A 55,934-nucleotide genomic window follows, 5' to 3' on the forward strand; every position below is an offset into this window, starting at 1 on the left:
CACGCTGTCGGAAAGCTTCTTGCTGGTGCTGAGGCTTGGCAGCCCGTTCATCGCCTATGCCATCCTGGTCAACCTCACCATCGGCTTCGTCAACAAGCTGACACCGCAGATTCCGGTCTATTTCGTCTCCCTGCCCTTCGTCATCGCAGGCGGGCTCATCATCTTCTATTTCTCCATCGGCACGCTGCTCAGCCTGTTCGCCGACGGTTTCCTCGCCACCACCATCGGGAGATGATGCTTTGAGCGCGCGCAAGGAACGGCTTCGGAAGCTGGTGAAGGTGCAGGAGCAGTTGAAGGCGCTGCATGAAACCCGTCATGCCGGCTTCGTGTCGGAAGCGGTGGCCGCGCAGAACGAGGCCGCCGAGCTGGTCGAGCGCTTCGATTCCGAAGGTTCGATGTCGTCGATGTTCCCCGAAATCTACCACCAGCGCATTGGCAAGGCGCTGGCCCGTCAGGAGGAGAACGTGCAACTGGCCAGGAACGAAGCCGACAAGGTCGCAACCGCCACCGCCCGCACCAACATGGTCGAGCGCGCCTACCGCGACGTGCGCCGCCAGGTCGACCGCCACACCGCCGACCGCGAACGGCTGGACCTCATCGAGCGCAACGCCACCTCCGACGACAAGTAAGGTTGCCACAAGCTTGCGCGTCCATGATCGGCATCTCAAAAGTCGGATAAGGGACAGTTTTTCTTGGCGATTTCCCCACCCAGCGACATCGTTCTGGACGTTGCCCGCGCGGTCGAGCCTTCCAATCTGGAAACGGCCCGCGCCGAACTGGCCAAACGTGGAAATGCCGTGGGTGGCAGTGCCGTCGCGTCGTTCTCGCTCGGCGAGACCGGTATTTCCGACAGCTTCAAGACCGGCACCGAACAGGCCAAGACGCCCGATTCCTTCAAGCGCTTCGAGGCGATGGTGCTGCAGACCTTCATCCAGAACATGCTGCCGAAGGATGCCGAAAACGTCTACGGCAAAGGCATGGCCGGCGACATGTGGAAGTCGATGATGGCCGGCAAGATCGCCGATGTCATGGCCGAACGCGGCGGCATCGGCATCGCCGACCGCGTGCTTGGCGATCATTATGTCGACGGCAAGAACAAGGTCGCCGTCGGACCCGTCTCGGGCGGGCCTGAAAAGGCCGAGACCGACAAGCAGACCATGCTCTCCACCGCCCTCGTCCAGGAACTTCAGCGCAAAATGGCAAAAAGCCTGTCGGAAGATCAGGCAGCCATTTCGGCAAAGACAAAAATCTAATCTCTAGGGATATTCGAACATGACCGAACAGAAGCCGACCGTCCAGAATCTGCCGGCCCGCAGCACGCGGGCCGAACCGGCCGCGCGGACGGGCAATCTGTCGGCGATCATCGGGCGCATCGTGGAAGCCGTCGAGGAGGAAACCGCCGCTATCCGTGCCGGCGGCAGCTTCGACATCAAGTCCTCCAACGTCCGCAAGAGCCGCTACCTCTACGAACTCACCCGCGCTACCAGGGGCGTCGGCGAGCCCGAGCTTCTCGCCGAGCATCGCGACGGCATCACGCTGCTGCGCGACAAGCTGGCGACCAACGCCGCCGTGATCCAGGCGCATATGGGCGCGGTGAGCGAGATCGCAATGCTCATGCAGAATGTGATCCAGCGCGCCGAGACCGACGGCACCTGTTCCGAAGGCGAATTCGGGTGGGCCGCCCGTTGATCAAGTTCATTGTCGCCGCCGTCTGGATCTGCCTCGCCACTATTGGCGCGGTCTTCTATTCGTTCCAGACGTCGAGCGCCAAGTCCGACGGAGCAGCCACGCCCGCCCTTCTCGGCGGCCTGGACTATCTAAGGACGGAAGTCATCTCGGTCCCGGTGTTCAGCAAGGCGACGATCGACGGCTACTTCCTGACCCGCCTCGTCTACACCGTCGATCCGGCACAGATGAAAAAGCTGTCGGTGCCGGCGCAATCGCTGATCATCGACGAAGTCTACACCTACCTCTACGCCAATCCGCAGATCGATTTCTCCAAGCGCGAGAACTTCAATCTCGACACCTTCCGGGGCGGCATCCGCGACAGCGTCAACAAGCGCGTCGGCGAGAAGCTCATCAGTGAGGTCATCGTCGAGCAGATCGACTTCCTCTCCCGGGAAGAAACCCGCGACAAGTCGCTGCGCCGCCGCGAGGTTACGCGGCCCGAGGCCACCCCGGCAGCCGCGCATTAGCACCTCGCGCTATTTAGCGACGGGCAACCAATTCCCTCCATTGACGTTTACGTCAACGAGACGCTATACGGTTTCCGACACTTTACGGTGCTGCGGCAGATGCCGAGGCACATCCGAAACGGCGTCGCCGCGCGCCACATCACGAGACAAGGGAGCATTGCCATGAGCGTAGAAGCTGTTGTTGAAAAAATCCGGTCCAAGGTGGAAAGCTCCGGCTTCGACCGCTCGGTAAAGTTCGATACCGGCGGCGACGGCGTCATCGTCATCGACGGTGCAAGCATCTCGACCACCGACGCGCCTGCCGACTGCACCATCAAGCTCAGCCTCGACGACCTCGAGTCGCTGGTTGCCGGCGAACTGAACCCGACGATGGCGTTCATGAGCGGCAAGATCAAGGTCGAGGGCGACATGACGGTTGCCATGGCGCTCAGCCAGGTCATCTGACCGAACGGCCAATCAAACAAAAAGGCCCGGCGCTGCAAAGCTGCCGGGCTTTTTCGTTTATGGCCGTGTTTTAGGGTGTGTGGAGATTCAGCTCAGGACGAGTTTGCAGGCCCGTCATGGCGTGAATATCAACATATCCTAGGCTGCGAGCGACAATCGCTCGATCTTCCTCTGCTTGCGACCGGCAGCTTTCAGCACGCCAGCCACGCCATCCAACGCGCCCTCGGCAAGCTCCAGCGCCAGGAAGCGATGCTGCTCATAGGGGCCAGGCATGGCGAGCGAACCGGTCTTCTCAGCCGAGAAGCCGAACCGCGCATAGTAAGGCGCATCACCTACCAGCAGGATAGCGCGGTGGCCGAGGCGTCCTGCCTCGGCAATCGCATGACGCATCAGTGCCGAGCCGACGCCACCGCTCTTCAGCGACGGATCGACCGCCAGCGGGCCAAGCAGCAGCGCGCGCGTGTGAGCATCACCCATGGCCACGTCCCACAGCCGCACGGTGCCGATGACCATGCCCTCTGCGTCACGCGCGACGAACGCCAGACCTTCGGATGGCCGCCGGCCACGCCGCAGCTTTTCCGAAGACTTCTTCTTGCGCCTCGGTCCCATGGCGCGGTCGAGCAGCGCTTCGCGCGCCGCCACGTCGGCCACGGTTTCGGCGATGATTATAAATGCCGGCGCTTTGCCGGTGATTTCAGAGACTTCCATATCCGCGATCCTTCACAAGCGGAGATTGTTCCACGAGCAAACCCCTCGCCGGCTAAAAATCCGCCGGCGAACGGGGTGACCTGAGGGGCTCATCCTTCCTGCCTGTCGTTGTCCCAAAACCGCGAGGCACTTTTGGGCGACAGGCAAGCGAGCCCGTCAGATCACGTAGGATCGGAGAGGCTCGAAGCCGTTGAAGGCGACCGCCGAGTAGGTCGTCGTATAGGCGCCGGTGCCTTCGATCAGCACTTCGTCGCCGATGGTCAGCGACAGCGGCAGCGGATACGGCGCCTTCTCGTACATCACGTCGGCCGAATCGCAGGTCGGGCCGGCGAGCACGCAAGGTGCAACTGCATCGCCATCGCGCGGCGTGACGATCGGGTAGCGGATCGCCTCGTCCATCGTCTCGGCGAGACCGCCGAACTTGCCGATGTCGAGGAACACCCAGCGCACATTGTCGTTGTCGGCCTTCTTCGAAATCAGCACGACTTCCGACTTGATGACGCCGGCATTGCCCACCATGCCGCGGCCCGGCTCGATGATGGTCTCCGGGATGCGGTTGCCGAAATGCTTGCGCAGCGCCGAGAAGATCGCCTCGCCATAAGCGCGTGCGGTCGGCACGTCCTTCAGGTAACGGGTCGGGAAACCGCCGCCCATATTGACCATCTTCAGCGTGATGCCTTCGCGCGCCAGCGCCTCGAACACGGCCTTGGCATCGGCGAGCGCGCGGTCCCAGGCGGCAAGGTCGGTCTGCTGGGAGCCAACGTGGAACGACACGCCATAGGCGTCGAGGCCGAGCGCCTTGGCATGGCGCAGCACGTCGACGGCCATCGCCGGCACGCAGCCGAATTTGCGCGACAGCGGCCACTCGGCACCCTCGCCATCGGTCAGCACGCGGCAGAACACGCGGGCGCCGGGTGCGACGCGGGCGATCTTCTCGACCTCTTCGACGCAATCGACGGCGAACAGGCGAATGCCGAGCTCATAGGCGCGCGCAACGTCGCGCTCCTTCTTGATGGTGTTGCCGAAGGAGATGCGCTCGGCCGGAGCACCCGCATCCATCGCCATCTCGACCTCGGCGACTGAAGCGGTGTCGAAGGACGAGCCCAGCGAGGCAAGCAGGCGCAGAATTTCAGGCGCGGGGTTTGCCTTCACGGCGTAATAGATCTTGGAATCCGGCAGCGCCTTTTCGAAGGCATGGAAATTTTCGCGCACGACATCGAGGTCCAGAACGAGGCACGGGCCTTCGGGACGTCGGGTGGCGAGGAAGTCGAGGATGCGCTGCGTGGCCATGGGTCTCTCCAATGCGAATGCGCGGCTTTCAGGCGCGCGAAATCAAGCTGCGGCGCGGCCGACATCGGCCACGGAATCCGCGGTGGACAAAGGCGCGATCACATTTTCATGGAACCAGCCGGTGGAGACCCCGGAACCATGAGCGTGCGTCACGCGGCGGTGAACCTAGCCTTGCCCGGCTTCGGTTCGCTTTGTCTGCCTTGGCTTGGATTGGGAGACCCGTTCCGCACTGCCGGCAATGAGGGTGTGCCTCTTCAGTAACCCCGGTTTTTGGACAACCGGCAGAACACCAGAAAGGCCCGCACCGTCGTTGCTTCAAGGTGTCCTCGATTTTGCGGTTGGCCGCTAAACCGACTGGAGGGGTTAGCTCCAGTTACCTTACCGATTTCCCTCACCATTCGAGGATCGGCGGACACCCACAGGCACGTGCGACTTTGGGCAAGCGCGATATAGGAGTCGCGTCTGTCACAATCAACAAAAATCGTATCGCAGCTTGTAAATTTTCAGTTGTCGAACAAGGCTGGCCAAATCGTTGTGAATCATTGAACAATGCAGGCCATGCGCGATCCTCTCAACGCCTTCCTTGATGTCCCGCAAGTGCCTGTTTCCAATGGCGAAACCGGACCTTTGGCTGGCCTCGGCCTTGCCGTGAAGGATATATTCGACGTTGCGGGCTATCGCACCGGCTGCGGCAACCCACAGAAATTCACGGAGACCGCACCGGCCACGAAAACAGCGCCGGCCGTGCAATTGATTCTCGATGCCGGCGCGCATTTCCTCGGCAAGACGCAGACCGACGAATTCGCCTTTTCGCTGATGGGCCAGAATTCGCATTTTCCCGAACCGGTGAACTCCGCCGCCCCCGACCGCGTCACCGGCGGCTCGTCTTCCGGCTCTGTCGCGGCCGTCGCAGGCAGGCTCGCCGACATCGCCACGGGTTCCGATACCGGCGGCTCGATCCGCGCACCGGCGAGCTTCTGCGGACTGGTCGGCCTGCGCACCTCCCATGGTCGCATCTCGCTCGAAGGCACGATGCCACTCGCCCCATCGCTCGACACCTTCGGCTGGTTCGCGAAAGATATAGAGACATACGAAAAGGTGGCGGAGCTGGTGCTCAGCGCGCCACCCTCCCCCTTGCGGGGAGGGTCGGACGGCGAAGCCGGACGGGGTGGGGGTGGCGAAACCGCCGCCGCGTCTCACCATAAGGCACAGGCAAAACTTCTGCGCCTTGCTGCCCTCGACCAACTCGTCCTCGGCAACACCGAAGCAACCGAATACCGTCGAATGCTCGCTATCGTCACCGCCGCTCTCGGCGAGGCGAAACCGGCCAAGCCCCTCACCCAAACTCCGGACGACCTCTACTGGTCCTTCCGCAAAATCCAGGCGCGCGAGGCATGGGCCAATCACGGCGACTGGATTTCGGCCCATCCCGGCAGTCTTGGCAAGGGCGTCGAAGACCGCTTCCGCTTCGCCACGACGATAGATGATCAGGCGCTGGTCGATGCAAACGCCACCCGCACCGCCTTTCGCGCCGAACTGCACGACCTGCTCTGCGATGACGGCATACTCGTCCTGCCGACCGTTCCGGGTGCTGCCCCGCTGAAAGCCGATACGCCCGAAAACCTCCTCGCCTATCGCGAGCGCGCCTTGCGCCTGCTCTGCCTCTCCGGCCTGTCCGGCTTCCCGCAGATCACGCTGCCGCTCGGCACGGTCCATGGCGCCCCCTTCGGAGTGTCGCTGCTCGGCCCGTCCAACAGCGACCTGCACTTGATTTCGCTGGGCAAGCGCATCCTCGAATCGAACAACAAAGGCTAAGCCATGGACACGCTAACCCGCATGCGCGCCTTCATCGACGTGGTCGAGGCCGAAGGTTTTTCGGCCGCCGCCCGCAAGATCGGCCGCTCCAAGGCGTTGCTTTCGAAATATGTCCGCGAGCTGGAAGACGAGCTCGGCGCGCTGCTGCTCAACCGCACGACGCGGCAGTTCTCGCTGACCGAGGCCGGCCACACCTATTATCGCCGCGCCTCCGAAATCGTCCGCGAGGTCGACAGCCTGGCCGACGCAGTGCGCGAATCCTCCGGCGACGTGCGCGGGCGTATAAAACTGTCCGCGCCGCGCACTTTCGCCGACGCGCCGATCGGTCAGTCGCTCATCGACTTCGCCAAGGCGCATCCCGAGATCGTGCTGGAAATCCATCTCGACGACCGCTTCGTCGATCTGGTCGAGGAAGGCTTCGACCTCGCCATCCGCATCTCGCGGCTGGAAAACTCGTCGCTCATCGCGCGGCGCCTGTCGCCGTTTTCGGTGCGGCTTTGCGGCTCGCCCGAACTCATCGAACTGCACGGCAAACCGGCCCGGCCACAGGATCTCGCCCGCCTGCCCTGCATCATCGACACCAATGGCCGCTGGCTCTCAAACTGGCCGTTCCTGGGCGACAATGGCGAAACCATCACCGTGTCCGTGACCGGCCCGATGGAGGTCAACAGCCCGCTCGCCGCCCGCGCTGCCGCCCTTTCCGGCCTCGGCTTTTCGATCCTCCCTGATTTCATCGCCGCGCCTGATATAGAGGCTGGCCGGCTGGTGCCTATCCTCGACGATCGCATCCTCACGGGCGGCGGCATTTTCGCGGTCTACCCGCACCGCCGCTACCTGCCGGCGAAGGTCCGCGTCTTCGTCGATTTCCTCGTACAGTGGTTCAAACCGCGCGATCACGCTTGATTGCCTGTCGCAAAACGGTCCCAATTTCGCCGGGTTTCTGGTAACTCTCCCTATCCTTACTCCCAGACTGGAATGCGACTGCTTATGAAGCTGAAAATGCGAACGGCGATTCTGGCTTCGGCTGCAGCGGCCCTTGTGGTCTCGACCGTTCCGGCCAGCGTCCATCCGCATGTCTTTGCCGAAGCGCGGCTCGATGTCGTGCTCAACCCCGACCACACGGTGAAGTCGCTGCGGCATCTGTGGCGCTTCGACGACCTGTTTTCGTCTACCGTGCTGATGGAGTTCGACAAGAACTCCGACCTGAAGCTCGACGATAGCGAGCTCAAGGAAGTCGCCAACACCATCTTCACCTCGCTTGGCGAGTACGGCTACTTCCAGATCGTGACCGCCAACGGCAAGGATGTGAAGATGAAGCCGCCGGCTCATCTCATGGCCAATTACGAGAACGACCAGCTCATCGTGCTGTTCGAGTCCGAGCCGGACAAACCGCTGAAGCTGTCGGGCAAGATCGACTTCGGCGTCTATGACCCGACCTTCTACACGGCGATCGATTTCACCGAGGATGACAACATGTCCGTGGCGAACCTGCCGCCCATGTGCACGAAGCAGGTCATCCGCCCCGATCCCGACACGGCGATCGCCCAGAACCAGTCGACGCTCACCGATGCCTTCTTCAACGACCCGACCGGCACCGACATGAGCAAGATTTTTGCGACCCGCCTTGAACTGAACTGCACAGCCAAAGGATAGACCCCGTGAAGAAGACGACCATCCGCGTGGTGTTTGCTACCCTGGCGATTGCCTATGTGCTCACCCATTTCGCCGGCCTCGCCCACGCGCAAAGCTCGCTCGGCATCGGCACCAACGAAGCCATGATCCCCTCGACCGGACTGTTCGCCGGCTGGATGAACTGGATCAACGCGCAGCAGCAGGCATTCTACCGCTCCCTGACCGGCGCGATGAAGGCGATGCGCGACAATGGCGGCCAGATGTGGGTTCTGGTCGGGCTGTCCTTCACCTACGGCATTTTCCACGCCGCCGGCCCCGGCCACGGCAAGGCGGTCATTTCATCTTACATGCTCGCCAACGAAGTCGCGCTCCGGCGCGGCATCATGCTGTCCTTCATCTCCGCCTTCCTCCAGGCACTGACCGCAATCGTCATGATGGCGCTGCTGTTCCTCGTGCTGCGTGGCACTTCCATATCGATGACCAAGGCGACCTGGTTCCTCGAAGTCTCGAGCTATGTGCTGATCACCCTGTTCGGCGCATGGCTGCTCTGGCGCAAGGCCGGCCCGCTGGTGCGCGGCTGGTTCGGCGCCAACCCGGCGCACAGCCTTTCGGCGGCACATGCCCACGCGCATGCACACGCCGGCCACGATCACAACCATCATGACCACGCCTGCGATCATCCCTCACATGCGCATGACCACCACGATCATGCTCACGGTCACTCGCACGCACACAGCCACGCCCATGTCCATAGTCACGCGACGTTGCACGGTCATTCCCATGCGCACAGTCATGCAGCCGGTCAGGTCTGCGAGAGCTGCGGCCATTCCCATGCGCCGGACCCGGCGATGATTTCGGGCGACCATTTCGACTGGAAGACGGCATGGTCGGCGGTGACTGCAGTCGGCCTGCGGCCGTGCTCGGGCGCGCTGATCGTGCTGACCTTCGCCTTCCTCAACGGCATCTGGGCCGGCGGCATCCTGTCGGTCTTCGCCATGGCGCTCGGCACGGCGATCACCGTTTCAGCACTCGCCACGCTGGCGGTCACCGCCAAAAACTGGGCAGTGGCGGCAGCCGGCGACGGCCGCCTCGGCAACCGCATCCACACCACCATCGAAATCGGCGGCGCCGGGCTGGTGTTCGTGCTCGGCCTGCTGTTGTTGACGGCGAGTTTGACGGTTTAGCCGGTTTTACGGTTCGGCTTCTTCACCGTTCTCCCCCTCTCCGTCTCGGCTTCGCCGAGCCACCTCTCCCCCATTTCATGGGGGCGAGGAACCTGGGTTCTGCAAGGCCGCGCCCCCTCAGGACTTGGGTTCCTCGCCCCCGCAAAGCGGGGGAGAGGTGGCTCGGCGAAGCCGAGACGGAGAGGGGGACGCCGCTGATTCTTCACACCCCCCACCCTCAAACACAAAAAAATTCCGCCCTGGACGCAATACACGCCAGGGCGGAATCGTTCGGATCTTGGGGGGAAAGATCCGACAGGGATTACTGGACGGCTGGGGTTTCCGTCTTCGGAGCCGCCTTCTTGGCGTGCTTCTTATGCTTCTTGTGCGAAACCTTCTTGTGATGAACCGGCTTCTTCAGCGTGGCTTTCTTCACCAGCGGCGTGGTGGCGGTCGTCGAAGGCTGGGCCATCGTGGCGCCGGCAGCGTTGGCGCTCGTAGCGGTCAGAACCGGAGCCGAGAAGGTGAGAGCAACGGCCATGCCGACGGCGGAAAGGAGGGTCTTGTTGATGGTCATGATACGTTTCCTTTTTTCACAAGGGCCTGGGTGGAGTTTCGTCGGTCAGGGATCGACCGGTGAAACTCCCAGCATCTTCAGTGCAGTGGCGTAGGCGCGAATGCCCTGGGCCTGCTCTTTGCCGGCACAGAATTTCGTCGCTTTTTTCTGAAGAGCTTTCGCTTCGGTGGCCCGTTTTGCCTCAGCGTGGTTGGTTATTGCGTTAGCGAACTGCTGCTGCAGGCTGTTGCAGCGATCGGTCCGGGTTACCGGGCTTTTCGCCATTGGTTGTTCGGTGGCAGCGCCAAGCGAAAACGCGCTGAGCAGAACGATCATCGAACTGGCCACGAGCTTTCGCATTTTGATCCCTAACCGACACCTCAGACGCCCTGAGCAGCACGGTTGTTATGACGGATCGTTTTTGCGGGTATTTTTCCCGATTGCAGAGTTTTGTTTCTGGATTGTAACAGCCGAATTCCGCACGCTTTTCTGCCTGCCGACCGCTCCCAAACCCGTCCTTATTCTGCCATGGTCGGAGCAGATGCATTCTCGCTTGAGCCTGGGAAAACAACGCCTTTGAAAACCGACGCCCATATCCTCATCGTCGACGACGACAAGGAAATCCGCGACCTGCTTCAGGAATTCTTCCAGAAGCACGGCATGCGCGTGTCGGCTGCCCGCGACGATGACGAGATGCAGGCCGAACTGCGCCGCGCACCCGTCGACCTGATCATCCTCGACGTCATGCTGCCGGGAAAGAGCGGGCTCGACATTTGCCGCGACCTGCGCACGCATTCGAAAATCCCGATCATCATGCTGACCGCCGTCACCGAGACCATCGACCGCGTCGTCGGGCTGGAGATGGGCGCCGACGACTATGTGCCCAAACCCTTCGACCCAAGGGAACTGCTCGCCCGCACGCGCGCCGTGCTGCGCCGCCCCGGCACCAATGGGGGCGGGCACAGGCCCGTTCCACAGATCTATAAATTCGCCGGTTGGACGCTGGATTCCGCCCGCCGCCGGCTGCTGCGGCCCGATGAGGTTCGCGTCGAACTTACCACCGCCGAGTTCAACCTGTTGCAGACGCTCGTGCGCAGCGGCCAGCGCGTGCTGAGCCGCGACCAGCTCGTCGAACTGTCGAACCAGAACGGCGACTACAGCTACGACCGCAGCGTCGACATTCTCGTCAGCCGCCTGCGCCGCAAGATGGAAGACGATCCGCGCTCGCCCAAGCTGATCCTCACCGTGCGCGGCGGCGGCTACCAGTTCGTGCCCGAGGTCGCAGCCGAATGAAGTGGCTCCTGCCCCGATCCCTGCCCGCCTGGGTTCTGCTGATCGTCATCGCCGGTCTGCTGGCGATCCAGGTTTCTACGCTGTCCATAGTCTCGCGCGAGCGCGTCGCCTCCAACAACATTCTCGACCTGTTCCGGCTCAACGACCGCGCACTGTCGCTGGTCAAGCTGATGTATGCAGCCTCGCCGGAGGAGCGAAAACGCGTCGCGGCGGGATTGTCCGTCACGCCTTATGTCCTCTCGGTCTCGGACACCCCGGCGATCATCTCTTCGATACCAGCCGACGACGAGATGGCCGAGCTGGAGGACGTCATTGTCGGCCGGCTGACGAAATTCGGCGTCGAGGAAGCGCGCGTACGCCGCGAAAGCGCGCAGGCGCAGGAACATCCCAAGCACAAGGTCACCGAACCCGACGACAATCTCGGCGGCATCGAACGGGAACTGCTCGATCTTTCCGCCGATTTCAACAAGACCGATACGCTGGTCGCCTCGATCGAGTTCAAGGACGGCCAGTGGCTCAATTTCGTCATGCCGTCGACGCCGCTCAGCCCGATCCTGACCACGGACAGCCTGCCGCTTTACGGCTCCGTCGCCGCACTTGTGGTGTTGCTTTCGATATGGTCGCTGCGCCGCCTCACCGCGCCCTATCGCGCGCTTGAAAGTGCCGTTCGGCGCATCGGCGACGACCTGAAAAGCCCGCCGCTGGCCGAGCGCGGCAGCAGCGAATACAAATCCGCCGCCCGCGCGGTCAACACCATGCAGGCAAGGCTGCGCGAATATGTCGAGGACCGCGAACTGCTTGCTGCAGCACTCGCCCACGATCTCAGGACGCCACTGACCCGCATCCGCCTGCGGCTTGAGCTTCTGCGCAATTCGCCGCTGCGCACCGCGCTGATGCAGAACCTTGCCGATATCGAGGCGATCTCGTCATCGGTGCTCGATTTCGCGACCTACGAGGCCAAGGGCGAGGAACCGGAGCGCATCGATTTCTGGTCGCTGGTCGATTCGGTCGCCGACGGAAATCCGCAGGTCGTCTTCGACGGCTCGCGCAGGCACGCCCGCGGCCTGGTCTGCTATGGCCGAACCGTGGCGCTACGCCGCTGCGTGACGAACCTCGTCGACAACGCCGTCAAATATGGCGGCAAGGCACGCCTTGCCCTGTCGCAAAACGAGACGGAAATCCTGCTCACCATCGACGACGATGGGCCGGGCATTCCGGAAGGCCAGATGGAGAAGATTTTCCGGCCCTTCGCCCGCGTCGAGGCCTCACGCAACCGCGAGACCGGCGGCTTCGGCCTCGGCCTGACGATCGCCCGCAACATCGCACGGCGCTTCGGTGGCGACGTCCGGCTGCACAACAGGACCGGCGGCGGCCTGCGCGCCGAGCTGACGATACCGCTGGCAAAAGGCGCGCAACTGCACGCCGCACAGTGATGCGTGAATTATCAGTCCCGCTTCCTGGCTTGGCTGCGGCCACGCAACCAGAAGACCAGGAAGAACGCGGCAACGAACAGTACCGCCACCACGCCTGCCGCTGCCGGCGACTTGTTGCCCACCGCCAGCATGATCGTAGGCAGGAAATAGCCGACAATGCCGAAGCCCAGCAGGATCACGGCTGCCGCGATCGCCGCATTACGGTTCTTCCCGTCCATCATCACCATCCAATGCGCCCTCTGCTTATGCGGCCTCGGCGCGGAAATCTTCCAGCCGCCGCTTCTGCTTGCCCTCGGCGTCGTAATTAGCCGGATCGAGCCACGCCTCATAGGCGCGTTTCAGCGCAGGCCATTCCGTGTCGATCACCGAATACCACGCCGTGTCGCGGTTTTCGCCCTTTACCACCAGATGCTGGCGGAAAATCCCCTCGAACTGGAACCCGAAGCGATCGGCCGCCCGCTTCGACGGAAGGTTGGCATTGTTGCATTTCCACTCGTAGCGACGGTAGCCGAGCGTATCGAAGGCGTATTTCATGAACAGACACTGCGCCTCGGTCGCCGCCGGCTTGCGCGAGATGATCGGCCCCCAATAGATATTGCCGATCTCGATGACGCCATTGGCGGCATCGATGCGCATCAAGGTCTGGCGCCCGGCGATCTTGCCACTGGCCTTGTCGATGACGGTAAAGAAAAGCGGGTCTTCACTGGCCTGCACCCTGTCCAGCCAGGGCTGGAAGTCCGTGCGGGTTTGCGGCGGAAACTCCGGCAGCCAGCGAAACCGCTCGCCGGCGTCAGGCACCGACGACGCTTCGAACAGCCCATCGCCATGCCTTGCCGCGTCCAGCGGCTCCAGCCGGACGTAACGGCCCTCGATAACCTCTCGGCTCGGACGCGGTCTTGGCTGCCAGTTCTTCAGATCGACGGACATATTCGCTCCTGCGATTGACTTTGCTGGCCTCGACACTCACAAAAACGCCTGCCCGACGACAGAACCACACGGACAGGAAAAATGCTCCAAACGATTGCGGCCTTCGATCGCCTCGGCGAAGAAAATGCCTTCGCGGTTCTGGCCCGCGCGACAGCGCTTGCCCATGAAGGGCGCGACATCATCAATCTCGGCATCGGCCAGCCCGATTTCAGCACGCCGCAGCACATCGTTGAAGCCGCGATCAAGGCGCTGCGCGACGGCCACCATGGCTACACGCCGGCAAACGGCCTGCTCGCCACCCGTGAAGCCGTCGCCAGGCGCACGCTGGCGCTCACCGGCATCGAGGTCTCGCCGGAAAACATCATGATCATGCCCGGCGGCAAGCCCACCATGTTCGCCGCGATCCTGATGTTCGGCGAGCCGGGCGCGGAAATCCTCTATCCCGATCCCGGCTTCCCGATCTACCGCTCGATGATCGAATTTACCGGCGCAAAACCCGTTCCGGTGCCGATGCGCGAGGCCAACGGCTTTGCCTTTTCGGCCGAGGAGACGCTGTCGCTGATCACACCGAAGACACGCCTTCTGATCCTCAACTCTCCCGCCAACCCGACCGGCGGCGTCACCCCGCGCGCCGAGATCGAAAAGCTGGTCAAGGGGCTGGAAGCGCACCCGCATGTCGCCATCATGTCCGACGAAATTTACGACGTCATGACCTATGACGGCGAGACGCATTGCTCGCTGCTGCAATTCCCCGAAATCCGCGACCGGCTGATCATCCTCAATGGCTGGTCCAAGACCTGGGCGATGACCGGCTGGCGCATGGGCTGGTCGATCTGGCCGAACTCACCGGCAAGCAACCATCTCTACGACAAGGTGCGTAAGCTGGCGGTCAATTGCTGGTCCTGCGTCAACGCCCCGAGCCAGTATGCCGGCATCGCGGCCATCGACGGCCCGCAGGACGAGGTGGACAAGATGATGCGCGCCTTCGACCGCCGCCGCAAAACCGTGGTCGAGGGGCTGAACGGCCTGCCGAATGTTTCCTGCATCACCCCCAAGGGCGCCTTCTACGCCTTCCCCAACATCGAAAAGACCGGCTGGAAGGCCAAGAAACTGGCCTCCGCCCTGCTCGAGGAAGCCGGCGTCGCGCTCATCGGCGGACCGGATTTCGGCGTCCTCGGCGAAGGCTACATCCGCCTTTCCTACGCCAATTCGGAAGAAAACATCCTGCGCGCGCTGGAACGGATCGGGGATTTTCTGGAGCGGACGAAGGCGGGCTGACTGAGTCTTTGACCTGAGATTTGCCTTCGGGAGGGATTCTGCACCGCTGAAGCTCTTCTCCGTTCAGGCATGGATTCCCGACACTCTCTGCTTTGTTGACGCTCGCTCACGAGGTCGAGAATGACGAATGCACTTATGCCCTCCGCTCATCTTCAACGGCAGCCATTTGCAGAGGGCGTCCCAGGAAGTTCGTCATTCTCGACCTCGTGAGCGAGGAACGAGCGGAGAGTGTCGGGAATCCATGCCAGAACGCAAACGAAGTAGCCAACGGTCCAGAGACAGGCGACCGACACCAGAACCCCTCAAGACGACCATCACACCTGCTTAGCCGGCAGCACCGCCGTCGCCTCGATCTCCACCTTCGCCTCGTCCTCAATCAACGCCACCACCTGCACCATGGCCATCGCCGGATAGTGCTTGCCCATGACGTCGCGATAGGCGACGCCGATCTCGCGCAGATTGGCGAGATATTCGGCCTTGTCGGTGATGTACCAGGTCATCTTGACGATATGCTCGGGCCGGCCGCCGCCCTCTTTCAGAATGTCCAAGATGTTGCGCAGGGTTTGCCGCGTCTGGCCGGCAAGGTCCTTGGCTTCGAACACCTGATCGCCCGTCCAGCCGATCTGTCCGCCGAGATAGACCACGCGCCCTTCCGCAACGATGCCGTTGGCATAGCCCTTGGCAGCCTTCCAGTTGGTCGGGTGAAGCACCTGATGGTTGGTAGCTTCGGTCATGGTCGTCTCCAGTCCTGTTCTTGCTATCGGCTTCTTGTTGTCGGCGGCTCAGACGCCGAGATAACGGTCCTGCAAATCTGCGGTCAGTTCATTCGGCCGCCCGGAAAACACCGTCCGGCCTTTTTCCAGAACGAAGCAGCGGTCGGCCACCGGCAGCAGTTCGGAAAGCGTCTTGTCGACTACCAGGATCGACTGGCCTTCCGCCTTCAGCCGGCGGATCGCGGCCCAGATATCCTGCCGGATCACCGGCGCCAGCCCTTCGGTAGCTTCGTCGAGGATCAGCAGCTTCGGGTTGGTCATCAGCGCGCGGCTCACCGCCAGCATCTGCTGCTCGCCGCCCGAAAGCGTGTTGGCATACTGGTCGCGCCGCTCTTCCAGGCGCGGGAAAAGCTCGTTGATGCGGGCCAGCGTCCAGACGCCGGGCCTTGCTGCGGCAACGAGATTTTCGTGCACGGTGAGGTTCGGAAAACAGCGCCGCCCTTCCGGCACCAGCCCGACGCCGAGACGGGCGATGCGATGCGGCTGCATGCCGGCGACATCTTTCCCCGACAGCCGGATCGCCCCGTTGCGCGGCCGCACGAGCCCGAGCACGGAGCCGATCGTCGTCGTCTTACCCATGCCGTTACGGCCCATCAGCGCCACGACCTCACCCTCGGCAACCCTGAGATTGACCCCGAACAGCGCCTGCGAAGCGCCGTAAAAACTTTCCAGCCCGGATATTTCGAGAAGGCTCATGACGCTTCCCCGAGATAGGCGCGGCGCACTTCCGGGTCGTTGCGGATTTCATCGACCGTGCCGCTGGCGATGATGCGGCCGTAGACGAGCACCGAAATGCGGTCGGCCAGCGCAAACACCGCATCCATGTCGTGCTCGACCAGAAGGATCGGCGCTTCATGGCGCAATTTGTCGAGGAATGCCGTCAGCGCCTTCGAGCCTTCCGGCCCCATGCCGGCCATCGGCTCATCGAACAGGAACGCCTTCGATCCAAGCGCCAGCGCGATCGCGATCTCCAGTTGCCGCCGCTCGCCATGCGAAAGGGCCGCCGCCGGCACCTGCGCGCGGGCGGCAAGCCCGGTGCGCTCCAGCATCGCCATCGCCGGCTCGGTCAGCGACTTGTCGCCCATCACCGGGCGCAGGAAGCGGAAGCTCGAGCCCTGCCGCGATTGCACTGCCAGCATGACATTGCGCAGCGCCGAGAATTCGGGGGCCAGCGACGATATCTGGAAGCTTCGGCCAAGCCCGCGCCGGGCGCGCGCCGCAACGCCGAGCCGGCTGACATCCTCACCGAGGAAATGCACCGAACCGCTGTCCGGCTTGATCGAGCCGGAAATCTGGTGGATCAGCGTCGTCTTGCCGGCGCCGTTCGGCCCGATCAGCGCGTGGATTTCGCCGGGGCGCAAATCGATGCTCACCCCGTCGGTCGCCTTCAGCGCGCCAAAGGTCTTTTTCAGGTCGCGAATGGACAGGACGGTGTCAGCCATGACGCGCCTTTCCGGCGACGAGGCCGATCAGCCCGCCGCGGGCGAACAGCACGACGCCAAGCAGGATCAGCCCGAGGAAGAACTGCCAGTGTTCGGTGATGCCGCCGAGCGCGAACTCGAACAGCACGAACAGAATCGCACCTGCCACCGGGCCGAACAGCCGCGCCGTACCGCCAAGGATAATCAGCACGATCAACTCGCCCGACATGTGCCAGGACAGCATGGACGGGCTGACGAAGCGGTTGAGATCGGCAAACAGCGCGCCGGCCAGCCCGGTGATCGCCGCCGAGATCGCGAACGCCACCAGCCGCACACTGAACGGCACGATGCCGACAGCGGCAAGGCGCTGCTCGTTCTGCCGTCCGGCCTGAAGGGCTGCACCGAAACGCGAATTCCGGATCAGCCAGAACATGAGCAGGGCAGCCGCCAGCACGCCGTAGCAGATCAGGAAGAAGCTCAGCGGATTGGCGGTGTTGACGCCGGGAAAGCCGTTGCGCGTGATGATGGAAAGCCCGTCCTCGCCGCCATAGGCCGGCCAGGAGATGGCGAAGTAGTAGATCATCTGCGCGAAAGCGAGCGTGATCATGATGAAATAGACGCCGGATGTTCTGAGGCTGATCGCGCCGATCGGAATGGCCACGAAAACACTGACCAGCATCGCCGCCAGCCAGATCACCGGCATCTGGTCGCTGCCGGAAAATTCGAATGGCACCGAAAACATCGGCTCCATGTTGAAGGCATGGCTGGCGAAGATGCCGGCAACATAGCCGCCGTAGCCGAAGAACGCGGCATGGCCGAAGGAGATCAGTCCGCCGAGCCCGAGCGCTATGTTCAGCCCCACTGCCGCGAGAGCGAGGATCGCCATGCGGGTCGCGAGCGTGATGTAGAACGGCTCCTCCATCGCGATTGCGATGAAAGGCAGCGCCAGAAGTGCTGCGGCGAGAAAAATGTTGATCAGGGTTTCGCGGCTCATGGCTTGCCCGTCACGCATTGGCCGCGAACAGGCCCTTGGGCCGGAACGCCAGAATAAGCGCCATGACGATATAGATCAGCATCGAGGCAATCGCGGCCCCCGCCGTCGCGCCCTGCGCCGGCCCCATGAAAGCCGCGAACAGTTTTGGCAGCAGAAACCGCCCGAGCGTATCGACCAGTCCGACAAGGATCGCGCCCACCAGCGCGCCCTTGATCGAACCAATGCCGCCGATGACGATGACGACGAAGGCGAGGATCAGCACGGGCTCGCCCATGCCGACCTGCACCGATTGCAGCGCACCGACCAACGCGCCGGCAAGTCCGGCAAGGGCCGCACCCAACGCGAAGACGACCGTGTAGAGCGTGCGGATATCGACGCCCAACGCTGCGATCATCTCGCGGTCGGACTCGCCGGCGCGGATGCGCATGCCGAGCCGCGTCTTGGAGATCAGCAGGTAAAGCCCGACGGCAACAGCGATGCCGACGCCGATGATGGTCAGCCGGTAGAGCGGATAGCGCCCTCCACCCGGCAGTTGCACCGCGCCCGAAAGTGCGGAGGGAATGTCGAGATAGAGCGGAAAGGAGCCGAACAGCCAGCGCGTGCCTTCCGAAAAGATCAGGATCAGCGCGAAGGTGGCAAGCACCTGGTCGAGATGGTCGCGGTCGTAAAGCCGTCGGATCACGACAAGCTCGACCAGCGCCCCGGCTGCCGCTGCCGCAGCCAGGCTTGCAACCAGTCCGAGCCAGAACGACCCGGTTGCAGCCGCCACCGCAGCACAGGCAAAGGCGCCGATCATGTAGAGCGAGCCGTGGGCAAGGTTGATCAGGCCCATCACGCCAAAGATCAGCGTCAGCCCCGCCGCCATGAGGAAAAGCATGACGCCGAACTGCAGCCCGTTCAGTATTTGCTCGATCAGGAGCGCGGTGGACAAGGATCAGGTTCCGTTAGTTGAGTGTTCGATTGGAAGGCGCAAACGCCGACGTCCCCCCTCTCCCCGTTTACGGGGAGAGGGTAAGGGTGAGGGGCAGCACAGGTGTCGAGCAATATCCGTCAGCGCTTCCGCCGCCCCTCATCCGCCTTCGGGCACCTTCTCCCCGTAAAACGGGGAGAAGGAAGCTCACATCTTGCAGTCTTTGGCGTAGGCGTCCTCATGGTCGGTGAAGCTGGTGGCGACGATCTTGTTGGTCAGCACATCGCCTTCCTTCACCACTTCGCGGACATAGATGTCCTGGATCGGATGGTTGTTGGTGTTGAACTTGAACTTGCCGCGCACGGAATCGAACTTCGCTTCCTTCAGCGCTGCGCGGAACGCATCCGCATCCTTGACGCTGGCCTTGGCCGAAGCCGAGATGATCAGGTTCGCCGTGTCATAGGCCTGTGCCGCATAGATCGAAGGCAGCCGCTTGTATTCGGCCTCAAAACCTTCGACGAACTTCTTGTTGGCGGCGTTGTCGAGGTCCTTCGACCACGAGGCCGAGTTCTTCACGCCGACCGCCGCATCGCCGATCGCGCCGAGCACGTCCTGGTCGAAGGAGAAGCCCGGTCCCATAACCGGCGTTTCGACGCCCGACTGCGCATATTGCTTCATGAAGGCGATGCCCATACCGCCCGGCAGGAAGAAGAACACCGAGTCGGCACCGGAATCGCGGATCTGCGCGATCTCGGCGGCATAGTCGGTCTGGCCGAGCTTGGTGTAGACCTCGCCGGCCAGTTCGCCCTTGTAGAACCGCTTGAAGCCGTTCAGCGAGTCCGTGCCGGCGGGATAGTTCGGTGCCAGGATGAACACCTTCTTGTAGCCGGCGGTGTTGGCATAGTTGCCCATCGCCTCATGGAAATTGTCGTTCTGGTAGGCGACGTTGAAATAGTTCTTGTCGCACTTGGCGCCCGCCAGCGCCGACGGGCCGGCATTGACCGAAAGATAGAACTTGCCCTGCGCCACCGCATTCGGCACCACCGCCATGGCAAGGTTCGACCAGATGATGCCGGTGAGCAGATCGACCTTGTCGCTCTGGATCATCTTGTCGGCAATCTGCACGGCAAGCTCCGGCTTCTGGGCGTCATCCTCGGTGACGACCTCGATGTCCTTCACGCCAGACTGCTTGAGCGCCAGCATGAAGCCGTCGCGCGCATCGACGCCCAGACCGGCACCGCCGCCCGAAAGCGTGGTGATCATGCCGATCTTGAGCGGGTCGGCATAGGCCATGCCCGATGTCGCCAGCGACAGCGCCAGAATGCTTGCGGCAAGTATCTTCTTCATTCCCAATCTCCCATTGTTTTCCTGAGTGGCATTTTCTTGTTGTAATCAGAGTTCGGTGCGAACTTTCCAGAGTTCCGGAAACAGTTCAACCTCCAGCATCTTGCGCAGGTAGGATACACCCGAGGTTCCGCCGGTTCCGCGCTTCAGCCCGATGATGCGCTCCACCGTGGTGACGTGATTGAAGCGCCAGCGCCGGAAATAGTCCTCGAAATCAACCAGCTTTTCCGCCAGCTCGTAGAGCATCCAGTGCTGTTCGGGCGCACGGTAGATGTCAGCCCAGACATTCAGCACCGCAGCGCTTTCCTGCCGTGTTTCCCGCCAGTCGGTGCGTGTTGCATCCGCTCCGACATCAAAACCCTGTCGCGCCAGCAGGAGCAGCGCTTCGTCGTAAAGACTGGGTGCCGCGAGAATGTCCTCAAGCTTGCCCAGGACTTCCGGCCGGTGCGCATGCGGCTTAAGCAGCGCGTTGTTGCGGTTGCCCGCGAGAAATTCGATCGCCCGATATTGGTAGGACTGGAACCCGGAGGACTGGCCGAGCGAATCGCGGAACTGCGTGTATTCGCTGGGCGTCATCGTGCGCAGCACGTCCCACGCGCTGTTCAGCTGCTCGAAGATGCGCGCCACCCGCGTCAGCATCTTGAAGGCCGGCTGCAAGCGATCCTCGCGGATCGCCACGATCGCCGAGCGGATTTCGTGGATGGCAAGCTTCATCCACAGTTCGGATGTCTGGTGCTGGATGATGAACAGAAGCTCGTCATGCGCCGTGGACAGCGGCTCCTGCGCGTCGAGCACCTTTTCCAGATGAAGATAGTCGCCATAGGACATGCGCCCGCGAAATTCCATCTGGGCGCCTTGGGCGGGATTGTCAGCCTGCGTCATGTGACCTGCCCTAATCTGGCGAGGCTGCTATCGCCTCCTGCTTGCCCAACAGGATTGCACTCCGGAAGCTACATTTCAAGCATGAAATTTTATGATTAAAATATCTCCGCCAAGCGCAAGAGGATTGAGCTAATGAGCGCTGGTTTTGGAGAACAGGTTCAGGACCAGAACACCGGCAATGATCAAGCCCATTCCCGCAAAGCCGGCAAGGTCGGGCCGCTGCCCGTAGACGACCCATGCGACCAGCCCGACCAACGCTATTCCGCCACCGGCCCAGATCGCGTAGGCGATGCCGAGAGGTATCCGGTCAAGCACTTGAGACAGGAAGAAGAATGCCGCGGCATAGCCGAGAATCACCAGGGCCGACGGGCCAGGTCTGGTAAATCCTTCTGCGGCTTTCATCGCACTCGTGGCGACGACCTCGCAGATGATCGCGAGGGCAAGGATAGCGTAAGCGGGCATGGGAGCCTCCGTTGAAGGAGGCTTCTAATGATCAGAACTTCCTGACCTCGTCACGTTCACTTTCCTGTGACTGAACTGTCCGCCAACGGCCAGTCAAAGATACGATCGCCCAACAAAAAGGGCGGTCATTGGCGACCGCCCTCAGATGTGAATCGCGCTTGGGAGGAGGATAAGCCGATCCGACTGTTAAAAATGATGCGCCTGAACGGTTAACGAAACCTTAACCCGCAATTTCTGGTTGCTTTTACAATCAACGCTAAAAGACTGTTTGATAACTCGCCCTGCCGAGGCATATGGCGTGGTTTTCGAGAACCGGAGCGGAGCGTACATTTAGGTACGTGAGCACCGGAAGCGCAGAAAACTGCGTCAGATGGCCGGCAGGGTAGAGTTAGCAGGCGGTCTTTACGCTCCGACGGTCGCTTCCGTCTTGGCCGCCGAAACCGTCGCCCCGATATGGTCGACCAGCGCGTCCGGCAGCTTCAGCCGGCCGGCGAGCATGTCGAGGAAGCCGCGCTCGGCGCGGGTGTCCGGGTCGATCGCAAGCCGCGCGGCTGTGTAAAGCTCGATCTTCTGCGCATCCGTATGCGCCGATGCAGCAAGCTGGTCGAGGTCGAGCGGCGTGTCGAGTTCGGCAAGGAGAAAACTTTCGGCCTCGCTGCCGATGCCCGAAAGCGCCAGCCTGTCGGCGATCTTCTTGCGCTCTTCCTCATCGACATGGCCGTCGGCCTTGGCGGCGGCAATCATCACGCGCACCAGCGTCAGCGCGAATTCCGCCTCGCCCTGCGGCGCCTGCGATGGGTGGAAGCTCGTATCGGCCGGCGGCGGCAGCAGCTCTTGCTGGGCAGTGCCCGCCTGTTCCGGCTGCTTGCCGTTCTGGTAGTTCTGGTAGGCCTTGTAGGCGAGCCCCGCGACGGCTGCGAGCCCGCCGAGCTTCAGCGCCGAACCGGTGACGGCACGGCCAGTGCCGGTGCCGAGCAGCACCGCGGCCAGCGCACCGGCTGCCAGCGGATTATCCTTGGCAAGCTGCGTCGCCTGAGCGGCCTTGTCCCTGACGGTCGATCCCGTGCCGGGAACTTTCGAACCGAGCAGGTCATCGAGCAGCTTCTTGGGGTCGAACATCAGTGCCTCCGGAGTTTATGCCCGTCTCTTCGGGCGGGTTTCAAGTGTCGGTGAGGTAGGCAGTCTATGGCGACATTACAATGACGCGCGGTGTTTTTGGTGAGGTTTGTGCTCGGCGGAACCTTGACGGTTTGCGGTGACAACCACGAAGCTCGTCATCCCGGAAACCGGAGCGAAGCGCAGGTTATCCGGGATCTATTGGCCGGAACATCGTCAGGCACGGCCCGGTCCTGACGATGATACCTCTGCACCGCCGAAGCTCTCCGCCGTTCCGGCATGGATCCCGGGTCTCCGCATTCGCTCCGCTCATGCTCCGCCCGGGATGACGAAGGAAGCGGTGGTGCCGCAAATCGCAAACGTTATTGCTGGCCGTAAACGTGAACATCGCAAAATGCTGGCGCATCGAGTGGAAAGGCGGCGAACACTAACCCTTGCACCCGCATACATGACTGCCGCGCACCAGCGTTGACGATCAGCACGAGCCAAACATGCAGTTCGTCATCCCGGGCGGAGCATGAGCGAAGCACATGCGGAGACCCGGGATCCATGCCGGAACATCTGTGAAGATCACTGCGGTGCAGAACCATCGAAGGTGAAGCTTGCGAAGTGGAGGAAAGATTTCAGTCCGATTTTCTGCCAACCCATTGTTTTCGCTCACCCCACACATTTTTTCACGCCCGATTTATCCCCACCCTTTCCGCCTTCATCCATAATCCCTTCATCGCTCCTGCGGGACCGGGTCTGGAACCGGGATCAAGGGGGAGTGGCGGTGACCTCCCGCCCTGGTGTGGTAGCCAGGGCTCCGAGGGCCCGACACAGGCCGGCGTCCTGCGGCCGCATGCCCTGGCTGGAAACTTCAGGCGAAAGCCTGCGGCGGAAGGATCAAGGGTAGATCGCGCAGGATGCGGAGAACCCGCGGCGTCTTGTCCATGGAATGTACATGGAGCGGGCGTTGTGACCGGCCGACTTCGGGACAGATACCGAGACGGGCGGTCGAGAGATCGCAGAAAAATACAAAAGATGAGCGAGATTTCAGCCGCCCGTCTTTCCCGGCTCTTTGACAATGGCCAGACTGCGATGCAGGGCGTGGCGATGATGAAGCGCGTCTCTCCTTCTCCCCTTGTGGGAGAAGGTGGCCGACCCGAAGGGGAGGTCGGATGAGGGGTGTTGGACGGAGTGTGGACGCTGGAGTTTCTTCCAACACCCCTCATCCGTCTTGGCGCTGCGCGCCAATCCACCTTCTCCCACAAGGGGAGAAGGAAGCGACGCCTCGCTAGCCCCCGATATGCTTCTCCCCGCGCTTCTCCGCCAGTTCCACCTGGCGCTGGCGCTCGGCGTAGCGGGTGCGATCCTCGTCGGTGCGCACCTCGTAGCAATGCGGGCAGGACACGCCGTCACTGAACTGCGGCGAAAGCCGCTCCTCAGGCGTGATCGGATGACGGCAGGCGCGGCAAAGGCCGATATCGCCCTGTTCGAGCCCATGCGAAACGGAAACGCGCTCGTCGAAGACGAAGCACTCGCCCTGCCAGAGGCTGTCTTCGGCCGGCACATCCTCGAGATACTTCAGGATACCGCCTTTCAGGTGAAAGACATCCTCGATGCCGAGCGATTTCACATAGGCGGTCGCCTTCTCGCAGCGAATGCCGCCGGTGCAGAACATCGCCACCTTGCGGCCCTCGAGCTCGTCGCGATGCGCCGCCACCCAATCGGGAAATTCGCGAAAACTCTTGGTCTTCGGGTCGACCGCGCCCTGGAAAGTGCCGATCGAAACCTCGTAGTCGTTGCGCGTGTCGATGACCAAGGTCCCGGGATCGGAAATCAACGCGTTCCAGTCCTGCGGCGCGACATACGCCCCTGCCCCTTCCAGCGGGTCGATGCCCTCGACGCCCATCGTCACAATCTCGCGCTTCAGCCGCACCTTCATGCGGTGGAACGGCATTTCGGCGGCGTGGCTGTATTTCAGCTCAAGCCCGGCAAGCTCAGGAATGGCTTCGAGCCAGGCGACGAGTTCGCCGATCGCCGCCTCGGTTCCGGCCACCGTGCCATTGATGCCCTCGCGCGCAAGCAGCAGCGTACCCTTGATGCCACGAGCGCAGCAAAAGGCCGCCAGCGGCTCACGCAGCTCGGCAAACGCTTCGAACCGGCAGAACCGGTAGAGCGCGGCAACGCGGAAGGCTTGGCGGGATGTGGATGAATTCATGGTCAACGCCAGTAGCTTTTGAGCGTTTTTGTTTCAAGCCCGGCGAAAAATACCCATGTTTTCATGATCTTGTATCAGCGGCACGCCGGCGGGCTTGTCACAAAACGCGCAAGTTTATCCCCGCCTGCGAAAACGCGGCGAGAATTGGCGGGCAAAACAAGGAGTGCCGCCGCAATGTTCAGCAAGGAAACCATCCGCGAAATTTCCGCCGTCGCAAAAACCCTCGGGATCGAACCCGCCGCATTGCTGGCCATTGCCGAGGTCGAAAGTGCCGGCAAGGCCTACGCTCTGGTGAAAGGTCGCAAGGAGCCGATGATCCGCTTCGAGGGGCACTATTTCGACCGGCGCCTGTCGCCCGACAATCGCGCCAAAGCGCGGACGCAGCGGCTTTCATCACCGAATGCGGGTGGTGTCCCGAACCCCAAGACACAGGAGGCTCGCTGGCACCTGCTGGAACGCGCGACCGCCATTGACCGCAAGGCGGCGTATGAGTCCATATCGTGGGGTCTCGGCCAGGTCATGGGCACCCATTGGGCATGGCTTGGCTTCGCCAATGTCGATGCACTGGTCCGGCAAGCGCGCTCTGGCGTCGCCGGCCAGACTAGGCTGATGGAGCGCTATATCGAAAAGAGTGGCCTAGTTCCGGCGATCCGCCGGCACGACTGGGACGCATTCGCGCGCGGCTACAATGGGCCGGATTACAAGCGCCACGCCTACCAAACGAAAATCGCGGCCGCCTACAAGCGCTACAAGGCGAGCGAAGCGGGCACCGAAACTGCGATGACCTCGTTGTCTGGCGACGCACCGGCCCGGAACTCGCCAACGGTCGCCCTTCCCGGGGCGCCCCCTGCCAAACCGGCACAGGCTGGCGGCTGGCGCGCAATGTGGAGGAAACTGGCGAACTTCCTCTGGAGAGGATAACAACAGGCAGTGCTTACGTGGACTTGCCGGTCGACGTCTGCTAAATCGATTGAAATTTCAGCCCGCCAAGAGAAGGCATGATGTCCAGCAAGACCGAAAAGCTCCTTTCCCTCCTCGACGGCCAGCCGGTCATCCCCGTTCTGAAGATCGACAATGTGGCGGATGCCGTGCCGCTGGCACGCGCTCTGGCGCGTGGCGGCCTGCGCGCCATCGAGATCACACTGAGGACACCCGATGCGCTGGAGGCGATCCGCCGGGCAGCAGGTGAGGTCGAGGAGGCAATCATCGGCTCCGGCACCATTCTCGATGCCCGGCAGTTCGAGCAGGCCGAAAAGGCGGGCTCGAAATTCATCGTCAGCCCCGGTGTGACACGCGAGCTTCTGGCAGCAGCCGGCAACAGCGAGGTTCCGCTGCTGCCGGGCGCGATCACGCCGGGAGAAATCATGGCCGCGCGCGAGGCCGGGCTGGATTTCCTAAAATTCTTCCCGGCCGAGCAGGCGGGCGGCGCATCCTTCCTCAAGGCACTCGCCTCCCCCTTCGCCGGCATCAACTTCTGCCCGACCGGCGGCGTGACGACAAAGAACGCTGTCGACTACCTGTCCCTGCCCAATGTGAATTGCGTCGGCGGTTCCTGGGTCGCGCCCGACGATCTCATCAAGGCCGGCAACTGGACCGCCATCGAGGCGCTCGCCCGTGAAGCCTCCGGCCTGCGCAAGGGCTGAGTTCAAGCCACGGCGCTTCTCCGCCGCGCCCGATACCTGACAGCGCGCAGATGGACGCCGCCGATACCGAACCCACAAACAAAAAGCGCCGGGCAAGACCCGGCGCTTTGTTTTTGGAGTTCGGCGTTGCCGTCAGTGGGTCTGGAAGCGCGCCACCGTCAGGAACTTGACCGCCTTGCCGGAGAAACGGTTGGCATCGGCCAGCTGGTTCTCGGCCTGGAAACCGGCGGTGTAGACTTCACGTGGCGCGGTACGCACGATGTTGTAGGCGAAGGAAGGTGCGCGTGTTCCGGCCGAAGCCGTCGTCACATAGTCGTTGTGCAACACCCAGCGCGCGGCCTGCGGCTGGGCCGCGACCACGACCGGCTTGCGGTCAGGCTTCGAATCCTGGGCGCTGGCGCGTGCCGCCTTGCGTGTCGTCTTGGCACCTGTATCGACGGCTGCGGCTGCAGAAGCGGCCGCCGGGCGTTCGGTGACGGTTTCGCGCAAGGCCGCTGCATTGTTGAGTGCTGCGACGCGCGCATGGCTTGCCTTGAGCTCCGCGTCCACCGCGGCGGCGTTGGCGGCTGCATCGGCATTGGCAGGCTCGGGCAGCGTCGGCCGCGCCTCGGGAAGTGCTGCCACGATCATATCGCGGTCGGCCGTTTCCGGACGATTTCCCGGCAGCGGCACGGGCGAAGCGTCGGCCATCGTCCGGTTCTTGCCTTCGGGCTCGGCCAGTGCCAGCAGGATCGCTTCCTGCTGGGCAGGCGTCGCAAGTTCGGACGGCGGCGTGTAGTCGGGACGACGCGTCGGCAATGGAATGTTGAGCGCGACCTCCTGCGCCGGAGCAGCCGGCGTCTCAGCCAATGGCGCGCTCGCCATGCCGAACGGAACCTGTTCCGGCGACTGAGCAGCGGCAACTGCCGCAGCGACCTCGGTCTGCGGGCGCGGCGCCAATGCAGGCAGCGGCACGTTGCGCGTCGGCAGGGCGGCTATGATGGTTTCAGGAGTCTGCTCCTGCGGCCTCGGCGTGTCCGCGGCCGGAATATCGGCGCGCTGAGCCTCGTCCGGAGACAATATCTGGATGCCGGGCAACGAAGACTTGGCCGCCGGGGCCTGCGCTGCCGGAGCCTGCCTGACAGCGGCCTTCGGCGCAGGAGCGGGTGCGGCCGAAGCCACGACCGGGCTGCTGTCTTCATCGTCGTCGGCTCCACCGCCGCCACCGAAGAAGGCCGCGAGAAGCCCACCGGAACGCTTGCTGCCGCCGCTGCTGTTGCTGGCCAGGGCGATAGCCAGATCGCCCCTGCCCTTGCGGGCTTCATAGGCGGCAACCGCCTGCTCGAAGCCCGGCAATGGCTTGCCGTCGCTCGGCACGTGAAGCGTCTTGCCGTTCGGGAAGACCGCGACCAGTTCCTTGCGGCTCATGCGCGGCCAATGGCGCACATTGCCGACGTCGAAGTGAACGAAAGGCGAGCCCGAGGTCGGATAGTAGCCGACACCGCCGGCCTGCATTTTCAGACCGATCTCGCGAAGTTTCTTCAGGCGAACATCCGGGAGATAAAAGTCCATCGCCTTGCCGAGCATGTGCTGGCTCTTGTTGGCGACGCCCTTGCTGCGGCCGCGCAGCATGGAATTGGTGGCCGGCGAACGGTAGGCCGAAACGACGTGGATGTAGTCACGCGAACCCGAGGCCTTGTACGCCTCCCAGACCAGATCGAGAAGCCGCGGGTCCATCTTGGTCGGTTCGTTGCGGCGCCAGTCGCGCAGGAAGCGATTTATCTGCTGCAGGCCGGACTGATCGTAGCGACCGTTCCTCTTGAAAGTGATCTCTGCCTTCTCCTTGGTATGGATGAAGTAGAGCTTCAACGTCCGTGTCTCGGCACTTGCCGCGGATGCTGCCAGAGTGAGGAAACCGAAGGCGACCATCAATACCGCCAGCAAACCATGCCAGCCGGTCGTTTTGAAGAATCGCCGGGTTGTGAATCGCTTGATGCTAATCAAATCAAAAGGCCTTACAGACTGCCGTTTGTCCCCGGATTTGAATTTCCGGACGTGGAAAGTTACGTCCGAATATCGATCCTAATGGTTAATCACTGCTTATTGAAGTCGAAATGCGGTGACACCGTGGCATTATCCCGGCAAAATTTAAGCGCGGGAGTTCTTGGTAAACCGGGGGTTTATCGTCTGGGCCTTGCGTGGCGCTGGTTAAGAATTGGGTCAGGACACCAGGCGCTCGGCCCGACCGGTTTCCGGGTCGATACCATATTCCTTGAGCTTCCTGTACAAGGTCGAGCGTCCGATGCCAAGCCGTCGGGCGACCTCGCTCATCTGGCCATTATAATGGTCGATGGCCAGCTTGATCATCTCCAGTTCGACCTCTGCAAGCGACCGGACATTGCCGCGATCGTCGAGGGCTTTCAGGATGCCGAAATGCGTCTCAGGCGCGATAGCCGGCGGCGCGATGTGCATACGTTCAACGTCGGATCGCACCAAAGCCTGATCGGAATCATCTATGAGTGCCTCGTCGGAGACAGCATCCTCAAGCCTGACGACCCCTTCGACCTGCGCCCTGATCTGCGGAAATTCTTCCTCGGTCAGAACGTCGCCTTCGCACAGCACGGAGGCCCGAAACACGGCATTTTCCAATTGGCGGATGTTGCCTGGCCAGTCATAGGCCTGAAGCATCGAAAGCGCCCGCGACGAGATGTCCACGACACGGCCGCGCCCATCCGACGGGGGCACCTTCGCCATGAAATGCCGAACGAGGTGCGGAATATCGTCGCGGCGCTCGCGCAGCGGCGGCACGTAGATCGGGTAGACATTCAACCGGTAGAAAAGGTCTTCGCGGAACTTGCCGTCCTTGACCTGCTGCAGAAGATTGCGGTGCGTCGCCGAAATCAGCCTGATATCGACCTTCACGGTGGCCCTCCCGCCGACCGGATCGACTTCGCCGTCCTGCACTGCGCGCAGCAGCTTGACCTGCACGTCGAGCGGCAGGTCGCCGATCTCGTCGAGAAACAGCGTGCCGGTGTGCGCTTCTACGAACTTTCCGGTGTGCTTCTCCGTCGCGCCGGTGAACGAGCCCTTCTCATGGCCGAAGAGAATGCTTTCGACCAGATTATCGGGGATGGCGCCGCAATTGACGGTGACGAACGGTTTCGACCGGCGCGCGCTCGAGCCTTGAATAGCGCGGGCGACGAGTTCCTTGCCGACGCCCGATTCGCCCTCGATCAGGATAGGGATGCTGGAAGCGGCAGCCTTCTGGCCGAGCCGGATAACCCGCTCCATCGCCTGGCTTCTGGTGATCATGTCCTTGAAAGTCAGAGTGCCGCCGCTGCGGCTCGAGCGCTTCGCCTCGCTGCTCAGCGTCTCGATCTTCAAGGCATTGGTGATCGCCGTCTTCAGCCGTTCCGGAGACGCCGGCTTGACCACGAAATCGAACGCCCCATGGCGCATCGCCGTGACAACGGTCTCGATCCCGCCCTGTGCGGTCTGGACGATGACCGGAAGGTTGATGCTGCGCTCGCGCATTGCCTTGAGCACGCCGATGCCATCGATGCCCGGCATTGCCAGATCGAGGATGACGACCGAGATGTCACCGGCTTCAAGAAACTTGAGCGCCGCCTCGCCCCCGTCGGCCAGCATGGTTTCATAGCCGAACTTCGTGACGGCAGATTCCAGCAATCGCCGCTGCACGGGATCGTCGTCGACTATGAGAACGCAAGCTGCCATGAATTATTCGGAGAATCGCACTAGAGATTGATTGCTGTCTGGATCAGACTGGCACAGGGTTCTAAATAAGGTTTCAAAAAAGCCGGTGAACGAAAGCTTTAAGAAAAGTCCGGCCTTCTCCTCGTCTGAAATCGGAAGGTAATTCTATGCGCATGGTTTCGGGGCGGAACGCCGCTCCACTGACCTCCGGCCACGCAGCCGGTGATCTTGGCGATCTTCCCGAATGGGATCTGACCGACCTCTATGCGGCCATGGATGCGCCGGAACTGAAACGTGACCTCGAAAAGGCGGCGGAAGACGCAATCGCCTTCGAGACCCGTTGGAAGGGAACGCTGGCGATCGAAGCCCAGAAAGGTGCGAACGGCCGGCTCGGCGAAGCGCTCCGCACCTACGAAGCCATCGAGGAACTGATCGGCCGCATCGCCTCCTACGCAGGGCTGATCTATGCTGGAAACACCGCCGATCCGCAGCGCGCCAAGCTCTACGGCGACATCCAGGAGAAGATGACGGATGCCAGCGCGCATCTGCTGTTTTTCGCGCTGGAACTGAACCTCGTCGAGGACGAGCATGTTCTTGCAGCACTCGATGCCGACCCGGCATTCGGCCATTACCGGCCCTGGGTGTTGGACCTGAGAAAAGACAAGCCCTTCCAGCTGGAAGATCGGATCGAGCAGCTTTTCCATGAAAAGTCGATCACCGGGCGCGGCGCGTGGAACCGCCTGTTCGACGAGACGATGACCGACCTGCGCTTCGACATCGATGGCGAAGAGCTGACGCTGGAGCCGACCCTGAACCGGCTTCAGGATGTCGATGGCGACATCCGGCGCAAGGCGTCTGAAGCCTTGGCTGCCACGTTCAAGGAAAACCTGCGCACCTTCACGCTGATCACCAACACGCTCGCCAAGGACAAGGAAATCTCCGACCGCTGGCGTGGCTTCGAGGACATCGCCGACTCGCGCCATCTCGCCAACCGCGTCGAGCGCAGCGTCGTCGATGCGCTGGCTTCCGCCGTTCGCGACGCCTATCCGCGCCTGTCACACCGCTATTATGCGATGAAGGCACGCTGGCTCGGCATGGACGTGATGAACCACTGGGATCGGAACGCGCCTCTGCCCGAGACACCGCAGGCGACGATCGGATGGGACGAAGCGAAAGACACGGTACTGTCGGCCTACCAGCGGTTCTCGCCGGATATGGCGCAGATCGCGCGCACCTTCTTCGACCGCCGCTGGATCGACGCACCGGTGCGGCCCGGAAAGGCGCCCGGCGCCTTCGCGCACCCGACGGTGCCGTCGGCTCACCCCTATGTACTGCTCAACTACATGGGCAAGCCGCGCGACGTGATGACGCTGGCGCACGAGCTCGGCCACGGCGTGCATCAGGTTCTGGCCGGTGGTCAGGGCGCGCTGATGGCCTCGACGCCGCTGACGCTTGCCGAGACGGCCTCGGTTTTCGGCGAGATGCTGACCTTCCGCTCACTGCTCGACAAGACCACCGAGCGGCGCGAGCGCAAGGCCATGCTCGCCCAGAAGGTCGAGGACATGATCAACACGGTTGTGCGCCAGATCGCCTTCTACGAGTTCGAACGCAAGGTGCACACCGAGCGCCGCAACGGCGAACTGACTTCCGACAAGCTCGGCCAGTTCTGGCTGGAGGTGCAGGCCGAAAGCCTTGGCCCCGCGATCAGGCTGCGCGAGGGCTACGAAACCTTCTGGACCTATATTCCGCACTTCATCCATTCGCCCTTCTACGTCTATGCATATGCCTTCGGCGACTGCCTGGTGAACTCGCTCTATGCCGTCTATCAGAATGCCGAACGGGGATTTCAGGAGAAGTATTTCGACATGCTGCGCGCCGGCGGCACCAAGCACCACTCCGAGCTGCTGAGACCGTTCGGCCTCGACGCCTCCGACCCGGCCTTCTGGCAGATCGGCCTTGCCGTCATCGGCGACCTGATCGACGAGCTGGAAACGCTCGATTGAGCCGGGCAGATTTGGAATTCACCGGTTAAGAACGATGCCAGCATCCCCGTTCGTCCTGTTCCGAGACGATCCAGCCGGTCACGAACTCCTGTTCGACCGGCCGCACAAGATTATTGTCGCCGACACGCCGGAGAGCTTCTTCCCGGCACTTGAAGAAGTGCAGGCGGCGCATGATGCCGGCAAATGGCTTGCCGGCTATTTTTCCTACGAGGCCGGCTATCTTCTCGAGCCCAAGCTGCGGCCGATCCTGCCGGACGGGCGGCGCGCGCCGCTGATCTGCCTCGGTGTCTTCGACGGCCCGTCGGAAAACGACCTGCCCGGCTTTCGCCAGCCGGTCACCAACGGCCCGATCTTCGATGCGCGCGCGACATGGTCTTTCGGGGACTATGAAAAGCGTTTTTCGCGCCTGCACCAGCATCTGCGGCAGGGCGACTGCTATCAGGGCAACCTGACTTTTCCGATCCACGCCTCATGGTCGGGCGACCCGCTCGCTGCATTCGACGCGCTGACCGAACGCCAGCCGGTGAAATATGGTGCGCTGGTGTCGCTGGGTGATCCGATCATCCTGTCGCGTTCGCCGGAGCTTTTCTTCCAGATCGATGGCGACGGCTGGATCGATACGCACCCCATGAAAGGCACCGCCCCGCGCGGCGCGACCCCGGAAGAGGACGAGGCGCAGCGGCATTTCCTGCGCAACGATCCGAAGAACCAGGCGGAAAACCGTATGATCGTCGATCTGTTGCGCAACGACATCTCGCTGATCAGCGAAGTCGGCACGCTTGACGTGCCGGAGCTTTTCAAGATCGAAACCTACCCTACGCTGCACACCATGGTCAGCCGCGTGCGCGCCAAGCTACTGCCCGATCTATCGATCGCGCGAATATTCGCCGCCCTCTTCCCCTGCGGCTCCATCACCGGCGCGCCAAAGATCCGTGCCATGGAAATCCTGAATGATCTGGAAGGCACGCCGCGCGATGCCTATTGCGGCGCCATCGGCTGGATCGCACCCGGCGGCACTATGCGCTTTTCCGTCGCGATCCGCACCATCTCGCTCTATCCCGAGGGCGAGGCCGTCTACAATGTCGGTGGTGGCATCGTCTTCGATTCGACGGCTGAAGAGGAATATGAGGAATGCCTTCTGAAGGCCCGTTTCGCGACGGGAACCCGCCCAAATTCGAACTGATCGAGACGCTGCGCTGGGAACCGGCGCAAGGTTTCGTTCGGCTCGAGCGGCATCTGACGCGGCTTGAAGCTTCGGCGCGCGATCTCGGCTTCAGGTTCGAACGAGCTGAAGTGGCGCGCGAACTTTCGCACAGCGCAAGCGGAAGCGCACCGCTCCGCATTCGCCTGACGCTCGACCGACACGGCATTGCGAAAGTCACCACACAGCCTTTCGTTCCGCTCCCGGCCGACACCGTCTGGAAGCTTGCCATCGCCAATGTGAGGCTGGACTCGACCGACATGCTGTTGCGCCACAAGACGACCAAACGCACAGCCTACGAGGCAGCGCGGGTGGAATTTCCGCCGGAAGCAGCCAATGAAGTAATCCTGTGCAACGAGCGCGGCGAAATCTGTGAGGGAACCATCACCACGCTCTTTGCCGATGTGGGCCACGGCTTGCTGCGCACTCCCGCTCTTCATTGCGGCTTGCTGGCAGGCGTTCTGCGTGTCGAATTGCTGGAAACCGGAAAGGCCATCGAAGCCGTTCTGACAATTGACGATCTACACAAGGCCAAAGCGCTCTTCGTCGGCAATTCGCTGCGGGGCTTGATCCGCGCCCAACTCGCATGATCTTGTTTGCCCACAAATCCGGAGACCAGAATGTTCGTCGTTTCCCTGACCTACACCGCCCCGCTGACCGATATCGACCAGCATCGCGATGCGCACATGGCCTGGGTCAAAGCCTGCTTTGACGAAGGTATCTTCCTCGCATCCGGCGCCAAGAAACCGCGTACCGGCGGCGTTATCCTGGCGCGATGCACCCGCGAAGTTCTCGATAAACGCTTGCGGGAAGACCCTTTCGCCATTGCCAATGTCGCCGACTATGACGTGACCGAATTTGTCGCAACCACTGTCAGCGCAGGGCTCGAAGCACTTAGGGAAGCATGACCTCGTCCAGCTCTTCGCTCACTCACACGCCCTATGACGGCTCATCACAGCCCTTCACGATCGGCCTGAAGCCGCTCGACCCGCATGAATGGATCGAGATCGACGGCGATCTCGAAATCTATCTCGCCGAGAAAGATCGGCTCTACGAGACGCTGCCGGAAAAAGTCTTCGTCGAGGAAGCCGATACCCGCGAGGCCCAGAGCGAGGTGCTCGACCTTCTGTCTGACTATCTGCCGCATCGTTTTCCAGAAACCTATCGACGTATCGGCGAGACCATCGAGATTCCGACGCTCGGACGACGCATCGCGTTGAACGCGGCAGAAACGCCTCCCCTTCGCACCGCCTCGCTGCTCGTCCCCGAAGACCTCATCCTGATGCGCAAGGGCGAAGACGGCTGGCGGCTGGTCGCCGGGTCGCTGTGCTTCCCGTCATCATGGTCGCTGACGGAAAAATTCGGCAAGCCGCTGCACCAGATCCACGAGCCGGTGCCCGGCTTCGGGTCGGGCACACGGCCCGCCGAACTGATCGAGCGCATGTTCGACAGGCTGCAGGGGCAGGCCGTCGAGCGCCTCAACTGGTCGCTGCAGGCCGGCGACGCGCTCTATCATCCTATCTCGCAACGGCAGCGCATCGACCGTACCACGATGCAGCCTTCGAAGTTTTCCGAGGACGAGATCGCCGCACAGGCTTTCATCCGCGTCGAGCGCCAGACCCTGCGCAAACTGCCGAAATCGCAGGATATCCTCTTCACCATCCGCATCTACCTGAACCCGCTTTCGGCGCTGGTGAAACACCCTGAAAAGGCAACACTGGCCGCCTCCTTCGCCGGCCAGCTTGCCGGTCTCGACCAGGCCCAGCTCGACTACAAGGGGCTCAGCGCCGACCGCGATCGGCTGGTCGCGATGTTGGGCCAGATGGCGGTTGCGTCCTAACTCTATTGGCGGAATCTTCTTTATTGTGACGCCGATCTGTGATCTGGCACTCTGGCGACCGTCCGAAATACCTTCCGGAGGCGTGAAACAAGGAGCGTTTTGAAGAATGGCGAAAGAAAAATGGCCCGTTTACGGTGAGATCACAGGCCCAGTGGTGATGATCGGATTTGGCTCGATCGGCCGCGGAACGCTCCCTCTCATCGAGCGCCATTTCAAATTCGACAAGTCGCGCATGACGGTCATCGACCCGCGCGACACCGACCGCAAGCTGCTCGATGAGCGCGGCATCACCTTCCTGCACGAAGCTGTGACCAAGGAGAACTACAAGGACCTCCTGACCCCGCTCTTGACCGAGGGCGAAGGCCGCGGCTTCTGCATCAATCTCTCCGTCGATACCTCGTCTGTCGAGCTCATGCGCCTGTGCCGCAAACTCGGCGTTCTCTATATCGACACGGTCATCGAGCCGTGGCTCGGCTTCTATTTCGACGACAAGGCCGACAACGCCTCGCGCACCAACTACGCCCTGCGGGAATCGCTGCTGGCCGAAAAGCGCAAGCATCCGGGCGGCCCCACCGCCGTTTCCACCTGTGGCGCCAATCCGGGCATGGTCTCCTGGTTCGTCAAGCAGGCGCTGGTCAACCTCGCCACCGATCTTGGCCTCGAATTCGCCACGCCGGCGCAGGACGACCGCGACGGCTGGGCGAAGCTGATGAAGAAGGCCGGCGTCAAGGGCGTCCACATCGCCGAGCGCGATACCCAGCGGGCAAAGACTCCCAAGCCGTTCAATACGTTCTGGAATACCTGGTCCGTGGAAGGCTTCATTTCCGAGGGCCTGCAGCCGGCAGAACTCGGCTGGGGCACCAATGAAAAATGGACCCCGAAAAACGCCCGTAAGCACAAGAAGGGCTCCAAGGCCGGAATCTTTCTCGAGCAGCCCGGTGCCAACACCCGCGTGCGCACCTGGTGCCCGACCACCGGCCCGCAATATGGCCTGCTGGTGACACATAACGAGGCGATCTCGATCAGCGATTTCTTCACCGTGCTCGACAAGAAGGGCAAGGTCTCCTATCGCCCGACCTGCCACTACGCCTATCATCCCTGCAACGACGCCCTGCTTTCGCTGGACGAGATGTTCGGCGCCGCCGGCAAGGCGCAACCGGTGCAGCATGTTCTTGACGAGAACGAGTTGGTCGACGGCTCGGACGAGCTCGGCGTGCTGCTCTACGGCCACGACAAGAATGCTTATTGGTTTGGCTCGCAGCTGACGCTGGAGCAGGCGCGCAAGCTCGCCCCCTACCAGAACGCGACCGGCCTGCAGGTGAGCTCTTCTGTGCTGGCCGGCATGGTCTGGGCGCTCGAAAACCCTGAAGCCGGCATCGTTGAAGCCGACGAGATGGATTTCGCACGTTGCCTTGAAGTGCAGTCGCCTTATCTGGGCCCGGTGAAGGGCTACTATACCGACTGGACGCCTCTAGAGGGCCGTCCGGGCCTGTTTGCAGAAGACATCGACACCAAGGACCCGTGGCAGTTCCGTAACATACTGGTACGTTAACCCTTTTTCATAAGTCTCTGCTATCCTCAAGCCCTTGCAATCGCCCGGAAATCGGGTGATTGCTTGATTGCGGACCGAGGAAGGAATTTTATCATGACGATTGCGCGCAAACTGTTTTCGGCGGCAGCTATTGCCGCAACCGCAGCCATTCTGGCTGGCTGCGTCAGCTCTGGGCCGGGTGGCGGGCCTCTCGCGGCGGCCCCGCAAGGCGTCGAAGGCGAATGGATGAGCACGGATGGCGTTGCCGTTTCGCGCTTTGCCGGTGGCACCTTCCAGACCAACGCGCTCGACACGGGCAACAAGCTGGCTGAAGGCAGCTATCGCATGGCCGATAACCGCAATGTGGAAATCACCATGCGCTCGCTGATCCGCCAGACCACCAGCAACGTCAACTGCTCGATGGTCGCCGCCAACCAGCTCAATTGCACCAGCTCCGGCGGCCAGCAGTTCGTGCTGACACGGCGCCCGGCGGTCGGCTGAGCCAGCGTTTCTGAGGGCGGGCTTTGATCGCGGTCATCGGCATAGTCCTGCTGGCCGCGATTGTTTTCGTGCCGCAGCTTTGGGTGCGGGCGATCATAGCGCGCCATGGCAAGGATCGTCCCGATTTTCCCGGCACCGGCGGTGAGCTTGCCCGTCACCTGCTCGATGAACTGGACCTTGGCCACGTCAAGGTAGAGACGACCGAACTCGGCGATCACTATGATTCAGAGGCGAAGGCCGTCAGGCTGCTGCCTGCACACCACGACGGAAGGTCCGTTTCCGCGGTCGCCATTGCAGCACACGAAGTTTCCCACGCCTTGCAGGATGGTCGCGGCGAGAAGATGCTGGCGTTGCGCCACAGGCTGGCTGTTCTGGCGATAACCACCGACAAGATCGCATCAGTCATCCTGATCGGCGCACCTATCCTTGCCGCGCTCCTCCGCACTCCGGCCGCTTTCCTGGCATGTCTCGGGCTTGGCGTCGGCATGCTGGCAATACGCGCCATTGTCCACCTCGTCACGCTGCCGGTCGAATTCGATGCGAGTTTCGGCAAGGCCCTGCCAATTCTGCGGCGTGGCAAATATCTGAACGAGCGCGATATGCCCGCAGCCCGCCATGTCCTGCGCGCCGCAGCCTTCACCTATCTTGCCGGTGCGCTGATATCGCTGTTCAACCTTGCGCGCTGGATCAGAGTCTTGCGATAGTCCCGCCGCAACGCGGAGGGAGAACGCGATGACTGCTTTTTTCGATACGGCCGAAACCCAGGCCCCGGCCGATCGCGAAAAGGCATTGTTCGAGGCGCTGCCGCGCTTTCTCGAAACCGCCACGAAAGCCGCCCCAGGCCTTGCCCGATGGCTGCACGGCGTCGACCTTTCGGCCATCACCAGCAGGCAGGCGCTGGCCACTCTGCCGGTACTGAGAAAAGCCGAGTTGATGGAATTTCAAATGGCCGACCCGCCCTTCGGCGGCTTTGCCGATCCCTCAGCACTCGCAGGCAGCCGCGTTTTTCAGTCGCCCGGCCCATTGTGGGAGCCTCAGGGGCTGAAGGCTGATCAAGGCGCTGCCGCGCGCGCCTTCTTCGCCGCCGGCATCCGCCCCGGCGATATCGTTCACAACGCCTTCGCCTATCATATGACACCAGGCGGCTTCATCCTCGACGAGGGTGCCCGTGCGCTCGGCTGCACCGTGTTCCCGGCAGGAACCGGCAATACCGACATGCAGGTCGAGGCAGCAGCGAGCCTCAAACCGAGCGTCTATTGCGGCACCCCGGATTTCCTGAAAGTCATGCTTGATCGAGCAACCGATGCCGGCAAGGATCTTTCGTTCTTCCGCCGAGGATTGGTGTCCGGCGGCGCGCTCTTTCCGTCGCTGCGAACCGAATACCGCGAGCGCGGAATAGACGTCCTGCAATGCTACGCCACGGCCGAATTCGGTGTCATCGCCTATGAAAGTGCTGCGGGCGATGGAACACCCCTCCCCGGCATGATCATCAACGAGCATGTCATCATCGAGATCGTGCGCCCCGGTACCGGCGACCCTGTTCCTGACGGAGAGGTCGGCGAGGTCGTGGTGACCGGCTTCAATGCCGCCTATCCGCTGGTTCGCCTTGGCACTGGCGATCTCTCCGCGATCCTGCCAGGTGCTTCGCCATGCGGCCGAACCAACGCCCGGATCAAGGGCTGGATGGGCCGCGCCGACCAGCGCACCAAGATCAAGGGCATGTTCGTCGATCCCAAGCAGGTCGCAGACATCGTCAGGCGCCATCCCGAGATCGCCAAGGCGCGTCTGGTCGTCGGGCGTGACGGCGAACGCGACACGATGGTGCTGCATGTCGAGCCGGCAAATGGCCGGACAGCGGAAAAGAAAGCGCTCGAAGCCTCGCTTCGCGACGTGACCAAGCTCGGCGGCGACGTGCAGATCGCTATGCCGGGCTCGCTGCCCAACGACGGCAAGATAATTGCAGACGAACGCGACTACGCGAAATAATCGGCACACCGCCAACTATGGCTGGATTCCTCTTGCATCCGCCAAACCGCAATGTGAACATGCCCGCGAGCCGTGTTAAAAAACGGTCAAGGACTGGCGTTAAACGCCTCCGACAGGATCACTCGGGAGACACCAAATGAAGAAGCTCGTCGCTGCCGCAGCGCTCTCCGCATCGGCGCTCGCCCTTTCGACCGGGGCATCCTTTGCCGACTACACATTGAACATCCTGCACTTCAACGACTGGCACAGCCGTATCGAAGGCAACAACAAATACGAATCGACCTGCTCGGCAGAGGAAGAGACCAAGGGCGAATGCATAGGCGGCGCCGGACGGCTGATCACGGCCATCGCCCAGGAACGCAAGAAGCTGGACGGCCAGAACGTCCTGCTGCTCAATGCCGGCGACAGCTTCCAGGGCTCACTGTTCTACATCACCTACAAGGGTGCCGCGGAAGAAGAATTCCTCAACCAGATGAAGCTGGACGCCGTTACCCTCGGCAACCATGAATTCGACGACGGTGAGAGCGCGCTGGTGCCTTTTCTCGACAAGGCTCAGTTCCCGGTGATCAGCGCCAATGTCGTGCCGAACGACAAGTCGGGCGCTGCCGGCAAGTTCAAGCCGTCGATGGTCGTCGAGGTTGGCGGCCAGAAGATCGGCCTCATCGGCGGCATCACCAACGATACGCCGGATCTGGCTTCGCCCGGCCCGAACATTGCCATCGAGGACGACGTCAAGGCGATCACCGCCGAGGTCGAGAAACTGAAGGCTGAGGGCGTCAACAAGATCATCGCCATCACCCATATCGGCTACAAGCGCGAGCGCGACGTCATCGCCAAGATCCCGGGCATCGACGTCGTCGTCGGTGGCCACAGCCATTCGCTTCTGTCCAACACCGACCCCAAGGCCGAAGGCCCCTACCCGACGATGGTCGACAATCCGGACGGCCACAAGGTGGCGGTGGTGCAGGCGGCTTCCTATTCGAAATATCTTGGCGAGTTCAAAGTAGTGTTCGATGATGACGGCAATATCAAGGAAGCCAACGGCGACCCTATCTTCCTCGACAAATCGATCACGCCCGATCCGGCAGTGCTTGCCCGCATCAAGGAACTCGGCGCTCCGATCGAGGAGTTGAAAGGCAAGGAGGTCGGAGAAACGGCAGCCGCTATCGACGGAAGCCGCGAAACCTGCCGCACCAAGGAATGCGCGATGGGCAACCTCGTCTCGGATGCGGTGCTGGATCGCGTCAAAGGCCAGGGCGTCGAGATCGTCATAACCAACGGTGGCGGCCTGCGTGCCTCGATCGACGGCGGCAAGGTCACGATGGGCGAAGTTCTCAACGTGCTGCCCTTCCAGAACACGATCGCGACCTTCCAGATTGCCGGCAAGGATCTCATCGCCGCGCTTGAGAACGGCGTCAGCCAGATCGACGACGGCGCTGGGCGCTTCGCGCAGGTAGCCGGGCTGAAATACTCCTTCGACAGGTCGGGCGCCCCCAATGAAGGCCGCATCAAGTCGGTCGAAGTCATGGAGAACGGCGCCTGGGCGCCGATCAATCCGGACAAGGACTACACGGTCGCCACCAACAACTATGTGCGCCAGGGCGGCGACGGCTACAAGATATTCGCCGAGAAGGCCAAGAATGCCTATGACTACGGTCCGGGACTGGAGCAGGTGGTTGCGGACTATCTCGGCGCCCATCAGCCTTACACGCCGAAACTCGAAGGCCGCATCACCGAAATCGCGCAAGCCGCAGCACCCGCGGGAACTGCACCCGCCGACACGACGAAGCCGGCCGAAGGCACGACCGCGCCAGCCGCTGGCACCACTGCACCGGCAACCGGCGCTGCGCCTGCCGCCAGTGGCGACGTGAAGCTGCCCGACATGCCGGCCGCCTCCGGCGACATCGCCAACCAGGCACCGAAGGTCGACGGCGGCACGACGACGGCGCCGGCAGCAGGCACCGCGGCTGCACCTGCCACAACCACTGCGCCTGCAGCCGGCACTGCCGCGGCGGCATCACCTGACAGTCATGTCATCGTCGCCGGCGACACCTATTGGGACATTGCCCAGAAGGTCTATGGCGACGGCTTCAAGTGGAAGCGGATTGCCGAGGCCAACTCGAAATACACGCCAAAGCATCTGCCCGTCGGTGCGACACTGAATATCCCCGCTGCGAACTGATTTCGCGGTACAATCTTTTCGGAAGGCCCGCTCGGTTCGCCGGCGGGCCTTTTTCGTTGGGGGTATCCAATTGCCTGCGGCCAGACGTTGCATTGAATTCCCGGCGTCTGCCGCTAGTTTCCGCCTGCGCGGGAGAAACGCCGAATGAACCAGAAAAACGTGACCACACAAGCTGAGAACACCACAACGAGCCATGCGCCTGATTCTGCGATCAAGCCGCTGAAGATCGGCGTCATGCTTCTCAACCTCGGCACGCCCGACGGCACCGAGTTCGGGCCGATGTGGCGTTACCTGCGCGAGTTCCTGTCCGACCCGCGCGTCATCGAGTTGCCGAAGCCTATCTGGTATCCGATCCTCTACGGGCTGGTGCTGACGACGCGGCCAAAAAAATCGGGCGCGAACTACAAGAAGATCTGGAACACCGAACGTAACGAATCGCCCCTGCGAACCTATACGCGCGCGCAAAGCGAAAGGCTTTCCGAGGCTCTGGCCGATCTGCCGACAGTGGTCGTCGACTGGGCGATGCGCTACGGCAATCCCTCTACCGAAAGCGTCGCCAAGCGCCTCGTCGAGCAAGGCTGCACGCGTATCCTGACCTTCCCGCTTTATCCGCAATATTCGGCGACAACGACCGCCACGGCCAACGACAAACTGTTTCGCGCGCTGATGAAGATGCGCGACCAACCGGCCATCCGCAGCGTTCCGGCTTACTATGACGAGCCGGTCTATATCGATGCGCTGGCGAATTCGATCACCCGCCATCTTGCGACGCTGGACTTCGAGCCGGAGGTGATTCTCGCCTCTTATCACGGCATCCCAAAACCCTATTCGGATCGCGGCGACCCCTATCAGGCTCATTGCCTGGAAACGACGCGGCTGCTGCGCGAGCGTCTGGGCTGGGACGAGAAGAAGCTCATCAGCACCTTCCAGTCTCGATTCGGCGCGCAGGAATGGCTGCAGCCCTATACGGACAAGACCGTCGAGAAGCTGGCGCGCGAAGGCGTGAAATCGATCGCCGTGGTCAATCCCGGCTTTTCCGTCGATTGCATCGAGACGCTGGAGGAAATCGCGGTCGAGGCTTCGGAAATCTTCCACCATGCCGGCGGAAAGAACTTCGCGCATATCCCCTGCCTCAACGACAGCAATGACGGGATGGCGGTGATCGAAGCGATGGTGCGGCGCGAATTGTCCGGCTGGGTGTGACGACGGGAACTCCCCGGTCGGAGCGGCGTTGACGACCGCCCCTTCCGGAGAAAACCCTTCCATGAACCGCAAGCTTGACTTGAGAACCGGCCGTCCCGTCTGGTTCGCCTACCGCTCGCCCGCGGTTCCGACGCAAAAGCTGATGCGAGATGTGAAAACCGATGTCCTGATCGTCGGCATGGGCATCAGCGGGGCAATGATTGCACAGGCCGTGGCCGCGAGCGGACGCTCCGTCGTCTGCGTTGACCGACGCGGTCCGCTCGAGGGTTCAACATCCGCCACGACAGCCCTTGTCCAATTCGAGGTCGATCAGCCGCTTGCGACACTCGCCTCCAAAATCGGCAAGGCAAAGGCCGAGCAGGCATGGCGGCGATCGAAACTCGCGGTCGCCAACCTTGGCGCACGCATCGAAGAACTCGCCATAAAATGCAGCCCCGCGCCAAAACCTTCGCTTTATCTCGCCGGCAATGTGCTTGGCCCGGCAGCGCTCCGCGAGGAAGCTCAAGCCCGCCGCGCTGCCGGCATCCACTCAACCTATCTCACCAAGGCCGCACTTCAGAATGCGTTCGGCATCGACCGCGACGGTGCCATCATAAGCCGCGACAATCTCGCGCTCGATCCGAGAAAGCTTGCGGCCGGGCTCTTTCTCAAGGCGCTTGAGGCCAAGGCTCGATATTACGCGCCCGTCGAAATAGCCGGCATGGAGACCTCCCGCGAAAACGTCGTCGCAGCCTCGGCGCACGGTCCGACGATCACCGCGAAACATGTCGTTCTGGCAACAGGCTATGAACTGACCGATATCGTGCCGGCGGCCAGGCACCAGATCATCTCCACCTGGGCAATCGCAACGAAACCGCAGAAGAACTCGCTCTGGCGCGATCAGGCCTTCGTTTGGGAAGCGTCCGACCCCTATCTTTACATGCGCGCGACAAATGATGGCCGCGTCATTTGCGGTGGCGAAGACGAGGAGTTTTCCGACGAGGATACACGAGACCAATTGATCGGCGTCAAATCGGCGCGGATCGCAGCGAAGCTAAAAGTCTTGTTCCCGCAACTGGACACGGAGCCGGCATTCACCTGGGCCGGTTCTTTCGGCACCACAAGCACCGGCCTTCCCTATATCGGAACGATACCGCAGCACCCACGGATATTTGCGGTGATGGGCTATGGTGGAAACGGCATAACCTACTCGCAGATAGCGTCGGAAATCATCGTCTCGGCGCTTGAAGGCGCAAGCGATACCGACGCATCGCTTTTCGCTTTCGGCAACTGACGCGACGCCTGCCGAAACAATCAACCATCACGCGATTGTAACCGCGAGGAAACACCCTTAAGTGTTTTCGTGATGGCCGGCTGCATCGATGTTGCCGCGCCGCGCGCCGAATCTGAGGGAGAGCTGCATGCCGTTCACCGGTCTCGACGTCCTGATCCCGATCCTGGTTATCCTTGTTCTTCTCGTCCTGTTTACGGGAATCAAGACGGTGCCGCAGGGATATAATTACACCGTCGAGCGGTTCGGCCGTTACACCAAGACGCTCTCGCCGGGCCTCAACCTCATCATCCCCTTCATCGACCGCATCGGCGCCAAGATGAACATGATGGAGCAGGTTCTGGATGTGCCGACGCAGGAGATCATCACCCGCGACAACGCCATCGTCGCCGTTGACGGCATCGCCTTTTATCAGGTGCTGAACGCACCGCAGGCCGCCTATCAAGTGTCCGGCCTGCAGAACGCCATCCTCAACCTGACCATGACGAACATCCGTACCGTCATGGGCTCGATGGACCTCGACGAGCTTCTGTCGAACCGCGACGCGATCAACGAACGCCTGCTGCGGGTGGTCGATGAGGCAGCCCACCCATGGGGCATCAAGCTCACGCGTGTCGAAATCAAGGATATCAACCCGCCGGCAAATCTCGTCGAATCGATGGGCCGCCAGATGATGGCCGAGCGCAACAAGCGCGCGCAGATTCTCGCCGCTGAAGGCCTGAAGCAGTCCCAGATCCTGGAAGCCGAAGGCCGCAAGGAAGCCGCCTTCCGCGACGCCGAGGCGCGTGAACGCTCCGCCGAGGCCGAGGCGCGCGCCACACAGGTCGTGTCGGAAGCCATCGCCAAGGGCGATGTGCAGGCCATCAACTACTTCGTCGCGCAGAAATACACCGAGGCGCTGGCCAAGATCGGTTCGTCCGCCAACAACAAGATCGTGCTGATGCCATTCGAAGCATCGTCGCTGATCGGTTCGCTTGGCGGCATTGGCGCCATCGCTCAGGAAGTGTTCAGAAGCGAAGGCACGGCTGGCGCCCAGCGTCAGTCATCGCGGCCGCCGGTTACGCGCGCACCGGACCAGAAGTGATACCGGCGCGGGACAACGAACATGCTTGAACGCATTTTCTCCGAACTGGGCCCATGGAACTGGATGGTGCTGGGCTTTGCCCTGCTCGCGCTGGAGATCGTTGTTCCCGGCGTCTTCCTGTTGTGGATCGGCATCGCCGCGCTGATCGTCGGCGCGATCTCCCTGCTGATCTGGGATGCCGGCATCTGGGTCTGGCAGGCCCAGGTCATCGTCTTCCTGCTGCTGTCGCTGGTTTCAGCCTATCTCGGCAATCGGGTCATGTCCGGTCGCAACAGCCAGAGCGACCAGCCATTGCTCAACCGGCGCAGCGAACAGATGATTGGCCGGACAGCCACACTGACCGAACCGATCACCGAAGGCCGTGGCCGCATACAGCTTGGCGACACGATGTGGCGTGTTTCCGGGCCCGACCTTCCTGTCGGCGCACGCGTGCGGGTCACGGCCGTGGAAGACTCCGAACTGGTCGTCGAGATCGCCTGACACCGGCTCCAGGCGCCCTCACCTTCTCGCGTCTTCCCTTGCGTCATCACGCAAATCATGACCGTCACGGTCTTTTTTACCATTTGTAGTCAACTTCTAGCTACTTTACGCGCGGTGAAGTGAGACCTCAGGTTGTCTGACTGTCACGTGGAAATTCGTCGGACGGGGGTCCCTCTCCATGAGCGTCATTTCGTGCATTGCCACGGAGCATAATCTGTGGCTCGTCCTTTTGGCGGCATTGATATGCGTGAGTGGCGGCTGGGTCACCTTTGGACTGTTTCGACGGGCTGGCGAACGGCAGGGCTTGCAGAAGAGCGGCTGGATATTTCTCACGGCCGTAGCTGCCGGCTCTTCGGTCTGGTGCACACATTTCATAGCAATGCTCGCCTATCAGGCGGAAGCCCCGGTCACCTTCGACCCGATGCTGACCATGGCCTCCCTTCTCATCGCGATTGCCGGCTGCGCCTACGGTTTTACGATCGCTCTCATTCGGACGCAGCGCTTCGCGCCGGAACTTGGCGGCGGAGCCGTCGGGCTTGCAGTTTCGGCCATGCATTACACTGGCATGATGGCTTACCGCGTTGACGGCATCGTCGAATGGAACGCCGATTATGTCGTGGCATCGATCGCTATCGCTGCGGTCCTCTCGGCCTTGGCGATCGGCCAGGCTGTCCGCCGTTCTTTCCCGATTTCCGCCCATCTTTCCCTCGGCCTGTTTGTTCTCGCCGTCGTCGGCCTGCATTTCACCGGAATGGCGGCTGTCTCGGTCACGCCGATGCTGACCGGAGCCGCCGGCACCGACCCTGACGTGCTTGAGGCGATGGCCATTGCAGTTGCAGGCGTTGGCTTCATCATCGCCGGCACGGGCATCGCAAGCTATCTGATCGACGCGCGCTCCAGCCTCGAAACGTTCCAGCGGCTCCAGCATCTGGCGCATAACGATTCGCTGACCGGCCTGCCGAACCGCGTGAGCTTCGGCAGCTATCTCGAAAACGAGCTCGAACGTGCCCAGGAAGATTCCGTCAAGGTGGCCGTTCTCGGCATCGACCTCGACCGTTTCAAGGAGATCAACGATCTTCGCGGCCATAGCGCGGGAGACCAGGCATTGAAAACCATCGCTCGCAGGCTTTCCCGGCTTTTGAAGGACGGTGAATTCATAGCCCGCGTGGGTGGTGACGAGTTCGCGGCGGTCAAGCGCTTCAGCGAACAGAACGACCTTCTGGATTTCGTCTCGCGGCTGGAAAGCACCTTGTTCCGGCCGATCCGCATCGACGATTTCGAGACCTCGACCGGCGCCAGCATCGGGGTCGCGATCTATCCTGAAGACGGCGACAACCAGGGCCGGCTGATAAGCAATGCCGATCTTGCAATGTACCGGGCGAAGGCCGAGGTCACGCGGGCGGTGTGCTTCTACGAATCGAAGATGGACGAAGCCTCGCGCGCACGCCGGGCGCTGGCTCAGGATTTGCGCCGCGCCATCGAACTCGACCAGCTCGAACCTTACTATCAGGTTCAGACCTCGGTCCTGACGGGTGATATTCGCGGCTACGAGGTGCTCCTGCGCTGGAACCACCCCGAGCTTGGCTCGGTCCCGCCGTCGGAATTCATCCCGATCGCCGAGGAAAACGGCCTTATCCTCGCGATCGGCGAATGGGTGCTGCGTACGGCGTGCCAACAGGCCGTTTCATGGCAGACGCCCTACAAGATCGCGGTAAACCTCTCGCCGGTACAGTTCGCCCACGCCGACCTTTCGAAGCTTGTCCACGAGATCCTGCTCGAAACCGGCCTGTCGCCGAACAGGCTGGAACTGGAGATCACGGAATCCACAATCATCGCCGACAAGACCCGCACGCTTCATATCCTGCGCCAGATCAGGGCGCTCGGCGTGACGATCGCGCTCGACGATTTCGGAACGGGCTATTCCTCGCTCGACACCTTGCGATCCTTCCCGTTCGACAAGATCAAGCTGGACCGCTCGTTCATGAGCGAGGTGGAGCAAAGCCCTCAGGCGAAGGCGATCGTGCGCGCAGTGCTGACGCTGGGCAAAAGCCTCGATATCCCGGTGCTCGCCGAAGGCGTGGAAACCGACGACCAGCTCTCCATTCTGCGGATCGAACAATGCGACGAGGCACAGGGCTTTTTCCTCGGCCGCCCCAAGCCGTTGAACCAGATATTCCGGCAAGGCCCGGCAATCGCCAATGATGTCGCGGAGCCCTCCTCGGGCCGCCTGCCGCCGGCTCGCATCGGCCGCCGGCTGAGCGCGTAGGGTCTGTCTTAGAGCGAAATGACTCTTAACTTGAATTGCAATTTCGCTCTAAGCTTTTGTTTTAAAGCATTATCTTGTCCGAAAAGTCTGCAACTTTTCCGGATCATGCTCTAAACGACGCCGATCCTGAGAAGATCGTGGAAATGGACGACGCCGACCGGGCGCTCGTCCTCGACAACCACCAGCGCGCTGATGTTGTTGTCGTTGAGCACAGCAATAGCCGCACTTGCCAGCATCTGTGGCTGAACCGTTTTCGGCTTGCGGCTCATGATCTCGTCGACAGCCAGTTCGCCAAGATTCCGGTGGAGGTTGCGGGCGAGGTCGCCGTCGGTGACGATGCCAGCAAGCTTGCCTTCTCCATCGACGACGCAGACGCAGCCGAACCGCTTCCTGGAAAGCTCGATAATAGCCTCGGACATGCTGGTGCCGGTCGGCACCGAAGGCATTTCATCACCTGAGTGCATGATCTCGGCGACATGCATCAGATTGGCGCCAAGTTGGCCGCCCGGATGAAAAGTACGGAAATGATCAGCCGTGAAGCCCCTCGCCTCGAGAAGCGCTACTGCAAGCGCATCGCCGATAACCAGTTGCAACAGCGTCGACGTCGTCGGTGCAAGCCCATGCGGACAGGCTTCGGGCGCGCGTGGCAGGTTCAGGACAACGGTCGATTCACGCGCAAGGGCTGAATTCTCGCCTGCGGTCACTGCGATCAGGGGAATGCTGAAGCGCCGGGCATAAGCGACGATGCCCTTCAATTCAGCGGTCTCGCCTGACCAGGACATGGCAAGTATGGCGTCATCACGGGCGATCATGCCGAGATCGCCATGATTGGCTTCTGAAGGGTGGACGAAGAACGCCGGCGTTCCGGTCGAGGCCAACGTGGCAGCGATCTTGGAGCCGATATGCCCGCTCTTGCCGACACCGGTCACGATAACCCGGCCACTGATGCCGGCCAGCAATTCCACGGCTTCGGCGAAAGGTTCCGCCAGGCCATTTTCGAGCGCTTCGGTGAGTGCCTCGACGCCTGCCCGTTCAGTGCTCACCGTTCGCATCGCCGAAGCGATCGACGCTTGCCTGTCGGGCTGTTTCTTCTTGAGAGATCCTGCGTGCATGGCTGATGCGATTAGCGCTTTGGCGTGCCGCTGTCCAATATTATCGACTCCGGCCCCTTGCGGACAGCGCCTTCCTCAACCCTCCGTTAACCATCCCCATTTACGGTCCGGTAACGCTGATGTCTGCGGGCGATAGCGGTTTGGGGCTGCACAGCAGGTGATTATGTCTTGGGTTCGCCCAGCGAATAAAGGACGCCCGGAATGGAGGGCGCTGCGGGCCTTGCTTCTTACGGCAAGTGCCGCCACCCTTTTATGCGCATTCCAGGCTCATGCGCAGGACAGTGGCGGATTGCGCGGAGCGGTTGCCGAGACCGATGTCACCGGCACCTTGCTGGGCAGAGGCCAGGCCGGCAAGGCTCAGGCCCAGAATGCCGCCAATCAGGCACCTGCGGACCAGAACCCGCCACCGCAATATGCTCCCGAAAGCACCGGTGCCGTCCCGGATACCACCGATACCGCGGCCTCGCCCGACCCGAGCCTGTTCGCCTTACCGCCAAACACCGACGACCCTTTTGCCGACGATCCGCCGCCGGCAAGCACGCGTCCAACCTCCGCGGCCAGAAAACGCACCGAAGATGCGCGCAACCGCAACACTGCCACCACGCAGGCGGACAGCGAAACGGCCCCCAGCGGACAACCGGCCGAGGAAGTGGACGACGACACGACCACCGGCACGGTCCGAACGCCGACCATCGATTCGGAACAGGTCCTGAAGCTGGACGAGGGCGCAGAGCGCGCCGAAGCAATCGAAGGCCTGAACCGTCCCCGCGACGACAACCCCTTTGCCGCCACCGGCATACGCGCCGGTTCCTTCGTGCTTCGCCCTTCGCTTGAACAGGGCATAACCGCCACCTCCAACGCCAGTGCGAGCAGTGGCGGGTCGTCCGGCGTGCTTTCGGAAACCACGCTGCGCCTCAACGCCGTATCCGACTGGAGCCGCCACTCGGCGACGATCGACGCTTACGGTATCCTGCGGCGGACACTTTCAGGCGAAGAAATCAAGGAGACGCAGGCAGGTATCGACGGCAAGCTTGATCTCGAACTCGGCGACGAGCTTCGCGGCCACGTCGAGGCCGGTTATCAGCGCCGGCCTGAATCGGGCTCCTCCCCGGTCGCGATCGAAGGTACCCTGTCCCAGCCGATCCGGCAGACATTCACCGGCAGCCTCGGCCTCGAAAAGGATATGGGCAAAGCCCGCTTCGGCATTACCGGACGAGTCGAGCACGACATGTATGGCGACGCGGAGCTTTCCACCGGCGGCCCCATCTCGCAGAAGGACCGCGACTCGACGCTGGCAACGCTGACGCTTCGCGGCGGCTACGAAATCTCGCCGGCGCTGACGCCCTTCCTGGAAGCAGAAGTCGGCCGTCGCTTCTACGACGAGAAGGTCGATGCGAGCGGATATGAGCGCTCTTCCAACCGGCTCGGCGCGCGCGCGGGTGTTGAACTCGACCTCGGCGAAAAGCTGTCGGGTGAATTTTCCGCCGGCTGGATTCGCGAAGGCTTCGACGACGATCGCCTGAATGCGATAGGCGGACCGACCGTCAACGCCAATCTTGCCTGGTCGCCCGAACGCGGCACGATGGTGAACCTCGCCGCCTCGACCGAGGTGGAAGGATCAACGACGGCCGGTGAAAGCGGCTCCGTACTCCATTCCGCGCGGCTGTCGGTCGAGCGCGAAATCCGCGCCAATCTCACGGCCAATGCTGCGATCGGCGCCGGCTACCGCGACTATTCAGGCTCGGACGGCCACGACGTCATATTCAATGCAGAAGCAGGAGCAACTTGGTGGCTGAACCGCTATGCCGGCCTGACCGGGCGGCTGCGCCATGAACAGTTGAAGAGCAATCTGGAAGGCCGCGACTATCAGGCCAACAGCGTATTCGTCGGCCTGAAAGTCCAGAGATAGGCCAACCGACCGCTACTCGATAGGCTTCAGCTCCTTGAGCATGGTTTCCAGCATCGCCGAGATATTTTTGTGCATGTCGGGCCGCCACAGCGAAAACGCCACATTGGCCTCGATGAAGCCTTCGGGCGAACCGCAGTCGAAGGTCCTGCCCTTGTAGTGCGAGCCGTAGAAGGGCTGCTGCTTTTCCAGTTTCAGCATCGCATCGGTTAGCTGGATTTCGTTGCCTGCCCCGCGCTCCTGCCCTTCCAGGATTCCGAAAATCTCGGGCTGCAGGATGTAACGGCCATTGATGTAGAGATTGGACGGCGCCGTTCCAGCCTTCGGTTTTTCCACCATGCCGGTGATCTCGAATCCGTTACGCACCTCGTTCCCGAGCCCGACGATGCCATATTTATGCGCCTCGGCCGGGTCGCATTCCTGCACGGCGACGATATTGCCGCCGGTCTCGTTGTAGAGTTCGACCATCTGCTTGAGGCAGCTCTGGTCCGTTTGCATGATCATGTCCGGCAGAAGCACCGCGAAGGGTTCGTTGCCGACGAGATCGCGCGCGCACCATACCGCATGGCCAAGGCCGAGCGGCACCTGCTGGCGCGTGAAGCTTGTCTGGCCAGGTGCCGGCTGAAGGCGCTGCAGCCGCGCAAGCTGGTCGTCCTTGCCGCGTTGGGCAAGCGTGTCATACAGCTCGAACTGGACGTCGAAGTGATCCTCGATGACAGCCTTGTTGCGGCCGGTCACGAAGATGAAATGCTCGATGCCGGCCTCGCGCGCCTCATCCACCACATACTGGATGACCGGCTTGTCGACGACCGTCAGCATTTCCTTGGGAATGGATTTTGTTGCCGGAAGAAAGCGCGTGCCGAGACCGGCGACCGGGAATACTGCTTTGCGAACCTGTTTCATATTGACACTTATCCACCCCAACGGCCTGTCGACAATCACGGACTGCGACATTTTCACGCCGAAATTGAAAAATATTGAATTGACCGCCCGCTTTTGCGCTTTCGCGGGCTCTTTGGCGTGCGAATTTCGCTATGGTAAACTGATTGATAACCGCGTTCGGCGATGAATGAGGCTTCCGATGATGGACAAGGAGGAAAATATGCTCGTTCGCAAGACCGCAATTCGCCTTGCAAGCGCCGCGGCAGCCGCCGGTCTGTCGCTCGCTCTTATGTTTTCGGCGACTCCGGCTTCGGCCGACGCCGGCTTTCAGCGCTGGGTTTCGAGTTTCCGCAACACCGCCGCGCAAAGCGGCATTTCCGGCACGACTTTCGATCGCGCCTTCCGCAATGTGAAGGACATCGACCCGGAAGTGCTGCAGAAGGCGCGCTTCCAGCCCGAATTCACCGCACCGGTGTGGGATTACTTCGACAACCGGGTGCATGAGCAGTCGGTGGCTGTCGGCCGCGATATGGCGCGGAAATGGAAGCCCTGGCTCGACCGCATCGAGGCGAAATACGGCGTCGACCGCTATATACTGCTCGCCATCTGGTCGATGGAATCGAACTACGGCGAAATCCTCAAGCGCGACGATGTCATGCGCAATGTCGTGCGCTCACTGGCGACGCTTGCCTATGCCGACGAGCGCCGGGCAAAATTCGCGCGCACGCAGCTGATCGCCGCGCTGAAAATCCTGCAGAGCGGCGATATCGACGAAAGCCATCTGACCGGCTCGTGGGCCGGCGCGATGGGTCACACCCAGTTCATTCCGACCAGTTATCAGGCCTATGCCGTCGACATGGATGGCAACGGCAAGCGCGACATCTGGAATTCCGTGCCTGACGCACTGGCGACCGCCGCCAACCTCTTGCACAAGAATGGCTGGCAGAGCGGCAAGACCTGGGGCTACGAGGTCTCCCTGCCGGCTGGCCGCAAGTTCCCCGGTGGCTCCAAGTCGCTGTCGCAATGGCAATCGCTCGGCGTTACCCGCGCAAGCGGCAAGCCGTTCCGCAGCGGCTCCGACAAGGCGGAACTGAAAGTGCCGGACGGGCGCGCGGGACCGGCCTTCCTGATGACCAAGAACTTCTTCGTCATCAAGCGCTACAACAATGCCGACAAATATGCGCTCGCCGTAGGCCTGCTTGCCGACGAGATCGCTGGCTATGGCGGCCTCGTGCAGGACTGGAGCCGCCCCTTCACCAAGCTCAGCTTCGAGGAGAAGCAGGAACTTCAGCAACGCCTGTCCGCCTATGGCTATTATGAAGGCAAGTTCGACGGCAAGATCGGTGAAGGATCGCGCGCGGCCATCAAGGCATACCAGGCCAAGGCCGGCTTGACGCAGGACGGTCATCCGAGCATGGAAGTGCTCAAGACGCTGAGGAAACGCTAGGAGCAAGGCCTTTGCCAGGCAAGGAGCGCACCGCACTTCCGGTCCGGATTACGGCGTTCCTTGTTGCGCTCGCGGTCCTGACGACCGGTCTCTGGTTGGCGTTGCCGGCGTCGCCTGCCTTCGCGCAGGAACCGGTCTATCGCCCATGGTCGTTGCGCGACCTGTTTTTCCCGCGCAGGGAACCGCGCCTGGCTCCACCGGCCGATGTGCCGGGAGGAAGGTCCAAGGGAAATGTGCGCAAGAAGGCACCTAAGGCGCGCGCCGTCGCTCGCAAGCCGGCGGAACCGGAAATTCCCGTCATCGATAAAGAGCCCGACGCAAAGGTCGTGCTCGTCATCGGCGACTTTCTTGGCAGCGGTCTCGCCGACGGCCTTGGCATTCTCTACGCAGAGAACCCAAAAATCCGGATAGTCGACAGGTCGAAAGGTTCGTCCGGCTTCGTTCGCGAAGACTATTTCAACTGGCCCAAGGAAATAGGCGTGTTGATCGAAACCGAAAAGCCCACCGCTATTGCCGTCATGATGGGTTCCAACGACCGTCAGCAGATGCGCGTCGGCGACACGCGCGAAACTCTGGGAACGGACAACTGGAACAAGGAATATGCCAAGCGCACTGAAGCTTTGGCCAAGGCAATCACGGAGCGCAAGGTGCCGTTCGTATGGGTCGGCGTGCCGGCTTTCAGGTCTTCCAAGATGACCTCCGACATGCTGGCCTTCAACGATATTTACCGCGCGGCGAGCGAGGAGGCCAAGGCCGAGTTCGTCGATGTCTGGGACGGCTTCGTCGATGAGAACGGCGCATTCATAACGACCGGTCCCGACGTCAGCGGCCAGCCGGTCCGCCTGCGTTCCGACGACGGCATCAATCTCACGCAAGCGGGAAAGCGCAAGCTGGCTTTCTACGCGGAAAAGCCCTTGAGCAAGATCCTCGGCCTCACCACGGTGCCGGGGACCGCGGCCGTGCCAGCATTGCCGGCCCTCACCCCGGAGGCCCAGAAGGCCGCGCCCGTCGACCGCACGGTGCCGATCTCGCTCAACGATCCCGAACTGGACGGCGGCACCGAACTGCTCGGTGCAAATGTCGGCAAGGCCACGCCGCGGTCCCCTGGCGAAAAACTGGCGATCGACGGCATCGCGCCCGAAGCCAAGCCCGGGCGTGCCGACGATTTTTCCTGGCCGCCCAGGCCTGCCGAGCCGGCAACGGCAGCCGCGCCGGCAATACCGGACACAACGGCTACCGTCAGGCGCTGACCAAGCCCCTATCCCGGAGGCCACGCAAAGTCAGGACCGGTTCTGAAGAACGAGACGTTGTTGGTGAAAATACTGGCTGGAACGAGCCTGATCATGCGCCCGTCTGGATGCTCTATCTGAGCCACGTTGTCGATGAACCATGCGTTCCAGTCTGCTTCGGGGCCAAGATACTTGTGCAGGAGCCGCTTGAAGCGATCCGGCGACATCGGCTCAATGGTGGCGGCACCGCGCAGTCCGAGGTGCAGCAGGACGCCGGCGTCATTGTCAAAGTGCACGATTTCTAACGCGCAGCGTGGATCTCTTTCCAGATACTTGACCGCACTGCCATCTGATGACCCGAGAAGCCAGATCGCACCGTCCTCCCAGATGAACCATACCGGTGCATTGCGCGGTGCGCCGTCCTCGGTAACGGTCGCCAAATTCGCCATCAACGGGCGACTTAGAACATCCTGTGGATCGAACTCCTGCATCATCAAGTTATATCAGCAGATCGAGTAGACGGGGAGGTCCTAGCCATATCGGCGGCCGCCGAGCACGATAGCCACGGCCAGGCACTGATCGCAAAAGAAAAGGCGCCACGCAGGCGCCTTTTCTTTTGCAGTTTCGATGAAGCGTTCGCCTATCGCGGCAAGACGCTCGAACCCATCAGCGCCTCGTCGATGGCGCGGGCGGCCTGCCGGCCTTCGCGGATCGCCCAGACGACGAGCGACTGGCCGCGGCGGATATCGCCCGCCGCATAAAGTTTGTCGACGCTCGTCCGGTAGTCGCGGTCGTTGGCATCGACATTGGTCGAACGGCGGCTGTCGACGCCGATCTTGAGCTGCCCGTCCAGTTCCTTGACCACACCGCCAGCCATCGGACCGGCAAAGCCGATGGCGATGAAGGCGAGATCGGCGCGGATGACGAACTCGGTGCCGGCGATCGGCTTGCGCTTCTCATCGACCTCGCAGCACTTCACACCGGTCAGCTGGCCGTCCTCGCCGATGAATTCGAGCGTCGCCACCTGGAACTCGCGCTCGGCGCCCTCGGCCTGCGACGAGGACGTGCGCATCTTGGTCGCCCAGTAGGGCCAGACGGCAAGCTTGTTTTCCTTTTCCGGCGGCTGCGGCCGGATGTCGAGCTGGGTCACGCGCACCGCGCCCTGACGGAACGCCGTGCCAACGCAGTCGGATGCGGTATCGCCGCCGCCGACCACAACGACATGCAGCCCGCCGGCCACGATTGACTCGGACTTCCAGGCCACCGACTGGATATCCTCACGCGCCACGCGCTTGTTCTGCTGGACGAGATAAGGCATCGCGTCATGCACGCCTTCGAGATCGTCGCCCGGAATGTTGGCCGGACGCGGCGTCTCGGAGCCGCCGCAATAGAGCACGGCGTCATATTCAGCGAGCAGTTCCGAAACCGGCTTGTCGACGCCGACATTGACGCCGCAATGGAAGGTCACGCCCTCGCCCTGCATCTGCTCGACACGGCGGTCGATATAATGCTTTTCCATCTTGAAGTCGGGAATGCCGAAACGCATCAACCCGCCCGGCTTGCTCTCGCGCTCATAGACGTGAACGTCGTGCCCGACGCGGCCGAGCTGTTGGGCAGCGGCCATGCCGGCCGGACC

General features: G+C 62.0%; 55 protein-coding genes (2 of these 55 cut by a window edge). 33 read left to right on the forward strand and 22 right to left on the reverse strand.

The features are described 5' to 3' along the window. The 6 genes from fliR to WBQ96_RS23495 all read left to right on the forward strand — a co-directional run. A protein-coding gene (gene fliR / locus WBQ96_RS23470) for a flagellar biosynthetic protein FliR (protein ID WP_336553792.1) crosses the window boundary here: on the forward strand, positions 1-235 show its 3' end. Its footprint begins 518 nt before the window's first position; 235 of the gene's 753 nt are visible here — the last part of the coding sequence; the start codon falls outside the window, past its left edge; it ends in the stop codon at positions 233-235. A 4-nt stretch (positions 236-239) separates the two neighbouring features. Further along, positions 240-629 carry a hypothetical protein gene (locus tag WBQ96_RS23475; protein ID WP_336553794.1) on the forward strand — a complete coding sequence of 130 codons (390 nt, stop codon included), beginning with the start codon at positions 240-242 and terminating at the stop codon, positions 627-629. A gap of 63 nt (positions 630-692) precedes the next feature. After that, positions 693-1,253, forward strand: a complete 561-nt coding sequence (locus tag WBQ96_RS23480) for a rod-binding protein (RefSeq protein ID WP_336553796.1) — start codon at positions 693-695, stop codon at positions 1,251-1,253. A gap of 19 nt (positions 1,254-1,272) precedes the next feature. Next, positions 1,273-1,689, forward strand: a complete 417-nt coding sequence (locus WBQ96_RS23485) for a hypothetical protein (RefSeq protein ID WP_336553798.1) — start codon at positions 1,273-1,275, stop codon at positions 1,687-1,689. Continuing rightward, entirely contained in the window at positions 1,686-2,195 is a 510-nt protein-coding gene (locus WBQ96_RS23490) for a hypothetical protein (protein WP_336553799.1), read from the forward strand. The genes WBQ96_RS23485 and WBQ96_RS23490 overlap by 4 nt, the downstream gene beginning before the upstream one ends. A 162-nt stretch (positions 2,196-2,357) precedes the next feature. Further along, positions 2,358-2,639 (forward strand): SCP2 sterol-binding domain-containing protein, encoded by a 282-nt coding sequence (locus WBQ96_RS23495; RefSeq protein WP_091915223.1) that lies wholly within the window; start codon positions 2,358-2,360, stop codon positions 2,637-2,639. Between the two features lie 138 nt (positions 2,640-2,777). Here WBQ96_RS23495 and WBQ96_RS23500 read toward each other — a convergent pair whose 3' ends face one another. Together WBQ96_RS23500 and odc2 are read right to left on the reverse strand one after the other, a co-directional pair. Further along, on the reverse strand, positions 2,778-3,347 hold the full coding sequence (locus tag WBQ96_RS23500) for a GNAT family N-acetyltransferase (RefSeq protein ID WP_336553803.1): 570 nt from the start codon (positions 3,345-3,347) through the stop codon (positions 2,778-2,780). Between the two features lie 156 nt (positions 3,348-3,503). Next, positions 3,504-4,637: an ornithine/lysine decarboxylase gene (gene odc2 / locus WBQ96_RS23505; RefSeq protein ID WP_336553805.1), complete on the reverse strand. Its 1,134-nt coding sequence runs from the start codon at positions 4,635-4,637 to the stop codon at positions 3,504-3,506. Between the two features lie 549 nt (positions 4,638-5,186). Between odc2 and WBQ96_RS23510 the strand changes: the two genes are divergently transcribed. From WBQ96_RS23510 to WBQ96_RS23525, 4 genes are all read left to right on the forward strand, one after another. Further along, the gene (locus WBQ96_RS23510; RefSeq protein WP_336553807.1) at positions 5,187-6,452 is read left to right on the forward strand and encodes an amidase family protein; all 1,266 of its coding nucleotides are present in this window, start codon (positions 5,187-5,189) and stop codon (positions 6,450-6,452) included. A gap of 3 nt (positions 6,453-6,455) precedes the next feature. Beyond that, positions 6,456-7,355 carry a LysR family transcriptional regulator gene (locus WBQ96_RS23515; protein WP_336553809.1) on the forward strand — a complete coding sequence of 300 codons (900 nt, stop codon included), beginning with the start codon at positions 6,456-6,458 and terminating at the stop codon, positions 7,353-7,355. Between the two features lie 84 nt (positions 7,356-7,439). Beyond that, positions 7,440-8,105, forward strand: coding sequence for a DUF1007 family protein (locus WBQ96_RS23520; protein ID WP_336553810.1), 666 nt, complete (start codon positions 7,440-7,442; stop codon positions 8,103-8,105). 5 nt (positions 8,106-8,110) lie between these two features. Continuing rightward, complete coding sequence (locus WBQ96_RS23525) at positions 8,111-9,268, forward strand: nickel/cobalt transporter (RefSeq protein WP_442920873.1); 1,158 nt, start codon at positions 8,111-8,113, stop codon at positions 9,266-9,268. Between the two features lie 301 nt (positions 9,269-9,569). Here WBQ96_RS23525 and WBQ96_RS23530 read toward each other — a convergent pair whose 3' ends face one another. Then, on the reverse strand, positions 9,570-9,824 hold the full coding sequence (locus tag WBQ96_RS23530; protein ID WP_336553812.1) for a hypothetical protein: 255 nt from the start codon (positions 9,822-9,824) through the stop codon (positions 9,570-9,572). Between the two features lie 45 nt (positions 9,825-9,869). Further along, positions 9,870-10,139 (reverse strand): hypothetical protein, encoded by a 270-nt coding sequence (locus WBQ96_RS23535; RefSeq protein ID WP_336553814.1) that lies wholly within the window; start codon positions 10,137-10,139, stop codon positions 9,870-9,872. 240 nt (positions 10,140-10,379) lie between these two features. On the opposite strand from WBQ96_RS23535, the gene WBQ96_RS23540 reads away from it, so the two are divergent. Continuing rightward, entirely contained in the window at positions 10,380-11,096 is a 717-nt protein-coding gene (locus WBQ96_RS23540) for a response regulator transcription factor (RefSeq protein WP_336553816.1), read from the forward strand. Next, positions 11,093-12,529 carry an ATP-binding protein gene (locus tag WBQ96_RS23545; protein ID WP_336553818.1) on the forward strand — a complete coding sequence of 479 codons (1,437 nt, stop codon included), beginning with the start codon at positions 11,093-11,095 and terminating at the stop codon, positions 12,527-12,529. The genes WBQ96_RS23540 and WBQ96_RS23545 overlap by 4 nt, the downstream gene beginning before the upstream one ends. A gap of 11 nt (positions 12,530-12,540) precedes the next feature. On the opposite strand, the gene WBQ96_RS23550 is transcribed toward WBQ96_RS23545, so the two are convergent. Together WBQ96_RS23550 and WBQ96_RS23555 are read right to left on the reverse strand one after the other, a co-directional pair. Next, entirely contained in the window at positions 12,541-12,747 is a 207-nt protein-coding gene (locus WBQ96_RS23550; protein WP_119821488.1) for a hypothetical protein, read from the reverse strand. A gap of 25 nt (positions 12,748-12,772) precedes the next feature. Beyond that, positions 12,773-13,456 carry a GNAT family N-acetyltransferase gene (locus tag WBQ96_RS23555; protein WP_336553820.1) on the reverse strand — a complete coding sequence of 228 codons (684 nt, stop codon included), beginning with the start codon at positions 13,454-13,456 and terminating at the stop codon, positions 12,773-12,775. A gap of 81 nt (positions 13,457-13,537) precedes the next feature. Here WBQ96_RS23555 and WBQ96_RS23560 point away from each other — a divergent pair, with 81 nt between their 5' ends. Continuing rightward, positions 13,538-14,734 carry a pyridoxal phosphate-dependent aminotransferase gene (locus tag WBQ96_RS23560; RefSeq protein ID WP_336553821.1) on the forward strand — a complete coding sequence of 399 codons (1,197 nt, stop codon included), beginning with the start codon at positions 13,538-13,540 and terminating at the stop codon, positions 14,732-14,734. Positions 14,735-15,048: 314 nt separating this feature from the next. Here the strand turns inward: WBQ96_RS23560 and WBQ96_RS23565 are convergent, their stop codons facing one another. The 10 genes from WBQ96_RS23565 to trhO form a co-directional block, all read right to left on the reverse strand. Continuing rightward, positions 15,049-15,468 (reverse strand): RidA family protein, encoded by a 420-nt coding sequence (locus tag WBQ96_RS23565; RefSeq protein ID WP_336553823.1) that lies wholly within the window; start codon positions 15,466-15,468, stop codon positions 15,049-15,051. 48 nt (positions 15,469-15,516) lie between these two features. After that, on the reverse strand, positions 15,517-16,203 hold the full coding sequence (locus tag WBQ96_RS23570; RefSeq protein WP_336553825.1) for an ABC transporter ATP-binding protein: 687 nt from the start codon (positions 16,201-16,203) through the stop codon (positions 15,517-15,519). Further along, positions 16,200-16,949 carry an ABC transporter ATP-binding protein gene (locus tag WBQ96_RS23575; RefSeq protein ID WP_336553827.1) on the reverse strand — a complete coding sequence of 250 codons (750 nt, stop codon included), beginning with the start codon at positions 16,947-16,949 and terminating at the stop codon, positions 16,200-16,202. The genes WBQ96_RS23570 and WBQ96_RS23575 overlap by 4 nt, the downstream gene beginning before the upstream one ends. Continuing rightward, positions 16,942-17,922 carry a branched-chain amino acid ABC transporter permease gene (locus WBQ96_RS23580; protein ID WP_336553829.1) on the reverse strand — a complete coding sequence of 327 codons (981 nt, stop codon included), beginning with the start codon at positions 17,920-17,922 and terminating at the stop codon, positions 16,942-16,944. The genes WBQ96_RS23575 and WBQ96_RS23580 overlap by 8 nt, the downstream gene beginning before the upstream one ends. A gap of 10 nt (positions 17,923-17,932) precedes the next feature. Continuing rightward, complete coding sequence (locus WBQ96_RS23585) at positions 17,933-18,853, reverse strand: branched-chain amino acid ABC transporter permease (RefSeq protein ID WP_165120656.1); 921 nt, start codon at positions 18,851-18,853, stop codon at positions 17,933-17,935. Positions 18,854-19,039: 186 nt separating this feature from the next. Continuing rightward, the gene (locus WBQ96_RS23590) at positions 19,040-20,179 is read right to left on the reverse strand and encodes an ABC transporter substrate-binding protein (RefSeq protein ID WP_336553831.1); all 1,140 of its coding nucleotides are present in this window, start codon (positions 20,177-20,179) and stop codon (positions 19,040-19,042) included. Positions 20,180-20,224: 45 nt separating this feature from the next. Continuing rightward, positions 20,225-21,058 carry a tryptophan 2,3-dioxygenase gene (gene kynA / locus WBQ96_RS23595; protein WP_336553832.1) on the reverse strand — a complete coding sequence of 278 codons (834 nt, stop codon included), beginning with the start codon at positions 21,056-21,058 and terminating at the stop codon, positions 20,225-20,227. Positions 21,059-21,187: 129 nt separating this feature from the next. Then, positions 21,188-21,520, reverse strand: a complete 333-nt coding sequence (locus WBQ96_RS23600) for a DMT family transporter (RefSeq protein ID WP_336553834.1) — start codon at positions 21,518-21,520, stop codon at positions 21,188-21,190. A 402-nt stretch (positions 21,521-21,922) separates the two neighbouring features. Then, positions 21,923-22,639 carry a tellurite resistance TerB family protein gene (locus tag WBQ96_RS23605; protein WP_336553836.1) on the reverse strand — a complete coding sequence of 239 codons (717 nt, stop codon included), beginning with the start codon at positions 22,637-22,639 and terminating at the stop codon, positions 21,923-21,925. A gap of 1,273 nt (positions 22,640-23,912) precedes the next feature. After that, positions 23,913-24,839 carry an oxygen-dependent tRNA uridine(34) hydroxylase TrhO gene (gene trhO, locus WBQ96_RS23610; RefSeq protein WP_336553838.1) on the reverse strand — a complete coding sequence of 309 codons (927 nt, stop codon included), beginning with the start codon at positions 24,837-24,839 and terminating at the stop codon, positions 23,913-23,915. Between the two features lie 174 nt (positions 24,840-25,013). Between trhO and WBQ96_RS23615 the strand changes: the two genes are divergently transcribed. Next, the gene (locus tag WBQ96_RS23615; protein WP_336553839.1) at positions 25,014-25,760 is read left to right on the forward strand and encodes an N-acetylmuramidase family protein; all 747 of its coding nucleotides are present in this window, start codon (positions 25,014-25,016) and stop codon (positions 25,758-25,760) included. Positions 25,761-25,840: 80 nt separating this feature from the next. Continuing rightward, positions 25,841-26,482 (forward strand): 2-dehydro-3-deoxy-phosphogluconate aldolase, encoded by a 642-nt coding sequence (locus WBQ96_RS23620; RefSeq protein ID WP_336553959.1) that lies wholly within the window; start codon positions 25,841-25,843, stop codon positions 26,480-26,482. A 132-nt stretch (positions 26,483-26,614) separates the two neighbouring features. On the opposite strand, the gene WBQ96_RS23625 is transcribed toward WBQ96_RS23620, so the two are convergent. Continuing rightward, positions 26,615-28,390 carry a DUF882 domain-containing protein gene (locus tag WBQ96_RS23625; protein ID WP_336553841.1) on the reverse strand — a complete coding sequence of 592 codons (1,776 nt, stop codon included), beginning with the start codon at positions 28,388-28,390 and terminating at the stop codon, positions 26,615-26,617. Positions 28,391-28,681: 291 nt separating this feature from the next. Next, the gene (locus WBQ96_RS23630; RefSeq protein ID WP_336553843.1) at positions 28,682-30,196 is read right to left on the reverse strand and encodes a sigma-54-dependent transcriptional regulator; all 1,515 of its coding nucleotides are present in this window, start codon (positions 30,194-30,196) and stop codon (positions 28,682-28,684) included. Positions 30,197-30,342: 146 nt separating this feature from the next. On the opposite strand from WBQ96_RS23630, the gene WBQ96_RS23635 reads away from it, so the two are divergent. From WBQ96_RS23635 to WBQ96_RS23705, 15 genes are all read left to right on the forward strand, one after another. After that, complete coding sequence (locus WBQ96_RS23635) at positions 30,343-32,178, forward strand: M3 family oligoendopeptidase (protein ID WP_336553845.1); 1,836 nt, start codon at positions 30,343-30,345, stop codon at positions 32,176-32,178. Between the two features lie 34 nt (positions 32,179-32,212). Then, positions 32,213-33,361: an aminodeoxychorismate synthase component I gene (locus tag WBQ96_RS23640; RefSeq protein WP_336553847.1), complete on the forward strand. Its 1,149-nt coding sequence runs from the start codon at positions 32,213-32,215 to the stop codon at positions 33,359-33,361. Further along, positions 33,310-33,969: an aminotransferase class IV family protein gene (locus WBQ96_RS23645; RefSeq protein ID WP_336553849.1), complete on the forward strand. Its 660-nt coding sequence runs from the start codon at positions 33,310-33,312 to the stop codon at positions 33,967-33,969. The genes WBQ96_RS23640 and WBQ96_RS23645 overlap by 52 nt, the downstream gene beginning before the upstream one ends. Positions 33,970-33,999: 30 nt before the next feature. Continuing rightward, positions 34,000-34,287, forward strand: a complete 288-nt coding sequence (locus WBQ96_RS23650; protein ID WP_336553851.1) for a YciI family protein — start codon at positions 34,000-34,002, stop codon at positions 34,285-34,287. Continuing rightward, positions 34,284-35,219, forward strand: a complete 936-nt coding sequence (locus WBQ96_RS23655; RefSeq protein ID WP_336553853.1) for a heme-dependent oxidative N-demethylase family protein — start codon at positions 34,284-34,286, stop codon at positions 35,217-35,219. Before WBQ96_RS23650 ends, WBQ96_RS23655 begins: the two co-directional genes overlap by 4 nt. A 106-nt stretch (positions 35,220-35,325) precedes the next feature. Then, positions 35,326-36,771 carry a homospermidine synthase gene (locus WBQ96_RS23660; RefSeq protein WP_336553855.1) on the forward strand — a complete coding sequence of 482 codons (1,446 nt, stop codon included), beginning with the start codon at positions 35,326-35,328 and terminating at the stop codon, positions 36,769-36,771. 93 nt (positions 36,772-36,864) lie between these two features. Further along, the gene (locus WBQ96_RS23665) at positions 36,865-37,251 is read left to right on the forward strand and encodes a hypothetical protein (RefSeq protein WP_165120672.1); all 387 of its coding nucleotides are present in this window, start codon (positions 36,865-36,867) and stop codon (positions 37,249-37,251) included. A 23-nt stretch (positions 37,252-37,274) separates the two neighbouring features. Continuing rightward, positions 37,275-37,955: a zinc metallopeptidase gene (locus tag WBQ96_RS23670; protein ID WP_336553858.1), complete on the forward strand. Its 681-nt coding sequence runs from the start codon at positions 37,275-37,277 to the stop codon at positions 37,953-37,955. A gap of 28 nt (positions 37,956-37,983) precedes the next feature. Next, complete coding sequence (locus tag WBQ96_RS23675) at positions 37,984-39,237, forward strand: phenylacetate--CoA ligase family protein (protein WP_336553860.1); 1,254 nt, start codon at positions 37,984-37,986, stop codon at positions 39,235-39,237. Positions 39,238-39,373: 136 nt separating this feature from the next. Then, a complete protein-coding gene (locus WBQ96_RS23680) occupies positions 39,374-41,419 on the forward strand; it encodes a 5'-nucleotidase C-terminal domain-containing protein (protein WP_336553861.1) in 2,046 nt (681 codons plus the stop codon). A 144-nt stretch (positions 41,420-41,563) separates the two neighbouring features. Continuing rightward, the gene (hemH, locus tag WBQ96_RS23685) at positions 41,564-42,622 is read left to right on the forward strand and encodes a ferrochelatase (RefSeq protein ID WP_336553863.1); all 1,059 of its coding nucleotides are present in this window, start codon (positions 41,564-41,566) and stop codon (positions 42,620-42,622) included. A 61-nt stretch (positions 42,623-42,683) separates the two neighbouring features. Further along, positions 42,684-43,895 carry an NAD(P)/FAD-dependent oxidoreductase gene (locus WBQ96_RS23690; RefSeq protein ID WP_336553865.1) on the forward strand — a complete coding sequence of 404 codons (1,212 nt, stop codon included), beginning with the start codon at positions 42,684-42,686 and terminating at the stop codon, positions 43,893-43,895. Positions 43,896-44,022: 127 nt separating this feature from the next. Next, on the forward strand, positions 44,023-44,976 hold the full coding sequence (locus WBQ96_RS23695) for an SPFH domain-containing protein (RefSeq protein WP_336553867.1): 954 nt from the start codon (positions 44,023-44,025) through the stop codon (positions 44,974-44,976). 21 nt (positions 44,977-44,997) lie between these two features. After that, positions 44,998-45,456, forward strand: coding sequence for an NfeD family protein (locus tag WBQ96_RS23700; protein WP_165120678.1), 459 nt, complete (start codon positions 44,998-45,000; stop codon positions 45,454-45,456). Between the two features lie 178 nt (positions 45,457-45,634). Further along, entirely contained in the window at positions 45,635-47,722 is a 2,088-nt protein-coding gene (locus WBQ96_RS23705) for a putative bifunctional diguanylate cyclase/phosphodiesterase (RefSeq protein ID WP_336553869.1), read from the forward strand. A 110-nt stretch (positions 47,723-47,832) separates the two neighbouring features. Here WBQ96_RS23705 and WBQ96_RS23710 read toward each other — a convergent pair whose 3' ends face one another. Beyond that, positions 47,833-48,834 carry a KpsF/GutQ family sugar-phosphate isomerase gene (locus WBQ96_RS23710; RefSeq protein ID WP_336553871.1) on the reverse strand — a complete coding sequence of 334 codons (1,002 nt, stop codon included), beginning with the start codon at positions 48,832-48,834 and terminating at the stop codon, positions 47,833-47,835. Positions 48,835-48,997: 163 nt separating this feature from the next. Here WBQ96_RS23710 and WBQ96_RS23715 point away from each other — a divergent pair, with 163 nt between their 5' ends. Next, positions 48,998-50,743 (forward strand): outer membrane beta-barrel protein, encoded by a 1,746-nt coding sequence (locus WBQ96_RS23715; protein WP_442920874.1) that lies wholly within the window; start codon positions 48,998-49,000, stop codon positions 50,741-50,743. Positions 50,744-50,755: 12 nt separating this feature from the next. On the opposite strand, the gene galU is transcribed toward WBQ96_RS23715, so the two are convergent. After that, on the reverse strand, positions 50,756-51,643 hold the full coding sequence (galU, locus tag WBQ96_RS23720; protein WP_165120682.1) for a UTP--glucose-1-phosphate uridylyltransferase GalU: 888 nt from the start codon (positions 51,641-51,643) through the stop codon (positions 50,756-50,758). 199 nt (positions 51,644-51,842) lie between these two features. Between galU and WBQ96_RS23725 the strand changes: the two genes are divergently transcribed. Next, positions 51,843-53,069, forward strand: coding sequence for a lytic murein transglycosylase (locus tag WBQ96_RS23725; RefSeq protein WP_165120683.1), 1,227 nt, complete (start codon positions 51,843-51,845; stop codon positions 53,067-53,069). Positions 53,070-53,080: 11 nt separating this feature from the next. After that, the gene (locus WBQ96_RS23730) at positions 53,081-54,319 is read left to right on the forward strand and encodes an SGNH/GDSL hydrolase family protein (protein ID WP_336553874.1); all 1,239 of its coding nucleotides are present in this window, start codon (positions 53,081-53,083) and stop codon (positions 54,317-54,319) included. Between the two features lie 8 nt (positions 54,320-54,327). Here the strand turns inward: WBQ96_RS23730 and WBQ96_RS23735 are convergent, their stop codons facing one another. Both WBQ96_RS23735 and WBQ96_RS23740 read right to left on the reverse strand, forming a co-directional pair. Beyond that, positions 54,328-54,792: a pyridoxamine 5'-phosphate oxidase family protein gene (locus WBQ96_RS23735; RefSeq protein ID WP_336553876.1), complete on the reverse strand. Its 465-nt coding sequence runs from the start codon at positions 54,790-54,792 to the stop codon at positions 54,328-54,330. A gap of 146 nt (positions 54,793-54,938) precedes the next feature. Further along, positions 54,939-55,934 carry the 3' portion of a glutamate synthase subunit beta gene (locus WBQ96_RS23740; RefSeq protein ID WP_336553877.1) on the reverse strand. 459 nt of this gene lie beyond the right edge of the window, so 996 of the gene's 1,455 nt are visible here — the last part of the coding sequence; the start codon falls outside the window, past its right edge; it ends in the stop codon at positions 54,939-54,941.

Source organism: Mesorhizobium sp. CCNWLY176 (assembly GCF_037153935.1).
Classification (GTDB): domain Bacteria; phylum Pseudomonadota; class Alphaproteobacteria; order Rhizobiales; family Rhizobiaceae; genus Mesorhizobium_M; species Mesorhizobium_M zhangyense.

What these genes read in the sequence shown, in the direction of transcription:
- WBQ96_RS23665 (WP_165120672.1), top strand. Translation starts at nt 36,865, where the DNA reads ATGACGATTGCGCGCAAACTGTTTTCGGCGGCAGCTATTGCCGCAACC.
- WBQ96_RS23515 (WP_336553809.1), top strand. Translation starts at nt 6,456, where the DNA reads ATGGACACGCTAACCCGCATGCGCGCCTTCATCGACGTGGTCGAGGCC.
- WBQ96_RS23690 (WP_336553865.1), top strand. Translation starts at nt 42,684, where the DNA reads ATGAACCGCAAGCTTGACTTGAGAACCGGCCGTCCCGTCTGGTTCGCC.
- WBQ96_RS23510 (WP_336553807.1), top strand. Translation starts at nt 5,187, where the DNA reads ATGCAGGCCATGCGCGATCCTCTCAACGCCTTCCTTGATGTCCCGCAA.
- WBQ96_RS23575 (WP_336553827.1), bottom strand. Translation starts at nt 16,949, where the DNA reads ATGGCTGACACCGTCCTGTCCATTCGCGACCTGAAAAAGACCTTTGGC.
- odc2 (WP_336553805.1), bottom strand. Translation starts at nt 4,637, where the DNA reads ATGGCCACGCAGCGCATCCTCGACTTCCTCGCCACCCGACGTCCCGAA.
- kynA (WP_336553832.1), bottom strand. Translation starts at nt 21,058, where the DNA reads ATGACGCAGGCTGACAATCCCGCCCAAGGCGCCCAGATGGAATTTCGC.
- WBQ96_RS23500 (WP_336553803.1), bottom strand. Translation starts at nt 3,347, where the DNA reads ATGGAAGTCTCTGAAATCACCGGCAAAGCGCCGGCATTTATAATCATC.
- WBQ96_RS23550 (WP_119821488.1), bottom strand. Translation starts at nt 12,747, where the DNA reads ATGGACGGGAAGAACCGTAATGCGGCGATCGCGGCAGCCGTGATCCTG.
- WBQ96_RS23520 (WP_336553810.1), top strand. Translation starts at nt 7,440, where the DNA reads ATGAAGCTGAAAATGCGAACGGCGATTCTGGCTTCGGCTGCAGCGGCC.
- WBQ96_RS23560 (WP_336553821.1), top strand. Translation starts at nt 13,538, where the DNA reads ATGCTCCAAACGATTGCGGCCTTCGATCGCCTCGGCGAAGAAAATGCC.
- WBQ96_RS23735 (WP_336553876.1), bottom strand. Translation starts at nt 54,792, where the DNA reads ATGATGCAGGAGTTCGATCCACAGGATGTTCTAAGTCGCCCGTTGATG.
- WBQ96_RS23675 (WP_336553860.1), top strand. Translation starts at nt 37,984, where the DNA reads ATGACTGCTTTTTTCGATACGGCCGAAACCCAGGCCCCGGCCGATCGC.
- galU (WP_165120682.1), bottom strand. Translation starts at nt 51,643, where the DNA reads ATGAAACAGGTTCGCAAAGCAGTATTCCCGGTCGCCGGTCTCGGCACG.
- WBQ96_RS23570 (WP_336553825.1), bottom strand. Translation starts at nt 16,203, where the DNA reads ATGAGCCTTCTCGAAATATCCGGGCTGGAAAGTTTTTACGGCGCTTCG.
- WBQ96_RS23620 (WP_336553959.1), top strand. Translation starts at nt 25,841, where the DNA reads ATGTCCAGCAAGACCGAAAAGCTCCTTTCCCTCCTCGACGGCCAGCCG.
- WBQ96_RS23695 (WP_336553867.1), top strand. Translation starts at nt 44,023, where the DNA reads ATGCCGTTCACCGGTCTCGACGTCCTGATCCCGATCCTGGTTATCCTT.
- WBQ96_RS23580 (WP_336553829.1), bottom strand. Translation starts at nt 17,922, where the DNA reads ATGAGCCGCGAAACCCTGATCAACATTTTTCTCGCCGCAGCACTTCTG.
- WBQ96_RS23625 (WP_336553841.1), bottom strand. Translation starts at nt 28,390, where the DNA reads ATGGTCGCCTTCGGTTTCCTCACTCTGGCAGCATCCGCGGCAAGTGCC.
- WBQ96_RS23485 (WP_336553798.1), top strand. Translation starts at nt 1,273, where the DNA reads ATGACCGAACAGAAGCCGACCGTCCAGAATCTGCCGGCCCGCAGCACG.
- WBQ96_RS23710 (WP_336553871.1), bottom strand. Translation starts at nt 48,834, where the DNA reads ATGCACGCAGGATCTCTCAAGAAGAAACAGCCCGACAGGCAAGCGTCG.
- trhO (WP_336553838.1), bottom strand. Translation starts at nt 24,839, where the DNA reads ATGAATTCATCCACATCCCGCCAAGCCTTCCGCGTTGCCGCGCTCTAC.
- WBQ96_RS23555 (WP_336553820.1), bottom strand. Translation starts at nt 13,456, where the DNA reads ATGTCCGTCGATCTGAAGAACTGGCAGCCAAGACCGCGTCCGAGCCGA.
- WBQ96_RS23545 (WP_336553818.1), top strand. Translation starts at nt 11,093, where the DNA reads ATGAAGTGGCTCCTGCCCCGATCCCTGCCCGCCTGGGTTCTGCTGATC.
- hemH (WP_336553863.1), top strand. Translation starts at nt 41,564, where the DNA reads ATGAACCAGAAAAACGTGACCACACAAGCTGAGAACACCACAACGAGC.
- WBQ96_RS23715 (WP_442920874.1), top strand. Translation starts at nt 48,998, where the DNA reads ATGTCTTGGGTTCGCCCAGCGAATAAAGGACGCCCGGAATGGAGGGCG.
- WBQ96_RS23700 (WP_165120678.1), top strand. Translation starts at nt 44,998, where the DNA reads ATGCTTGAACGCATTTTCTCCGAACTGGGCCCATGGAACTGGATGGTG.
- WBQ96_RS23630 (WP_336553843.1), bottom strand. Translation starts at nt 30,196, where the DNA reads ATGGCAGCTTGCGTTCTCATAGTCGACGACGATCCCGTGCAGCGGCGA.
- WBQ96_RS23600 (WP_336553834.1), bottom strand. Translation starts at nt 21,520, where the DNA reads ATGCCCGCTTACGCTATCCTTGCCCTCGCGATCATCTGCGAGGTCGTC.
- WBQ96_RS23725 (WP_165120683.1), top strand. Translation starts at nt 51,843, where the DNA reads ATGCTCGTTCGCAAGACCGCAATTCGCCTTGCAAGCGCCGCGGCAGCC.
- WBQ96_RS23495 (WP_091915223.1), top strand. Translation starts at nt 2,358, where the DNA reads ATGAGCGTAGAAGCTGTTGTTGAAAAAATCCGGTCCAAGGTGGAAAGC.
- WBQ96_RS23655 (WP_336553853.1), top strand. Translation starts at nt 34,284, where the DNA reads ATGACCTCGTCCAGCTCTTCGCTCACTCACACGCCCTATGACGGCTCA.
- WBQ96_RS23705 (WP_336553869.1), top strand. Translation starts at nt 45,635, where the DNA reads ATGAGCGTCATTTCGTGCATTGCCACGGAGCATAATCTGTGGCTCGTC.
- WBQ96_RS23615 (WP_336553839.1), top strand. Translation starts at nt 25,014, where the DNA reads ATGTTCAGCAAGGAAACCATCCGCGAAATTTCCGCCGTCGCAAAAACC.
- WBQ96_RS23605 (WP_336553836.1), bottom strand. Translation starts at nt 22,639, where the DNA reads ATGTTCGACCCCAAGAAGCTGCTCGATGACCTGCTCGGTTCGAAAGTT.
- WBQ96_RS23660 (WP_336553855.1), top strand. Translation starts at nt 35,326, where the DNA reads ATGGCGAAAGAAAAATGGCCCGTTTACGGTGAGATCACAGGCCCAGTG.
- WBQ96_RS23635 (WP_336553845.1), top strand. Translation starts at nt 30,343, where the DNA reads ATGCGCATGGTTTCGGGGCGGAACGCCGCTCCACTGACCTCCGGCCAC.
- WBQ96_RS23680 (WP_336553861.1), top strand. Translation starts at nt 39,374, where the DNA reads ATGAAGAAGCTCGTCGCTGCCGCAGCGCTCTCCGCATCGGCGCTCGCC.
- WBQ96_RS23590 (WP_336553831.1), bottom strand. Translation starts at nt 20,179, where the DNA reads ATGAAGAAGATACTTGCCGCAAGCATTCTGGCGCTGTCGCTGGCGACA.
- WBQ96_RS23645 (WP_336553849.1), top strand. Translation starts at nt 33,310, where the DNA reads ATGCCTTCTGAAGGCCCGTTTCGCGACGGGAACCCGCCCAAATTCGAA.
- WBQ96_RS23650 (WP_336553851.1), top strand. Translation starts at nt 34,000, where the DNA reads ATGTTCGTCGTTTCCCTGACCTACACCGCCCCGCTGACCGATATCGAC.
- WBQ96_RS23535 (WP_336553814.1), bottom strand. Translation starts at nt 10,139, where the DNA reads ATGATCGTTCTGCTCAGCGCGTTTTCGCTTGGCGCTGCCACCGAACAA.
- WBQ96_RS23565 (WP_336553823.1), bottom strand. Translation starts at nt 15,468, where the DNA reads ATGACCGAAGCTACCAACCATCAGGTGCTTCACCCGACCAACTGGAAG.
- WBQ96_RS23530 (WP_336553812.1), bottom strand. Translation starts at nt 9,824, where the DNA reads ATGACCATCAACAAGACCCTCCTTTCCGCCGTCGGCATGGCCGTTGCT.
- WBQ96_RS23640 (WP_336553847.1), top strand. Translation starts at nt 32,213, where the DNA reads ATGCCAGCATCCCCGTTCGTCCTGTTCCGAGACGATCCAGCCGGTCAC.